The organism is Ornithinibacillus californiensis (genome assembly GCF_001038485.1).
In the GTDB taxonomy this organism is placed as follows: Bacteria; Bacillota; Bacilli; order Bacillales; family Amphibacillaceae; genus Ornithinibacillus; species Ornithinibacillus californiensis.
On record NZ_LDUE01000005.1, the window covers coordinates 55,751 to 113,421 of the forward strand.

Sequence of the window (57,671 nt, forward strand, 5' to 3'; positions counted from 1 at the left end):
AACAAGAGAAGCAGTAAACAACTTTATAAGGAATAACGAATAGGGGGAACAAGTGGCTAAGTCCACTTGCCATATTCCCCTTTACAAGGGGTTTACTTTTATTTCTTCCTCGATCATCTCATCTAGCCGTTTAATCAGCGCGATTGCCTTCTCCTCGTCAATTTTACGGTAATGATGTAATCCACCCGTTTCTTCGTCCATCTCGTCAGCTAGCTTTGTGATTTCTTGAAGCGGTGTACGCTTAATAAAACTATCTTTAATATAAGAATCGGTATGAAATAGAATGGCAAAAGCTATGTCTTTTGCATATTGGGGATTTTCACCTAAGCGTATCAATAATTTATGCGCTCTTTCTGCCCCTTTAATAGCATGAATGTCATTTTGTTTATAAAGGTTATAATCCCACCGGCCATTTTTATACCACGTATAGTGCCCCATATCGTGAAGTAAAGCTGATTTTGTTGCAAGGTCAACCGACACTTTACGTTCTTTAGCTAAATCAAACGCATGGTAGGCACAAGTTATTGCGTGAGCAACCCCAGAACGAGATAAATACTTCTTAGCAATACGATGGCTATATACTTCGGTGAGTGTAACATATCTCATCTAACGTCCTCCTGACAATTGTTAAATTTTTAGCATTTTACCATATAAAACGAACTATAACAATAAGGAGATTGGAGCAGGTGCACTACTAAATTAAAGCGGCATAGTACTAAGTAATACAGCACGATAGCCGCTCATTTCCTTTATTATTTCCAAACTACCTTAGTAATATCTACAATACATGCGTCTTATCTAATTCCCTGAACTATGATGTAAATAAACCTAATACTACGCGAGCACAAACGTTATGGTAGTGAGCTAACTGTCAAGGTGTAATTTTCTTTAAATTTAAAAATATTAATGAACATAATGGTAGTTATTGGTATGATGATTATAGTGAAAGGTGGGTGCGATATGCCACAACTTAGTCCAGAAGAAAAAAGAGAAATTGTACGGGAAGAGCTTCATCAATTAGTGAAGGCTCGTTACATTAATATGAATATAGCTGCCAAAATTGTCAATGCACATGCAAAGTATTATAAAAATACGCCTAGGGTTAACGAGATAAAGCAGGAAATTGTGAAACCGGAAGTATCAAAGGTCGAACCAAAAGTAACGATTTCTCCTCAACCAGAGCCAGTGCAACCTAAAAAAGAAGTTGTACAGCCAAAACCAGTGATTCAACCGAAAAAGAAATTATCTGATCAACAAATTAGAGATAGGAACATTACTTGGGGCTTAAACCTAGGAGTAATATTACTACTTTTAGCGGGATTGGTTTTTGCAACAAGTACTTGGGATACACTTAGTGCCTGGGCGAAAACAGGATTATTTATTACCGTCGCAATCTTATTTTACGGTTTAGCTTGGTTTACCAGTCGTATATTACATATAACGAAAACAGCTTTTGCATTTTTAGTACTGGGTAGTTTATTTCTCCCGATTATAGTCGTTTCCGCTGGTTATTATGAATTATTTGGGAACTATTTATCTTTATTTGGTGAAGGTAAGTTTTTATATGGCGCGCTAGGTACATTATTGGTCTTACCAATTTATGCTTATTTTGCTATGAAGCTATCGTCACGACTTTTTGTATGGTTTTCTTATGTTGCTTTGAGTGTGTTTGTCGGACTACTGATCGCAGCATTATATCTACCAATTGATGGATTCTATCTAGGAATCATGCTATACAATGCTGCGTTAATTGTTGGCTATCGGTTGGTTAAAGGAAATGCCAAGCTGAAGCAGTTTACGAAAGAATTTATTTCTTTTATTCAAGCCAATCTCATTTTGTCCACATTACTCACGCTTGTATTTTACGATAATGAGTTAATGTATAGCTTTAACTTACTATTAACAGCTGTAATCTATTTTTCTATGATTTTTGTAACGAATCAAAAATCGTATCATTTTGTTTTTACAGCCATGCTTATTTATAGTGCTTATCAATTAGTAGAAAACTCGATTCTAGTAGGAGCTGGAGAAATTGCATATGCACTATTGGGGGTACTATTCTTAGCTTTACCGAAGTTAGTTAAGGAAGCGGGAACGTTACAAAAAGTATTCCAAATTACAAGTGCGGTTGTTTCTTCTTTAGCCTTTTTGTATATCAGTTTCGAGGGCCTTATTTTACGAATGGGTGAAGGGTCGCTTGTTTTACTTATTGCTTATATCATTATTGCCTTGAACTTTGCCTATTTGGCATCACTAGTTAAAAACGAGTTGTTCAATTATTTAAGTCCTATTTTCATCATAAGTGCACTTTACCAGCTTACTTTATTGGGGCAACAATTGTTTGATTATGAGTCTATCATTTTACCTGGATATACTTTAGCTTTCCTATTCTACATTGTAGGTGGTTGTTTACTAAACGTATCCTTGTGGAAACCGTTGAAGACTAGTACTCGTGATGTTAGTAGTCTTGCGATGCTGATTGGCTTATTAGTGGGCCTTGTGACATTTATGGAGTTTGAGCTCAGTGTGATGCTATTTTTATTAGCTGCTTTAGCCATTATTATATCGAAGTATGAAACTCGTAAGGAATTTGCTCAGATTGCCCCTTGGCTGCATCCTATAGCACTAGGTTTTGCAGTTGCGGTATTATACTTCTATGTTGTGAAACCAGATGATTTCTTTAGAATAGATCCATTCCAAGCAGAGGGGATTATTTATGGAAGTTTAGCAGTTTTAGCAGTTAGTTATCTTTGGAAGACGATTAATAAAGCGAATTTCTCGGAAAGTAGCTTTTATATTGCACAACTATTCTATGGGCTCGGCATTCTGCAGAGCTTTATGTCGGAGCCAACTACAAGAGCGTTGATTACACTTGGTGGAATAGGAATGGCGTTCTTACTTTATCGGAGAACAGGTTGGAAGGCAATACCGTATGTCTTAAGCAGTATTGCGCTATTGTTCTACTTTAGTATTCTAAATGTCATTCATGATGAAGTGGCAAACCTGCCATCCTTATTCCAATGGGTTGAATTTGTGTTGGGAACTATTCTTTTCCTAGTAGTTGGATGGATGATTGGCAAGAAGGATCAACTGCTTAGGAGTGCATTTTATTGGATTGGGCAAATTTACTTACCATTTGCTTTAATCGTAACAGCTCTATTCAATGAAGCCGATGCAGTTTGGGCCTTCCTAATTGCAACGATGATATACGCAGTAACAGTGAGGGCTGTAACTAAAGAATGGCAAATAAAAACCTTCTTCTATGCTGGATGGACCATATTATGGGTTACATTACAATTAGCAATAGCTAAGTTCGAATGGAATATTGATTATGTTTATACGTATTTAATCATCAGTGTTCTCCTATTTGTTAGCTGGATGATAGGGAATGAAATTTGGAAAAAACGTATATTTTACTATTTTGTTCCTTTCTCGAGCATAGGAATTCTAGGCTTTACAATGAGTTATCCATATGATGTATCGATGTTTGTCATAACGATTCTTTATGGAGCACTAGTGCTATTCGTACTACACCGCATGAAATGGGATATTCTTTCGGCTATACCGTTATTTAACATGTATTCCGGCATGTTGAACTTCAGTAATGGGGATACTGTGCTAGCGTATGAGCCATATATTCAAGCAGCCTTTGGAGTGGTGTTACTAGCGATTGGAAGAGTACTCTATCAAACTCTTTATCAGATGAAGGGCAAGTATTTTAAACTGGATTGGTATACCATATTTGCATTTATTGCTTTCTTCAATCTATATCAGTTCACTATTCTGACTGATAACCTAGCATTCAAAGTTCTGCCTGGTATCTTAATCGTTGGTGGTTTATTGATGAATAGAAAGAGAGTTGCAGACATTTCGTCCACATGGCTAACATTTGCAGCGTTTGTCTTGGCACTACAACCCTACTATGCATTACTAGGACACGTTGAATTACCGGCCTTATTTGAAAGAGAGTTTTATGTATTACCTTGGATTGCCGTAGTTATCGTTCTTCGGAATTATGTCATGAGGGATAATAAAGAACTGACCAATTATATTCAGTGGGCAGTACTAGTAATCGTAGCATTACTTCTAGTTCAGGATGGTCTCGCAAGTAATACGATATATGATGCTTTAATCGTTGGTGTGCTTTCACTGGCTTCACTTGTAGCAGGGATGGTTTACCAAATGAAATCCTTCTTCTTTGTCGGTGCAGGTGTGCTGTTATTCAACGTGTTCATGCAAACTAGGCCATATTGGGGTAATGTTCCTTGGTGGGGTTATCTATTAATTGCTGGTTCTATTTTAATAGCGATTGCCAGTTATAATGAGTGGCAAAAGCAGAAATCTTCAGAAGGAAAAGAGACACTAGTTTCCAAGTTTAAGAAGAATGTGATTGAGCGGATGAAGAATTGGGATTAAATTTTAAATCCAAGAAGTTTTTGTAGATTACTAGTTAGGGGGAAGGGTATTGGAAATTTTGGCATTTTCTGTTGCTGCGGGTGCTTTTGGTTTAGTATCAATAGCATATTCTAAAATAGAGAAACTGGAGAAAAGAGTTAAAGAATTAGAAAATAAAAATTGAAATACTAACACGAGGTTGGGACATAACTCAAGCAAGGGTAGTAAAAGACGAACAAACACTACATTAGCCCCGGAAATATACGGAGACTCCTGTGGGAGGATAGGCATAGGTGAGACCCCGCAAGAGCGTTAGCTCTGAGGAGGCTCACCAGCCGCCCACGGAAAGCGCAGTATATTTCCGGGGCGTGTTATGTGCACTTATAACAATGTTCGATTTTACCTTTGATAGAAATACTTTTGTCCCGGTCTCTTTTTGTTTCATTTTGTTTAATTTGACTTGTAAGGCTTTTCAATGGTTAGAATAAATATAGTGCTTGAATAGGATGTAAAAGGAGACAAAACAACATGTCACAACAAAGCATTATTTTTTTCGATATAGACGGTACGCTATTGGATCATAACAAGGAGTTACCAGGCTCCACGAAAAAAGCGATACAAGAACTAAAAACAAAAGGTCACATCGTAGCTATAGCAACAGGTCGTGGACCTTTCATGTATCAACAGCTTCGTGAAGAATTAGGAATTGATACATATGTTAGCTATAACGGTCAGTATGTAGTAGTGGAGGGAGAAGAAATTTATGCGAATCCATTACAGTATGATGCGCTAAAAGAACTGACGGAAAAGGCTCTAGGTAATGACCATCCTGTTTTATATATGGATCCTGATGGGATGAACGCAAATGTAGAAGAACATCCCGATATTATCGAGAGTATCAGTACACTTAAAGTAGGATTGCCTACGTACAATCCTACTTACTATGAAGATAATCTTATTTTCCAAACGTTATTATTTTGTACCAAAGAAGAAGAAAAACAATATATTGATGCTTTCCCGGAATTTGATTTTGTCCGTTGGCATCGTGTTAGTACTGATGTGTTACCAAAGGGCGGCTCAAAAGCAAATGGAATTGAGCAAGTTATGAAGAGATTACAACTTCCTAAAGAAAATATATATGCTTTCGGTGATGGATTAAATGATGTTGAAATGTTAACGAAAGTAACCAATAGTGTTGCAATGGGCAATGGAGAAGAAGAGGCCAAGGCAGCAGCTAAGTATGTAACAAAATCTGTTGATGAAGATGGGATCTTGCATGGATTGAAAATGGTAGGTTTGCTATAAATTGGGGTGCTGCTGTAAAAGTGTACAGCAGCATTTTTTGGTTACAGATAAAAGCTTGTCATGTTATCATTAAAGTAACGTTATTAATAAAGGAATGTCCAATTATGAACTTTGTATCCATAGATTTTGAGACAGCAAATGAAAAGCGCCATAGTCCATGTGCAGTAGGAATAGTAGTTGCAAATGAGACAGAAATCGTCGATGAGTATTATAGTTTAATAAACCCAGAAACATATTTTAACCCGTTTAATATACGAGTACATGGGATTGTTGAGGATGATGTGTTGGATGCGATGACATTTTCCGAGATATGGCCAACATTAGAAAACTATTTGTCAGGTAATCTCGTTGTTGCTCATAATGCAAGTTTTGATATGAGTGTTATTCGTCAGACGCTGGACCGAGATAGACTATCTTACCCAGAGTTAGATTACTTATGTACTGCAAATATAGCAAAAAGAGTATGGCCAAATATGCCTAATCATAAGTTGAATACATTAGCAACTCATCATGGCTTTTCACTAAATCACCACAATGCTCTAGAGGATGCACGAGTAGCAGCACAAGTGATGCAAAAAGCTATTGAAACTTTTGATGTTGATTCGGTTGATTTGTTTCTGAATCAATGTAGTATCACCAAGGGTCGGATTTTTGAACGGGGCTATTATCCTCCTAAAGTAAAGCGAACAAAGACGAAAAAGCCTACAAGACTATATCTCTAATTCAAAAGGAAGATATTACCTCAGAAGGGGTATCTTCCTTTTTGCTATCTTATAATTCAATGTAAATAAACACTAATAGTTAGATATCGCGACACAAATAGTGTATCCTTTTTACTGTACATATTTTTGGTAAAACAGGAGGATTTTTCATGAACAAGAAACGCTGGTTTGCGCTACTTGCCGCAGTCGTATTATTTGTCCTTTCATCAGGATTTCAACTCATGACGAGTGTTGCAAGTACTAACTTTGAGCAACTATTTGCTTTTCCAGAGAGCAAGTTTCAAGAAGAGGTCATCGAGGAAGGTGCTAATGGTAAAATAGTTGTTTTACATTTAGATGGTGTAATTCAAGATACTGCTCCTAGTTCACTTCTAAATACAACTTCGTATAACCATAGAACATTTCTAGAAATGATAGAGGAAGCTGGTAGTGATCCTAGTGTAGATGGGATTATTCTACGAGTGAATACACCAGGTGGTGGTGTGGTAGAAAGTGCCGAAATCCACGATAAAATTATTGCAGTTCAAGAAGAATATGAAAAGCCTATATACGTATCAATGGGTAATACTGCTGCATCAGGTGGGTATTATATTTCTGCTCCGGCTGACAAAATCGTTGCTCACCCAGCTACACTAACCGGCTCGATTGGTGTTATTATGCAGGGGTATGATTTATCTGGCTTAGCGGATAATTTAGGCATTGAAGTCAACACAATCAAAAGTGGTGAGTACAAAGACATCATGTCTACTTTCCGTGAAATGACGGATGAAGAGCGTGAACTTCTTCAAACGATGATTGATGATATGTATGCTGAATTTGTCCAAGTTATCGTAGATGGACGAGGAATGGCTGAAGGGAAAGTTCGCGAGCTAGCCGATGGCAGAGTTTATACTGGTAATCAGGCCAAAGAAAATGGACTAGTCGATGAGCTTGGTACATTAGAAGATACCATTGCTATGTTGAAAGAAGACTTAGAGTTAGCTAATGCCCAAGTAGTGAAATATAATAACTCCCTTGGATTTGAACAATTTTTAGGGATGTCTGTCCAGAGTATATTTGGTAAAGACGATGAATTAGTGAATATGCTAGAGATTGTTCAGGAGTCCAATACACCTAGAGCAATGTATCTATATTCCAATTAAGGAGGGCCAAATATGAGTGAGACAAGTGTGGGTTATGAGAATGCTACCCCTGTTTCCGAACAGCGCTATGCCGGATTTTGGATGAGATTTTGGGCATATGTGATTGATATTGTGGTTATCTCCAGTTTGAATGGTATTTTGCTTTCACCGTTCAAATTTGTGAATGATGGCATTGCGATAAGCGTTGGATTATGGACAGTTACAGGGATAGTAGGTTCGATTGTGTTTTTTGCTTACTTCTTATTGATGACCAAGTTCTTTGGGCAAACTTTAGGAAAAATGATCCTCGGCATTCGAGTCATTCGTGAAGATGAGCAACCACTAAGATGGAGCGACATACTGTTCAGAGAAGTGGTGGGCAGGTTTATTTATCGTGTATTTTCCTTTCTAATGCTTCTGTACATCGTCGTTGGGTTTACAGATCAGAAGCAAGGGTTACATGATATGTTTAGTAATACGAGGGTGGTATTTGATAAGTAATACAGAGGTTATCTTAGAATCTTCTTTGTAGTGAAACATAATTAGTATAATGAATAGAATGTTGAATCTTGAATAGGATTTAGCATTCTTTTTTATATGAAGTCGTATTCTTTATAGTGTATTAAGTCTATATAGTAATCCATAATCAGTTTGTTATAATAATTAAATGAACTATACAAGAAGGAGAGTCTTTATGAATGTAAAACTTATAAAATGGGTTATATTTATTTCTATATTTGTATTCTTCCTTATTATGTTCTATATAGAAGTTTCACTTTATTCTCTTTTACCATCAGAAGAAGGTGGAATGAGTTTTTGGATGGAATTAAAATTTGTTTGGTACCGTTCCATATGGTTTTATGGGATGATTATGATTAGTACGTTATTCCTTTACACGAATTTAAGGAAAGGTACCTCGGCTGTTGATGAAGACTTGTTCGGTCGAAATTAGGCGAATAACATGAAGTTTTGTAGAGTATATTGCCTTGCTGAATTATCTGAATTAAAATAATAGATAGAATTTTATATACATAACAGTCATCAAATTATTTGGAGGGGTTGTTAGGGATGAACACTGATTCAAATGTACTTGATGGACTTGAACAAATGTTAGAACGTGCTAGGAGAAATACACTGGGAGATTTATTGGCAAGAACAAGGGAGAGAGCACCGGAGAAATTTGCCCTTGCCTATCGTGATAGGCGGTTAAACTATGAAGAGTTGGATGGTTTAGTGAACCAAACCGCACATGCTTTTCGGGTAAGAGGGATGAAAAAGGGTGATATGATAACGGTCATGTCTAAGAATAGCTTAGACTTTGTTATTGTGAACTTTGCTCTTGCAAGGATTGGCGCAGTCATGATACCAATCAACTATATGCTGACTAAGGATGATGTTGCATTTATTTTGAGGCATGCTAGAGCCTGTGGATTAATAGCTTCAGAAGAATATGCACCGGTACTCGAACAGGCTTCTTATGGCCTGGATATTAATTTTCGATTTATTATGGATATCGATGAAGGAGATCTATTGGACGGAAGATTAGAGGAATGGACTCCTTTACGTGACATCCGTGATGAACAACCAACGGATTTTGTGGATGCGGATTTGTCCGATGATGACTTAGCTCATGTGCTATACACAAGTGGAACGGAATCTAGACCAAAAGGTGTAATGCTGACGCATAAAAGCATTATAAATGAGTATGTGAGCTGCATTGTCGACGGAAATATGGCAGAAGGAGATGTGCTGATTCATGCCTTACCAATGTATCATAGTGCACAACTCCATTGCTTCTTGGGACCTAGTATATATCTAGGTTCTAGTGGAATCATTTTAGATGGAGCAAGCCCCGAGGTTATTTTAAGTACCATAGAAAAAGAGGGGGCTACACAACTATTCTGTCCTCCGACGGTATGGATTGCGTTACTAAGACATCCTGAGTTTGACTCAAGAGATTTATCAACTTTAGAAAAGTGTTATTATGGTGCAGCAATTATGCCTCGGGAAATCTTAAAAGAATTGTCTGTACGTCTGCCAAATGCTCGTTTCTGGAATTTTTATGGGCAAACCGAGGTGGCTCCATTGGCAACTTCTTTGCAACCAGAGGATCAGTTGCGTAAGCTTGGTTCGGCGGGGAAACCTTCCTTGAATATGCAGACTCGAATTGTAGACGAAAATGACCAAGAGGTTCCACGTGGTGAAATCGGTGAAATTGTTCACCGCACCCCACATGCCATGAAGGGCTATTTACATGACCCTGAAAAAACTGCCGAAGCTTTTCGTGGCGGTTGGTTCCATAGTGGGGACCTCGGGGTAATGGATGAAGAGGGCTTTATTACTATTGTTGATCGGAAGAAAGATATGATTAATACAGGTGGTGTCAATGTTTCCAGTCGTGAAGTTGAGGAAACGATTTATCAGTTGGAAGGAGTTTCTGAAGTAGCAGTTATTGGAATACCGGATAAGTATTGGATAGAGGCTGTAACAGCAATTATTGTTCCGAAAGAGGATGCCGATATAACGGAAGATGTAGTTGTTGAATATTGTCGGGAGAAACTATCTAAATTTAAAGTACCTAAGTATGTAGCATTTGCGGACTCCCTTCCGAAGAACCCAAGTGGAAAAGTGTTGAAACGAGAGTTACGTGATGAGTATGAAGGATTAGGTGAGGAATAAATATTGGATGGAGCATGGTCGTTGGCTGTGCTCTTTTTTATGTTGTTGGACATGAGCCCAAATCAAAGAACATGTGCCCAAACCAGATAGACATGCACCCGAACGAAAGTACATGAGCCAGAACCAGATAGACATGAGCCCGAACCAAAGTACATGAACCCAAACCAGTTAACATGAACCTAACTAACTTCCGTGCTTTACTCTACCTAAAATTCCTAATTTCAACAGGATAAATACATCCATTTTTGAAATACTACCTAATGGAGGTGTATCTATCATGCCAGAAAAAAGTGATAACTGGAGTAAAAAGCGTGTTACATCAAGTGTTAATCCACAGGGTTTAACGGAAGAAAAGGCAAATCACCGACCTAAGTCTGTGTTGGAAGATCGGGCTAAAAAGAAGAATACAAAGATTTAACTAAGTGGGTGAGTACAATCGACCGTACATTACAGTATTTACGTGAGTCATTATCGAATTATGACGATGACAAGTTGAGTATGTCTATTTATAAAAAGCTCAAAAACAAAACATACCAAAATGAAAGAGAATTTGTTGAGGATCTAGATGATAAAGAAATGCAGTACTTAAACCAAATACTTGAACGAGAGATTAATTATGCGGAAAATGTTCAAGATGACACGCGTGTCCAACAGTTGCGAGAAGTATATGAATTAATCTTTTAAACATACTAGGATTATTAGCTCATTTTCCATAACTGGATGACATTGACATTGATATTTGATAGTGAACATAGTAATATAAGATTACAAGCTACGATGTACGTATTTTACTAAGTTTTAACCTCTAAATAGATAATAGGGAGTTTTACATTGAGACTCTAATGTCGAGCCGTCATTGCGTAGCGGAAGGCAAGAAGGTTTCTGCAAACACCCACTTTGTGAAGTGGTGGTTTAAAACTTTTTATTACAAATACGGCATTTGTGGCTGCTGATTATTAAAATGAGACGACCAGTTTCCTACGGGAGACTGGTCATTTTTGATTTGGTATGATTTTTACTTCCCTAGGTAGAACTCCTTCTGTTATCCACTGTTCTACTATCGTATTAAAATAAGCAGGGTTAGCTATGGAGATACCATGACCAATCTTCGGAATAATGATTCCGGTACTATTAGGGTTAGCGTGGACTAAATCCATTGCTGATTTCTTCATGATGTTCTTTTCCTTTTCCCCAACGGTGACGAGAATCTTTGTTTTAGCTGCGTTATACCGACTAGGAATTGCAAATGACATGTTCTCTTTCATTACTTTCATAAATGTCTCTAATGTAGTTTCTGTAGTTTCCTTGTAGTACATGTCAAATTGCTGATCGTTAATATATAACACTTTTGCCTGAAGTTTTGCGAACGAACGCATCTTCACTAGTGGAAATGATAATTTAAATAGAGGTGTAAGCAATTTCGCTCCAAGGTTCATTGGTTTTGTTAAAGCGCTATTTATTATTGCAAAATCAATGAGTTCGGTTTGCATACTTAAAATCTGTACAAGAACTTGTGCACCTAATGAAAATCCAATCACAATTACAGGTCTACCTTTTTTTCTCTCATCAATTAATTGGATGACTTTTTCTGCCGTTGAACGTATCGAAAATAGTTCATTTCTACTAGAACCATGACCAGGTAAATCTGGAACGATGCAGTGATAAGTTGAGATAAAATACTTAACCTGTTCATCCCACATCCAACTACTAACTCCTCCACCATGTAGAAAAACCATAAGTGCTGCATTTTCTTTTTTGTATGCTATATAGTTCAAATGGTTGCCTACCTTTCATTTGTTTTCTATATAAATTCTATCATAATAAGGTATAACTAAATGTTAATGAATTGTATTATTTTTTAATATTATAATTTTTGTAAAAGAACAGTTATGATTAAGAAATAAGGGAGGGGTTTAGATGGGATTTAAATTTGAACAGTTCGATCATGTGCAGTTAGCTTGTCCTAAAGGTGGAGAGAATCAGGCAAGAGCATTTTATCAAGAACTCCTAGGGTTTCATGAGGTCGAAAAACCGGAAAACTTAAAGAAACGGGGGGGAGTTTGGTTCTCAGACGGTGTTATCCATATCCATATTGGAGTAGAAGATGTATTTCTACCTGCTAAAAAAGCTCACCCTGCATTTCGAGTGAAAAATATTGAAAGCTTGAAGATATATCTAGACTCGAAAAAAGCAGAATATCACGTTGATAATAATTTACCAGGTGCGAATCGGTTTTATATGGATGACCCTTTTGGAAACCGTATAGAGTTCTTAGAATGGCTCTAAGTTATAATGGGATTTCTCCAAAATATTAGGGAGAAATCCCTACTTCATGGTAAAATTGTTAGAAAAGTAAATCTACTGATTGCAACCAGGGGGAAGTTCGTTGAAGAGAAAAATTAGAATAATATTTGGAAGTATTATTGGGATAGTAGTTATTGGTTTATTAGTTGCAGGTAATTATTTTTATAGTGAAGGCATTAAACGCGGTACGGAAGTGGAGTTACATAGTGAACCAGAAAGTGCGAACGCAGTAGCAAGTGAGACAGCCTTAACGATACTAGAGGAAGCGGAAAAGTGGTATGCCGATCAAGAACAAGAAATTCTTGAAATCACCTCATACGATGATTTGCTGTTGAAGGCGGGATTTTTAGAAAATGAGTTAAATTCAGGCAAGGTAGTCATTCTTGCACATGGCTATCGCGGTGACCGGAATCATATGGATGACTTAGTAAAGTTCTATTATGATCAAGGTTTTGATGTGCTAATGCCTGATTCACGTGGTCATGGTGAAAGTGAAGGAGATTATATTGGCTATGGATGGCATGATCGAAAGGACTATGTAAAATGGATTGATTTACTAATCGAACAGCATGGTGCGGAGCAAATTTTACTACACGGAAACTCGATGGGTGCTTCACTTGTGCTGATGACTAGTGGGGAAGAATTACCTAGTGAAGTAAAAGGAATTATTGCGGATAGTGGGTATACGACGGTGAAAGAAGAATTAAGACATCAACTAAAGCACCTCTATCATCTACCTGCATTTCCAATTTTAGATATAACTAGTGTAATTACGAAAGTTCGTGCGGGGTACTTCTTTGGAGAAGCCTCGGCTATTGAACAGGTTAAGAACAATACGCGTCCATTATTTATTATTCATGGTGATGCCGATGAGTTAGTTCCTACAGAAATGGCTTATGAGTTATACGAAGCAGCAGGTGGGGAAAAGGAGCTTTGGATTGTACCTAATGCAGGACATACGAAAGCATACTCCATTGCAACGGAGGAATTTCAAACACGATTACAGCAATTTATTGATCAAACAATTCAGTAGTCACTCGTCACATCCGAGGAATAATTATAGTAAGAATATATATCGTCGGAGTCTTTGACAATGCGAATATAATTGTATGGATTAGTCGGGAGAATGTTATGAAGAAAACAGCAGTATTATTATATCCACAATTTAGTGAGTATGAGTTAAGTGTAGCTTTATTGATACTGATGCAAGGCAATAAGCCAATTGTTACAGTCGGCTTAAATGACCAGCCAATTAAAGGGGAATCAGGATTAACTTGTTTCCCAGACACTACCATTCATGATGTGTGCAAGCATGAGATTGATAGTCTATTAATACCAGGATGTATGGACATAGGAACACTGATACATGAACAAGATCTCTTTAATTTTATAAAATATGTTGGAACAGAGCAAACGATTATCGCAAGCATTTCCAGTTCACCATACTTACTTGCTAGAGCTGGTTTGTTAAAGGGGAGAAAGTATACTGTTGGGCTACCTTTTGAGAAATTGGGTGAAATAGGAGTCTTTGAAACGGAAAATTACTCTGAGAGAGTCGTCGTTCAAGATGGTAATATTATTACTGCACGAGGAAGTGGATTTATCCGATTTGGAGTATGTTTAGGGAAAGCTTTAAAGCTGGATTTTGATGAAAATTGGTATCTTGAAGATTAGCATTATGTGAATACATCTATAATATTTATTATATCATGATAAGCACCTTTTAATTTAGAGTTCATCTAAATTATTGGGTGCTTTTATATTGGATAACTTTACCAATATAGAATATTATTCTTCCTAAATCTTACAATAATGTACACTGATTAGCAGAAATTTAGAGAAATTAAAGTATTTATCAGTATTGTGGAGTATTTATAAGTAATACATATGTTCAGTTTGTTTAATATTATCTGTACGTACTAAATAGAAAATAATCATTGTATGTGCTGTTTGAGTGAAACCCGAAAAAGAATTAAACTTTAAGAAGGTTTTGTTATTATAGGCTTTCTAATTATATATTATTACCGTTTATCTAACTGGTATAGAAAACGTAAAGACAACTTTAGAAAGAGCTACATGAAGTAGCAAAAGAAACTGAAGGAGTGTATTACATGTTTAAATGGAAAAAGTTAGGGATTATCGCGGGTGTCTCTTTATCCCTTTTCATAGCTGGTTGTGGACAAGATGAGGATCAAAGCGTTAGTGAACAAATGGATTTCACAATTACTGGTCTTGAGCCCGGTGCTGGTCAAACAGAACTGAATAACCAGGCCATAGAAGAGTATGAAAGTCTAGCTGGATGGGAACAACAAACATCGTCTACAGGAGCTATGTTATCCGCTTTAGATAAAGCTTATAAAAATGAAGAGCCCATCATGATTACGGCTTGGTCTCCTCATTATATGTTTGCTAAATGGGATCTAAAGTATCTAGAAGATCCTATAGGTGTCTTTGGACAGGAGCAACATGCTGCTACAATTATAAAAAAAGGCGTTGAAGATGAGTTACCAAATGCATACACAATTCTTGACCGCTTCAACTTTGAAGTGCCGGAAATAGAAGCTGCTTTATTTACTGCTAATGAAGAAGGCTTAGAAATTGCTGAGGTAGCACAGCAATGGGTGGATGATAATCCAGAAGCCGTTGCATCATGGACAGAAGGAGTAGATCCAGTAGATGGTAAGCCAATAGAATTAGTAGCGACGCCATGGGATGATATGTTATTCACAGGTAACGTTGCTAGAATTGTATTGGAACAACAAGGATTTGATGTGACATTTACGCCACTAGATCCTGCTGTTTTATTTGAATCAATTTCCAATGGGGAAGCTGATGCTACACTTTCTCCATGGGTGCCTACCACACATGGTCATTTATATGAAGAATATGAAGGTGAATTTGTAGATTTAGGACCAAACTTTGAAGGTGCTAAGATTGGGCTAGCGGTGCCGACATATATGGAAGAAGATTCTCTGGAAGATTTTGAACCTGCAGAGTAAGATTATATTAGCAAAAAAATGTTCCCCTTTATTTTAAGGGGAGCATTTTTTTCATACATATGCCCATGGGATCGTAGCAATATTACGAGTGAAAAATCTCCTAGTCTACTAAATAAGTAACTCGATACCATCTGTCCTTCCACCGTTTCTTTCTTAAGCGCTCCGTATATATTTTTAATCGTTCTTCAGAGACATTAAAGAATGGTGTTGGACGAACCGTTAAGTTTAATACATCTTCTAGACCATGAGGTGATGTCAAAAGGAGGTTTCCATCTTCGTTTAACTTAACCCCTAATGCCGTAACTGTCTCGGGGAATTTGGAAATGGCATCGACTGTGCTAGTGTATGGCTCCAACTTATTAATGAGATGCATTCGTGCTTCGTTTTTTACGGACCAAGGAACAGCTGGAAGTAACTGTTGAAGCCTTCGTTCGTGTTCCTTCTCTATTGATTCATCTAAATTGGAAGAATCAAAATAAACAACATCCACATCATCAATTGGGGTTGGTTGTTCAAAGCCGTGTAACACATCCCAAATTTTTGAACGAACAAATCCAGCACAAATCCACCAGTCTTCTAGTTCGAGAGTTTGGGCAGCATGAATTATATTCATCATTTTTTCATCCGATTGGATTGCCTGCAATATATCTTGTTCATTTCTAAGCAATTTTGGTACTCACCTTCCTTTATTTATCAATCAAAAGTATCTTACAACAAAAATACAAATAGGCGTCAATATTATGTATTACTTTAGACCTTTTTTAGAGTAATAATTTTCCAACTTCATAGTCTTATCTTCATATCCAGTTCATATATATCAAAAAAAGGAGGTAGACTTATGGGGAATGTATTAATTAAAATCTCGGTCATTTACTTTATGATTGGCGTGCTGTTAGGGCTGTATATGTCGATCGCGCATAATTATGCGCTAACGGGAGTGCATGTACATATTAATTTGTTGGGATGGATGTCACTTGTGGTTGCTGGTATTATCTATAAATTATACCCAAACCTAGAACAAACGGCAGCAGCCAAGATCCACTTTTGGCTACATAACTTAGGATTGCCAGTGATGATGGGTGGGCTAACTCTATTAATCTTAGGTAATCCAGGAGTTGTTGTTGCAGTTTCCATTGGTAGTATCGTAGTCGTAATAGGGATTGCGTCTTTCGTCTTTAATGTCTTAGTGAATTTGAAATAATAAAAGGCTGTCGGAAGAAAGAGTTAATCTCTTTCTGAGACAGCCTTTATATTAAATTGCTTAAGTTCTCGAACAACGCGTGAAATTGGCAATCCAACAACATTGTAATAGTCACCATTGATTTTCTTTACAAGGGTTGCACCTTTACTTTGAATTCCGTATGCCCCAGCTTTATCATATACGTCTCCGGTTGCAATATAATCGTTTATATCATCATCTGACAGCGGCCAAAACTCAACCAAGGTCTTTTCAACCAAGGAAACTTCCTTCTCTTTGGAGCATATCGTGACACCAGTATACACCTCATGTACGTCACCGCTTAAATTGGAAAGCATGTCGAAAGCCTCTTCGCTAGTAACTGGTTTTCCATAAATCTGCCCTTTATAGGCAACGACAGTATCTGCCGTTAGTATAACTTCATTCATAGCATTAAACGGAACATGTTTTGCTTTATAAATCGATAATTCCAAGGCAGTTTGAGCGGGATCGTCTGCAATTATGACTGATTCATCTACATCCTGTTTTCGTATTGAAAATGGGATATTTGCCAGTTCTAATAGTTCTCGTCGTCTAGGTGAAGTGGATGCGAGTATTAATATTGGTTTCATAAAAGCCCCCCAAATTATATAGACATAATTCATTCTTTAGAGAAGTATACTTGATTGAAGATAAAAATGAAATAGAGGCGAAATATAAATTCTTCTATACATTATGGGGATTATTTGATATTTTAATATGTATATACATAAATTGTCGTAAAAGGGGGAATTATGGTGCAACAGGAAACTAACGGTAAGGCAATTGCTGCATTGGTGTTGGGAATTTTATCACTTATTATACCTTATATTGGACTTATTCTTGGGATTATTGGACTTGTCTTAGCTAGTAGTAGTTTGAAAGAGATAGCAGTAACTGGTCAAGGTGGTAGAGGACTAGCGATTGCTGGTAGAGTAACGAGTATTATTGGAGTAGCATTGTATGGAATACTACTTATCATCATTATCATAAGTTTAGTAGCATATTCAACCATTGGTTACTATTAAAAAAAGGAGAGATTTCTATATATGGAATCTCTCCTTTTTTATAGTCTTTTTATATTATTCCCTATTCATATCGGTTTTCTTATAGCTGACCACACTTCTTCTCTTGAGCAGTTTATTTTGTAAATAGTTTTTTGTAATGGTCAACAGACCAATATTATTTTGATTGTGCATGATTTTGCCGTTTACTGAAGACAAATAGTTAATGTCTTCATACCAAGAAAGTATCTTTTTCTTATCCTCTGTAACCTTACCGATAGTTAGGTTTTTCTCCTTGTCATAATACCGAGTAATGGTCTTCCTTTTTCTAGTGAATGAATTAAAAGCAACCACTAACTTTAATAGCTGCCCCCAGATACCAGAAAAACTCATATTGTGAATAGGGCTACTCGTGAATTGGTGGAGTGTGAGTTGTTTCTTTCGTTGTATATATAGATTGGATCTGACAGAATTGGCATAATGAACGTCACCTGATAGGATGATGCATGGATTAGGATTCCATTTCATTAAATGTTGAATGAGAATATTAAAACCTTTTGCATTATACTTCCATGCTTCAAAGTCTAGTGCATAGCGAACAGGGAGTCCAATAGCCCTTAATGGATAGACAAAGCGATTAAGAAATGATTCTATAATACCTATTCCATAAACTGGAGTTGGCGAAACAATGATTAAAGGATTTTTTGATTTCCAATTACTATTAACCAACGTTTGTGTTACTATATTCCAACCATTATTACCAATTAATTGTGGAGCTGTTTTTCCTTCATGAAGTATAGATCCGACTCGTAGTGGTTTTGGGTGATAATCAAATTCTCTCATCGTTCTAATATCAAGGAATATTGCTTGCGGTGTTGTTGGCGTCATAAAACACCATGACCTAATAGTTGGGAGATAATCGGTCCATTGATCTGTAAAGCAAGAATATTTTATATGATAGTGAAATTGGGAAGAAAAGTTGGTAAGTTTGGGTTTCATAGCGACCGGATCATTACCCCACCCCTGGAACAGCCAGTAGGCAGATAAGGCGTTCGTAACGACATGTTTTCCTAGCTTGGATTGATAAACATTATCCATCCATTCCTGTGAAATATTCCAATCATCTGTAATATCATGATCATCAAATATCATATAAGTGGGGGTATTGGCTAATACTCTGCGCATGGCTGGTAAAGATGGAATGAAATTGGTTATCTCTTTTACTTGATCTTCGTAGCGCTTCTTTAGTTTTTTTATTTCTTTCCGATGCTTTCTTTTTCTTTTCTTGGAATAAAAAAGATAATATGCCCCACTTTCTATTAACTCTTCGAAGGAAGGAAAGGGGTTGCTAGCATTCTCCCAAAGGGCAGGACCTAAGGTCATTAAGTACATGGTTACATATTCTTGAAATCGAATTAGATGATTGCTTGCATGATGGGAGGTGAACTTTGCGAAATTCTCCATGACGAATTGACGGCCATTAAGCTGCTCAATACTGTTCCTAAAAGGAGACATTTGTAGGCGTGGTTCGATATTTTGGAGCTGCTTCTGTTTTTCACCAATAATCTCATGAGCTAAAGTTGTTAATTTATAAAATAAAGGGTCTGCGACATCGTCTGCATATATCTGGTCTCCCATTAAGAACAAGCCATTTGGCCTTTCTTGGAGATTTGTTGCATGCTGATTAATATAGTCATCAGATTCCCCAATAACACTTTCATTTTTCCCGTGCGGCTTTCGACACGAGCCATACAAAATGGTTGAAGGTGTTTCATCTTGAATGAGGAACGTTGGATATTCAAGTTCACCATACGTAATATGATGAGGGTTATCCTTGTTTAATAAGTCGAGATCAGCAAAATTGAACTGTTCATATCTAGTGGAAAAGCTAACGTTATATGCAATGAAGCAGTCTAGAGGAAATTGACTTCTTGAAGGAGAAATATGAAGTAAATACGTATAACAATGTTTTCCAACTTGAATCATATTAGATTCGGTAAAAGTTTCAATAGGTATATAGTTATAGTTTTTCGTTTCTTCTTCAATTTGTACTTCATAAAATAATGCATCAGGTTGTACATACTTACTCGTTGTAAGCCATATATATACGTTGTTTGCATCGACACGCCTTACGATAGGACCTGCTAAAAGAAATGGTATTGTTTCTATATGCTTACACCTCCTTAGTAAAATAGTCTATTCGATTAAGCTAATAATGATTGGTTTTCCGCCTAAGCATATGTATTTGTTTAAAATACAGAATATTTCCTATATAATTTGAATTATTATAAAAGGAGGGATTCGATGAATCGTCCTACAGTGATATTGAACATTTTCTCATCAGTAGATGGGAAAACAACAACTGCTAGAGGTCGTAATGTGACAGAGTGGACCGCAGCGGAAATAGATGGAGAGGCACATGAACTAACAAACCGTCTGTATGATGAATTAGACTGTGATGGTTTAATTTCAGGAAGTGAGACGTTAATGGTTTTTGGTGACCATTGGGTAGAACTAGACAAGCCACTTTATGAACCCCAAAAATCGCGCGCTTATATTGTATTTGATGGACGAGGAAGAATTAATTGGTACCAGACGGAAGGCTTACTAGTTGTTACGAAGGAAAATATTTCAAAAGAGTACCTAGAGCAGCTTGAAGATAAGGGTATCTCCTATATTCAAGCCGGTAGTGGAGAACATATTAATCTAGCTCTTGCCTTAGAAAAGTTATTTGATATGGGCTTTAGAAAATTAGGATTAAGTGGAGGAGCAGGAATCAATGGTGCGTTTTTACGTCAGGGATTGATTGACGAGATAAGCTTGACGCTAGCACCTCTAGCCATCGGTGGATCGGATACCCCATCCATATTTGACGGTGAGGAAATAAAACGTCTGGAGGATGTAGTAAAACTAGAATTACTTGATGTGAAGAAGACAGAAGGTGGCAGTGTATGGCTTCATTATCTGGTGAAAGAATAGGGGGATACTAATGACAAAGGTTTTATTTTTTGCTTATCCATTGTATGCTGATTTTGAAATTGCTCATACATTATTTTTTTTGAGAAAGCTTGGAAAGGCTTCTGTTACAACTGCAACGATAGATGGCGAACCAGTGGAAAGTCTTGGAGGAATCCAAACAATGGCAGGGATAGAGATTGCTGATGCGAATCCAAATGATTATGACATCGTTTTAATTTCTGGTGGCGATGGGTTTGCAGAAGTTTTAGAGGATACTCGTATACAACAATTTCTTCAACAAGCTAATTCCCTCAACAAGCCGATTTCCTCCATATGTGCTTCAGCAACTTTACTAGGCAAGGCTGGTTTGCTAAAGGGAAAAGAATTCACATGTACACCAAATACATATGACAGTTTTAAGCATGTTTTCGAAGGGGCAGAATATACTGGAAATCGGGTAGAGATTCAAGGGAATATAATTACTGCAAAAGGGACTGCATTTCCAGAGTTTACTTTAGCTGTAATCGATCAGCTAAAGCTTTGGAAAAATGAAGAACAGCGTAATGGTGCACTTTTATTTTGTAAAGGAGAAGTATAGTCATTGACAGAAAGAATAATCGGTCTACCTCCAGTCATCACAGAACAGTCTAAAGTATTAATTTTAGGTTCGATGCCTAGTGTGCTCTCGTTGGAAAACAAAGAGTATTACGGAAACCCACGAAATCATTTTTGGCATATTTTATCTGGAGTTCTTGAACAACAACCTGTAGAAAACTATGAGGATAAAATTGATATACTAAAAAAGCATAACATTGCGCTTTGGGATACGATTGGATCTTGTATTCGAGATGGTAGCCTAGATTCTTCCATTCGGGAGGAAGTAACAAATGATCTACCAGCCTTATTGAGTAGCTATCCATCCTTGCAATTAATTGCTTGTAATGGGACGAAGTCATATCAAACGCTGAATAAATACTTTTCATCTGAGGATTTGTCTAACCTACCAGTAATTAAACTACCTTCTTCAAGTCCTATTCCTGGACGGTACAATAAGACATTGGAAGAAAAAATAGAAGTATGGAAAGAAATATTAACATATTTATAGTTAAAATTTGTATTTTTCAAAAAAGTGTTGTGTGAGGCATATCCCATTCTGTATAATTGACTTTGGGAGTGTCGTGGTTTAAGAGGGGCGAGTCGTAAGGTGCAACTTACGACTCGGACAATTGCGTAGGCTGCGGCGACTTCCTTTCTTGGTGAAAAAGGTAATTATCCTGATTCTTTATGAGAGACAGGGTGATTACTTTTTCCCACGGGTGTTCACAACTAACAATACAAGCGTTGAGAACATCAACATTAGCTCAATGGTCTTGTCAATTGGAATCACAAGCTTCAGCCCCTTTCCTGGGGATTTTTTTCGAAGCCGCCGGTAACTCCAATTTTCAATTTTGTCTCCACCTACAGTATTGTCCCCATCATTATACTACAAATGAAGGGGTCTCGTATCGGAATTATTGCGAAATGGTAAAATATTCTTAGTATTTAATTTATTACTGTAAAATACCTATCTAATGCGGTTTTAGAGGATATTTGTCGTTTGGGGACTATGTACCTAAAGGTAGAAAATGCAATTAAATAGGTAACAGAAAATGGTAACACTTGATGTGTTTTATAGCTAATTGTGAATGGTTACACAATGTTTGATGGAGGGAGTGAATATGATGAAGAAGGTTGTATTAGCTGGTGGAACAGGTTTTATTGGGACATACTTCGAAAAACGCTTTAAGGAACTCGGATTTAATGTACTAATTATATCGAGACAAGATAAACATATTCATTGGAATGACAGGCGAGGTATAGTTGATGCATTAGAGGGTGCTGAACTTTTAGTTAATCTTGCAGGAAAATCGATAAACTGTCGATATAACGAGAAAAATAAGCAAGCAATTATGGAATCAAGGATTACAACTACTAACATTCTAGGAGAATGTATCCAAAGATGTGAGAATCAACCTAAGGTTTGGATGAATTCGAGTACAGTTACAATATATCGTGACTCTGTAGATGCTCCGATGACAGAGGAACATGGAGAAATTGGTACAGGATTTTCAGTGGATGTTGCATCCCGCTGGGAACAGGAAATGTTTCGGTTTGACTTGCCGAACACAAGACAAATCGCTCTTCGTATAGCGATCGTGTTAGGAAAAGATGGTGGTGCAATTATGCCACTGCGAAATCTTGTAAGGTTTGGACTTGGTGGAAAACAAGGCAATGGGGAGCAAAAAGTTAGCTGGATACATATTGAAGATTTATTTCAAAGCGTCCTATTTCTTAGCCAAAGAACAGACTTAGATGGAGTAATTAATTGTTCAGCTCCTAATCCAGTAAGTAACAAGGAGTTTATGGCGACTTTGAGAAAAGTGATGGGAAGAAAAATGGGACTACCCGCACCTAAAATGATTTTGGAGCTTGGAGCATTTGTCATCCGAACGGAATCTGAATTAGTACTAAAAAGTAGGTGGGTCCTCCCAGAAAAATTAGAACAATCCGGTTTTAAATTTGAATATGAAACATTAGAAAATACGTTGCAAGATATAATGTAGGCGTGGAATAACCCACGCCCTATTCCTATCGTATTTCAATATGCTTACTACGATCATCTTTATACTTCCGGTAAAAACTCACCATAGGCTCCAAAGTGTCCTTAAGATCTGGACAACTAATCCCAGATTCTCTTAAATCCTCAACAGCTTGACTACAATCATACGAAGAATGAATCATAAAGTAATCCATCGCTTCAGCCTCTGCTCCTAGCCACCTTCTAATTGGTTTAATACGTAATGCCCCTTTTGCAACCGTAAGTGGTATCCTAACTTTTGGTGTCCGATTTAAGTAGCTTTCAGAGAGCAATTTTTGTAGCTCCCACATTTTGTATGGCTTCGGGTCGGTTAGATGATATGTTTTACCTTCCCCAACAGGAGCGATTGCTAGATAGCTAGTTGCTTTTAGCACATAGTCAGACGGTACAAAATTTCCTTCAGCCGTTCCTTTCCCGAAATAAGGAAGGATGGGTAGGAACCGTAAAGCGTCTAACACATTCAACATAAAGTATAACCCATCGAACTTAATGGTTTCCCCAGTTTGAGAATGTCCCTTTACGACACCAGGTCTAATAATCGTTGTTGGGATATCCTTCATCACATCCTGTACTAGAAGTTCTGCTAGATACTTCGTATGTTCGTAGTGGTTGCGAAACTCCTGACCTTTCTTCAATTCACTTTCATAGATTTTTCCTTCGCGTTTACCAGATACATAGGCCGTGCTGTAATATATATAGCGCTTTAAGTTTTGTAGATTTTCTAGCCACTTGTTCAGATTTTCTGTTCCATTGACATTCACTTTATAGGCAATATCCTTTGGTACAGCTAAATCATAAATTGCCGCAAGATGGAATACATGGGTTACTTTTCCCTTGATTGTATCCATTACGCCTGAGGCAAGTCCTAAATCATCCTTGGTAATATCTCCTGTCGTTATCGTAAATTGTTCAATGGAAAGTTTCCCGTTGTTTACAATTGTTTGAAGCGTGTCCTTAGCTACTACTTCTTCTGTTGGTAAAACTAATAGATAGATATGTTCAATGCTTCGGTGGTGGTCCTCCATTAATTGCTTGATTAAGCTAGATGCCAGAAAGCCAGGAAAACCAGTAATAAAAAATGAATAATTCACTATAATTCCCCCTATCTCTTATAAATTCGTTAGTATTCTAGAAAAAACCTCTATTCCTATTAGAAAAAATTTACAATATTATAAAAGAATCCTATGATAAAATAATATTTAATAATATATAAATTATACAGCTAGGAAAGTAGGGTGCTATGAAATACTTTTGGGTAAGGTTTAGTGTATTTGTCATACTATGGACCTATATGATTATTCGGTATAGTGAGAATATAGGGGGGAGTATTTTAATTCTTGCAGGTGCGATGGGGATCTTTTTCTTTCTATCCTTAAAGAAAGTTCCAGTTTACTTGTACATAATGTTGACATGCTTGATTGTAATGCATGGTTTAGTTCTTACTGAGGAGAACCTGTTTACAATTATTCTATTATTTTATGTATCTATGATTGCGTCTTTACGACTGCACGGGAATGTATTGAGAGTTTATATTGCTTCGAATCTCTTGATTTCTATAGTAATTAGCTATGTGCAATCAGATAATATCGCAGCTGTCCTCATTACTACCGTATTTTTATATTTTTTAATCTTAACGATAAATCAATATCAGATGACATTAGTAGAGCAGCGAGATCTTTATGAACAACTACTTGGCGAATATCGAAAACAAAAGCGAGTCAATTTACTCGCAGAACAAAATGCTCGGGTAGAAGAACGTAACCGTATTGCACGTGATATTCATGATTCTGTCGGGCATAGACTAACAGCACTAATTATGAAACTGGAAATGCTAGCGATACAAACAAGTAACGATGATTACCGAGAGTTGAAGAAGATGGCGGAGGATAGTTTAGGGGAAACGCGACAAGCAGTAAAAGCATTGCAAGCAGAAGAAAGCGAAGGAATTGCTACCGTCGTGAATCTTATTAGAAAGCTAGAAGCAGAAAGCCAAATTGTTGTTCAGTTTACAATTCAACAAGGTGTGCTTACCGTTCCGTTATCGAATGAACATAGTGTTGTTTTGTACCGAGTGATCCAAGAGGCGCTTACGAATACAATGCGACACGGTCGTTCAAGAGAAGTGCGTGTTGTTTTAGGGAAGTCGGCTATAGGAGATGTTACCTTTGAAATAACCAATTCGATTCATCACCATCAGCCGATAGAATTTGGCTTTGGCTTAACGAATATGAGAAAAAGAGTAGAAGAAGTGAAAGGCCGACTAGATGTCTATCAAAAAGACAATCTATTTTACGTTAGTGGTGTTATTCCGGCACAGTAGGGGGAAAAGATATGTGGCGTGTATTGTTAGTAGAAGATCAAGCTATCGTGAGACAAGGATTAAAAGTGATTTTAGAACAGGATGAGAATATTAAGGTTACGCATGAAGCAGAAAATGGTGCAGAGGCAATTGAGGTGTTACAAAAGTGTGCTATTGATTTTATCATGATGGATGTAAGGATGCCCGTCATGAACGGGATCGAGGCTACTCGAATCATCAAGAGAGATTGGCCGAATGTAAAGATTTTAATTCTTACTACTTTTAATGATGATGAGTATGCGGTTCAGGCATTACGAGAGGGAGCAAATGGCTTTTTATTGAAAACAGCGGATTCAGCAAAATTAATTGAAGCAGTGTACAGCTGCATGCAAGGTGGATTAACATTACATGATGAAGTTGCAGCAAAAGTCATGCCGAAACTACTTCAGAATCGGCAGAAAGAAACAATAACCGTAGATTTATCTCCACGGGAATTATCAATTACGAAGCTTGTAGGAGAGGGGAAAACCAATAAAGAAATTGCGAGTGAACTTTTCTTATCAATTGGTACTGTAAAAAATCATATAACCCAAATTCTACATAAGACAGGACTTCGTGATCGTACCCAGCTAGCAATATATGCAGTGAAACATGACATATAGAGGGACTGACCCCTTTCATCTAGGGCTAAGTTTGGGATATCAATCCTTTATAATAGAGATAAGGAACCGAAATGAAGAAGGTGTCTAGATGATTGATATTATGCTAGAAGAATTTCCGTTTACATCGCTTTGGAACTCAGGGATATTTCTTTTCCTAGCGTTTGCTGCTGTTATTTATTTATTTTTACTTCCACAAGAATAGAATCATCCCTTATGGAAAACACTAGTCTTTTTCCTTGGTTTGATTCAATAAGTTGAAAATCAGTAAGTAAAAAAAGCTCTCCCAAACTGGGGGAGCTTTTTTGATGGAACATATGACTTAAGTCATATGTTAGATGAGCTTTCTAATGACTTCAGATAGTATTTCTAATCTAGGAGTTGTTGTACGCTAGTATTAGGAGGGGAATCGGATGATTGAATTGGTTAATTTAACAAAGGAATATAAAAACGTGAAAGCAGTAAAGAACTTAAGTATGTTTATTGAAAGAGGAGAGATTGTTGGTTTATTAGGGCCGAATGGAGCAGGCAAGTCAACTGCAATTTCTATGCTTTCATCCTTAGTAGAGCCAACGAGTGGTGATGTTCGGTTCGAGAATAGTAGTATTATAAAAAATCCTAGTAAATTCAGGAAGATAGTAGGGATAGTGCCACAAGAAATCGCTTTATATGAAGATCTAACTGCTGAGGAGAATCTTCATTTTTTTGGGAGAATCTATCACCTGCGGGGAGCAAAGTTAAAACAAAAGGTAGAAGAGGTCCTGGAGCAAATCGGACTTTCTGATCGCCGTAAGGATGTCGTTAAAAAGTTTTCAGGTGGTATGAAGCGTCGGCTAAATATTGGTGTAGCGATGTTACATGACCCTGAAATGATTATTATGGATGAACCGACAGTAGGCATTGACCCCCAGTCACGGAATTATATCTTGGAAACAGTGAAACGTTTGAATGAAGAAAGAAATATGACTGTACTGTATACGAGTCATTATATGGAGGAAGTTGAGTTTCTATGTGACCGAATCTATATCATGGATAAAGGAGATCTAATTGCTTCCGGTACAAAAGAAGAAATTAAAAAAATCCTATCATCAGAAAATACGATTGCTATTAAGGCGGATCGTTTCAATAAGGAATTTCTTGATGCATTACAAAATCATCCTTCAGTTAATCGAATTACTATTGGGGAGAGAGAGGTACTTATTATTGTACCGAGAGCAGTTAACATGTTCTCAGAAGTGATTAAGATTGCGGAAGAGTATGGAATTGAATTGGTTTCTGTCGATAATAAAGCCCCTACGTTAGAAGACGTTTTCTTGCATCTAACAGGTAGAGCGTTAAGGGATTAGGGGGGATACAATGGTTTGGAATATTATTAAAAAGCAAGGTTTACTATTTTTGAGAAACCCTCAAGAACTACTGTTATTACTAGCACTACCAATGATCTTAATAACCATATTATCAACGGCATTAGGTGGATTGATAAATGGAGGAAGTTCTCCTATTTCGATTAACGTTGCTTTCATAGAACATGGAGATGAGCAGAGAGAAGTTGAGAAGTTCTTACGTGACATAGAAGAACAACTTCCACCACAAGCAGTGGAGGAGGTACGTGCCAATATAGAGCAAATGCTACCGATAACGATAATTAAAGAATCGATATTTGGAAATGAAGAGATTAGTGAGTTTATTGAAGTGGACTATCTCAACGTTTCGAAACGTGAAGATGTATTAAATAATGATGAGTATACGACCTTAATTGAGGTACCAGAAAATTTCACATATGATACCCTAACAAACTTAGTGTTTGATTCGGGTAAGGTACCAAGCCTCATTTTAATGCAGAATGAGGGACAGCAGGTTGGAACTGGGGTTATTAATAACTTGTTAACACAATTTCAAGAGCAGCTAACCTTAGGAGAATTTCTCGGAAAAAATCAAATTGACATGGATAATCTACAGCTAACCAGCGATGTAAAAGGTGAGATTGTTACGATTAATGAACAGGAACCAGTTTCTTCGAAGGCTTATTATACGCTCGGTATGGTATTAATGAATGTATTATTCCTAGCAGGTGCAATCGGTTCTTATGCTTTTCATGAGAAACAAATACACGTGTTTGACAGAATTATGATTGCTAATGTATCGAGATGGAGTTACTTTATTGGCGTATTATTATCTGGAACAATATTTGCGTTTATCCAGTGCCTAATTATTTTTGGTTTCTCTCGTGTTGTATTTGGAGTCACTTGGCCTGATCTTACGGCATTTTTTCTAATTACATTAGCATTTTCGTTATCGGTTGGCGGTATAGCGGTACTATTAGTTGCAATTAGTTACCGAATAAATACGGAAACAATAACTAACTTTTTCACTAGTATAATCGTTACTCTTTTTGCAGTATTAGGTGGCAGCTTTGCACCGATAGGAGATTATTCAAAGGTTATTCAGTTTTTAGGAAATCTAACTCCAAACGGAGCGAGTATGACTGCATATCTCACTATTCTACGTGGTGAGGAACTGTTGAAAATAGGAAATGAAATTCTTTATCTCATTGGTTTTGCAGCAGCTGCAGTAGTAATCGCAGTACTTTGTTTCCCTAAAAGGAGGTTATCTCAATGATTGGAATTTTACTCGCCAAATTCAAACAATTTATCCGTAGTCCTTGGACATTTGTTATCTTCACAGGGATGTCTATTGTAATGGCTTTAATCTTTGGAGGCTCGACGGGACCTACTAACTTAAAGATTCCAACTTATACAGAGCAGGGTGTAGATAACTCCATTAAGGATATTCTTGAAGTAGAAGAGACTATGGAATTTTCCTATATGACGGAAGAAGAGGTGCGAGAAAGGGTCTCCACTGGGAAGGCAGAACTAGGAGTAATCCTAAAGGAAGATAGTTATCAACTCGTAGTTGGAGTAGATTCCTTTAATGCTGGACTGGTTGAACAAGCAATAGCGTCAGCTTATATGGAACGGAACTTAGAGCAACAAATATTAGAGGTAAGTGGTCTTACTAGTACGACAGAGCAGGAAGCATTTATAGAAGATATGAAGGAAGAACTTAGCTCACCTGTATTTGATTTAGATTCGAAAAGCTTCCGTGGAGAGGGAGCGTTTGTCTATAATAGCAATTTACAACATGTATTTGGCTTCTCTCTATTCTTTGTCATCTATACGATAGCCTACAATGTATTGCCGATATTGATAGAGAAAAGAGGCGGTATCTGGGACCGGATGATATTGTCACCAATTAAAAAGTGGGAAATGTATGTTGCCAATTTGATTTATAGCTTTGTAACAGGTTATATCCAAGTTGTTGTTACTTTCCTTGTTTTTCGTTACTTAGTTGGTATAGATTTCAATGGCCGTTTTGTAGAAACATTACTATTATTGGTACCATATGTATTTGCTATTGTATCACTAGCTATCTTAATTACAGCTATTGCAAAAACAGTCCAGCAATTTAATGCAATTTTACCAATTGTTGCTGTATCGATGGCGATGATCGGTGGAGCTTATTGGCCCATTGAGATTGTTTATTCTGAAATCCTCTTAATGATAGCTAAAATAGACCCACTATATTACGGAATGCAAATGTTAACGGGAGCAACTGTTTACGGTCATCCTTTCCAAGAGATATTCGTCCCGTTAAGTGTATTAGTCCTGATGGGCGTTGTTATGACAGGAATTGGAATTCATCTTATGGAAAGACGACATGTATAAATGTTAAAGGACTGATTACCTATGTGATCAGTCCTCTTCATGTTATTACAAATATCTACCAATGAAATTGTGTGAAAATTTCTAGTATAATAGTATTATAGACAACAAGAAGTGCACCTAGGGGGAAGAAAAGTGAAGAGAAAGATAGTAAAAACATTTTCAGCACTCATTATAGTTTTAGTTTTAATCGACGTCATTGCTAGTTTTTACTTTTACGACCTTGCTATTAGCCGGGGACAAAAGGATTTCCTTAGTGGGAATAAAGACTTAGAAGTGTCAGCCGAAACAATGAACGTATTACTAGAAGGAGGCTGGCGTGATTGGGTGGCTAATCAGGAATTCGAATCTATTGAGATGACTTCTAGAGATGGCTTACTTCTACAAGGGTACTTTCTTGAAGCGAAAGAGCCGACTAATAAGCTTGTCATAGCTGCACATGGCTACCTTGGTCGTGGTAGTGATATGGGGCTTTATGGACAGTATTATTATGAGGAACTAGGATACCATTTCTTTACTGCTGACTCCCGAGGGCATGGTAGGAGTGAAGGGGATTACTATGGATTTGGCTGGCCAGATCGTTTGGATTATGTTGATTGGATAAATTTGATAGTAGATAAGTTAGGTCCGGATACGGAGATTATTCTTCACGGGCTTTCTATGGGAGCTGGGACGGTGTTAATGACGTCAGGGGAAGAACTACCTGATAATGTAAAGGTGGTCATAGCCGACAGTCCATATACGAGTGTTCATGATTTATTCTCCTATCAGATTGATAGAATGTTCAATTTACCTGCATTCCCTTTTATTCATTCTACTAGCTTAGTAACAAAAGCAAAAGCAGGGTATTCCTTTACAGAGGCTTCGGCATTAAAACAGGTGAAAAAAGCAGAGATTCCAATATTGTACATTACGGGTAATGGAGATACATTTGTCCCAACTGAAATGGCCCATGAGCTTTATGAAAACACAAGAAGCAAAGCAGAGATTGTGACATTTGATGGAGCAAATCATGGCGAGTCATTTGTAATGGATGAAGAGAAGTATATTCGAGTGTTGAATGAGTTTTTAGATAATAATTTTGTAGATTAATAAGAAAGGATTGCTGTACTCAGTTAGTACAACAATCCTTTTTTGTGTCCAGAGATTTTCTTGGTTATTTTATAGGTGTTTTTCAAACCAACCACAAATATGGTTTAGGCGTTCAATTCGTAATTCTGGTTTTCCACTTCGGCTAAGTTCATGATTTGCACCTGGGAAGCGAACAAACTCTACTTCTTTCTTCAGATGCTTCAATGTAACAAATAATTGCTCTCCTTGCTCGATCGGACAACGGTAATCCTGTTCACTATGCAAGATGAGTAGAGGTGTTTCCACTTGATCAGCATATTTTAAAGGAGAAATGTCCCATAATGCTTTTGGATCTTCTAGTAGGTCATAGCCATGTTGCCATTTGTTAAAGAAGTAACCAATATCACTTACGCCGTAGAAGCTCAACCAGTTACTGATAGAACGCTGTGTAACGGCAGCTTTGAAGCGGTTTGTATGGCCAACTATCCAGTTAGTCATGAAGCCACCATAGCTTCCACCAGTTACGCCTAAGCGATCAGCATCAACAAAGTTATACGTCTCAACCGCATAATCGACAGCAGACATAAGATCGTTGTAATCCCCACCACCATAGTCACTACGGCAAGCATTTACAAACTCTTGACCATGTCCATGACTACCTCGTGGATTTACATAAAGTACGACATAGCCTTGGGCAGCGAGTAATTGCATTTCATGGAAGAATGTTTGACCATACATAACATGTGGTCCACCGTGTATTTCTAATACTAGTGGGTATTTCTTTCCTTCTTCAAATCCATACGGGCGAAGTAACCAACCATGAACGTCCCAGTCGTCTTTTGCTTTGAAGGAAATTCGTTCTGGTGTTCCTACAGCAACTTCGTCAAGGAAGTCTCGGTTTGCATCAGTTAATTGCTTTACATTAGACTCAGAATCAAGTAAATAGAAATTACACGGATTAGTAGGAGAGCTTACACCAACAATAAATGTATCTTCAGTTTGGCTATAAGAGAAGCCAAACACATGACTATCTACGTTATAAAGCTCTTTTAACTCTCCATTAAGACTCACTTCGTAAAGGTGAGTAGCGCCGTGGTTAGAACCAATGAAAAATATTTTTTCTTCATCGTTTGACCAGGTAGGACCCGATTCTGAAGAGCCTAGACGAGTATCACCAGCGATTAAATCTCCGATTGGGAAATCCCAGCTTTCGCTTAAGCAAGTTGTTTCTCTCGTTTGGATATCATAGATATATAGCTCTGTTAATGTTGCATTCAAATATTGTTGTTTGTGACCTAGATAGGCAATTTTATTACCACTTGGTGAGAACCTTGCTGAATAATAAGAGCCCTTACTATCTGTAAGTTTTGTAATTTCTTTTGTTGCCGTATCTAATGTGTAAATATCACTTTTTAATTCATAGTCTGAATCCTCAATAAGGTTACCTACGAATAGAATTGTTGATCCATCTGGTGAAATGTCTTGATAACCATGATGATGATCACCCTCTGTTAATTGCGTAAACGTTTCTGTTTCTAGTTCATATCGTACGATTTGTGATTTTTTCTCGTCTAGGAAACCACTTGCATCTGATTTATATTTTAAGTTCTTTACATGTAGTGGTTTTTTACTTTTTTCTTCTTTTTCTTTTTGTCTTTCTTCTTTTGTTAATTCTTTTTGGTTTGTTACATCATCATCTTTTTCTAGAGAAGCAGTAAAGATTAGTGACTTTCCGTCTTTTGACCACTCTGGGTTTACAGCGCCGTTTTTGAATGTTGTCAGTTGTTTTGCTTCCCCACCATCAAGTGGAAGTAACCAAAGCTGAGGAACACCACTCCGTGTAGATTGGAATACAACAGATTTCCCATCTGGAGAAAAGCGTGGGTTACTGTTTTTATTGTGTCCGAAAGTCCATTGCTTGGAAGATTTTTCATTCAAATTTTGCACAAATAAATTAGACTGATATTCTTTCTTGTCATTAATAGTAGTGGAAACATACGCATAAGCAGTTCCATCAGGTGAGAACTGAGGATCACTGAATACTTCTATGCTCATAAAATCTTCTGTTGTTATTGCACGTTTTGTCATTGAATTTTCCTCCAATTGTATGTAAAATATTTAAAACTTACAGATGGAAAATTTCGAAAATTTACTATCTGCATCTGTAGCGATGACATTTACGGAGTAGGAGTAGATGCCAAGTTTTCTAATCTTTATTCTAAACTATTTCGTGTTACGAAGCAATTAGGAATTTCTAGTTTGCTAGACTTTTCCCGAGCCATTTCTTTAATTGTTTCCTGTTTTTGAAAATAAGGATTTCTTTGCCTCTAAGCTGAGAGAGCCTATCATACATCTTTGGTGCTTTGTCCTTATTATAATTCTTGGTCCAAAGGATGAAATCCATATTGAGCCGTTCTGGACAATCCTTCCCCATGTCTGGTCTCGTCTTATTACGATATTGGATTCTTCTTTTTGTAATACCGTATAAACAACGTAGGGTGGAATAATTTAGGAAGATAATGGTATCTGCATTTTCTAATCGCTTTGGTAATGTTGCGCCGTAATTCCCATCAATTATCCAACTATCTAGTTTCAATATCTCATCATGATTTTGTAGAAACTCGTCCTCATTGGATGGTTGCCAATTTGGTTTCCAGTAAAAGGAGTCCATATGATAAACGGGAATATGAAGTTTTTCACCTAGTTGTTTAGCAAGTGTTGATTTCCCAGCACCAGGATTTCCAAGTATCGTAATTTTCTTCATGAGATACCTCCTTATTAAGACTAAATATTCCGAAATACAAAAAAGAAACATAGGCTGTCTTATAGGAAGGATACTATTTCCTAAGAAGACAGCCTTGTATTAGGCGTTAGCAATTAGATTTTCTATTATGTTAGCATCTTTTTCATAGGCAGCTTGTAGCTTTCTAGTAATCTCACCAGGCATCCCATCCTTAACTGGGCTACCATCAACGGTAATAATTGGCGTGATTTCTGACGTACTACTAGAGAGGAATAGTTCATCAGCATTCGCTATATCATCAAGCATAAATGGTTCTTCGATAAGTGGGATGTTTAAATCAGTAACAAATCTTTCAATTGCCATACGAACACATCCGTGCAAAATGTTTCTAGTTGTAGGGTGTGTATATATTTTTCCATCCTTCACTAAATAAACATTAGAAGATGAGCACTCTGTTACAACGCCATCCTTATGGAGGATTGCTTCATAACAGCCCTGTTCTTTTGCTTCTTGCTTTGCCATTACATTCGGCAATAGATTAAGACTCTTTATATAACAATTCTCCCAGCGAATGTCGCGGTGTGTGATAACCCCGACGCCATTCTTTAAGGTTACTAGATTACGAGGAACTGCTTGGACATACGCATAAATATTTGGCTCGACATTCGTTGGGAAAACATGATCACGTGGTGCTGATCCTCGGGAAATTTGCATATATACTTTCCCATTTTCAGCCATGTTATTTCGCTCTAATAATTCGAGTAATAAGTTTTTGATTTCTTCCTTAGAATGGGAGAGTTTTATTTTAATAGCTTCTGTTGAACGGAATAACCGATCAATATGTTCATCAAATAAATAATAGGTTCCATTGTAGATACGAATTACTTCATATATACCATCCCCGAACTGAAGAGCGCGCTCTTCAAGTGGGAATTTTAAACTGTCACGATGAATAAACTTTTCTTGTGATAAGATAACTGGAAATACTGACAACTCAATTCCCCTCCTTATTGTTATGACTATTTTATTACTTCACTATGCTGTTGTAAATGATTGTTTTAATATATTATTCAAATTGTTTTTTGGGGTTATAAATTATAATCGCTATGGCGTGTGGAAAAGAGGCAAAAAGCTAAAGTTTGTTCCGATTTCGCTAAAGTTAAAACTAAATTCGCTAAAGATTCATCAATCTATGCTAAACATTATGTCAACCAACTAGAAAAGTAAAAAAAGTTCTTGCACGATGACAATTATATTGTTATAATTGCTATCGTACTCAAAAAAACGTGCTCATTGGACCAAGCGCTAAACATTGCCAGAAAACAGCGGGTGTAGTAACGAGCAACACATCCACCGAATTCGCTACGAGTTGCCCCGAGGAATATACATCTTCGAATAAGCTAGTAGACGCAGAGGCATAATGGACCACATATGGCGCGGTCAACAAAATAAAATAATACTTCCAAATACACAACGCGGGTGTAGTTTAATGGTAAAACTCTAGCCTTCCAAGCTAATGTCGTGGGTTCGATTCCCATCACCCGCTCCATACATATGTCCTAACGCAGTGTTTCGTAAAAACTTACGAAATGTTGCGTTTTTACTTTTCCTGGACATTTTTAGCCTAAAGACTTAACAAATTAACGTTCACGTAGTATCGTAATGATAGATTACAACAAGAAGGGAGGCCATACAAATGAACATCAACCAACTCCAACAAGAAATCATTGATTACAGTAAAGAACTTGGGATAGATAAAATTGGTTTTACAACTGCTGATGTTTTTAGCGAGTTAAAAGAGAGATTAAAGCGTCAGCAAGAATTAAAATATGATTCAGGGTTTGAAAAAGGATCGAATGAGGAACGTACGGAGCCAAGACGATTGCTTCCTGAAGCGCAATCCATCATTTCTATTGCTATGGCCTACCCATCACGAATGCAAAAGGATGCCCCGAAAAGTACGAAGGAAGAGAGAAGAGGTTTCTTTTGTCGTGCTTCATGGGGAATGGATTATCATCATGTACTAAGGGAACGACTACAAAAATTAGAAGCTTTTATACATGAAAAGGTAGAAGATGCCGTTACTAAAGTAATGGTTGATACCGGTGAACTATCAGATAAAGCAGTTGCAGAGCGTGCTGGAATAGGGTATGTAGGAAAAAACACGTTACTTATTACCGAAGAATACGGTTCCTTTGTTTATATCGGAGAACTAATGACGAATATTCCGTTTGTACCGGACACACCTGCAGAAGATGGATGCGGAGATTGCAGGAAGTGTATCGATGCTTGTCCTACTGGAGCAATAGTGCAAGGTGGACAATTGAATGCGCAACGCTGTATTGCTTTTCTGACACAAACGAAGGATTTTCTTCCAGAAGAATTTCGCACGAAGCTCGGCAACCGAGTATATGGCTGTGATACGTGTCAGTTAGTTTGTCCTAAGAATAAAAAGATTGATTTTCATATTCATCCAGAATTTGAACCAGATAATGATATCGCTAAGCCGAAGTTAAAACCGATGCTTACGATTTCTAACAGAGAATTTAAAGAACAATTTGGTCATGTAGCAGGAGCTTGGCGCGGGAAAAAGCCAATTCAGCGTAATGCAATCATTGGACTTGGCCACTATAAAGATAAAACAGCGGTAGATGAATTAATCGCCATCATGAATAATGACCCAAGACCTGTAATTCGCGGAACAGCAGCATGGTCGTTAGGAAAAATAGGAACAGACCAAGGATTTGCTGCAATCACAAAGGCAATGGAAAAAGAAAATGATGCGGATGTTCTTTATGAAATGGAGAAAGGTTTAGCATTTCGTGAAGTGCAGCCTATTAAGGAGTAGGTGTAATGGCTGATTTATATTATGGGGAGTTTGATACGCCTATAGGGACGTTGTTAGTAGTAACAGATGATAACAAAGTTGTTCGTATTGATTATGGTACGTTTGCTGATCATGAGGAAAAGATCACGAAATGGTTAAAACAACATTATACTCATGAGGAGATTGTCGCTTCGCCAGAAAAAATCAGCCATGTTCAGAAGCAGCTAGATGAGTATTTTAGCAAAGAAAGAACAACATTTGAGTTAAAATTTGCTTTTCACGGGACGCCATTTCAACGGAAGGTATGGGAAGCACTACTCCAGGAACTTCCCTATGGTAAAGCAAAGAGCTATAAGGAAATTGCAATCGCAATAGGTAATCCAAAAGCAGTCCGCGCTGTTGGTGGAGCAGTGAATAAAAATCCTTTCTCCATTTTAGTACCGTGCCACCGTGTGATAGGGGCTAATGGGAAATTAGTTGGCTATAATGGTGGCCTTGATAAAAAAGAATATTTATTAAAACATGAAGAAATATTACCTTAGACTAGCTTTCCCTCCATATATATCTTAATGGAGGGGATTTTTTATGAAACAACTTGAAGCGTTTTGGCTGGAACAATTTGAGTCTGAGAATCCGAAGTTCGATTGGTTAGAAAAACAAAAGGAATTGTTTCATAACCGCGGTTTGAAATTAGTTCGAGTAAATGGAAAAGGGCATATTTATCAAAGATTAAAGTATGACGACAAGGAAAAAGTGTATTACCATTTACACCTATCGATGCTTCTTAAACAAGGCAATCATTTTGTTAGAGAAGAACGAACTATTCCATATGAATTTATTATGAAAAATGGTGAGATATTGGACCATAAGCAAACCGTTGAAGGTCAGCCTGAGGAACAGTTAGAGAATTTGAAGCCAGATACTTCAACAGATGAAAAGGGAGAAAGATTTAGTTACGACCGACTAGCGGCTGTCCAGTATGCTGAAAGATGGTGGAACAGTTATAACCCGCAGTATCGAAAGTTTGATGTGGATTGCACGAATTATGTTTCCCAATGTTTGCATGCAGGTGGTGCACCGATGCGAGGAGCACCAAATCGAAGTCAAGGATGGTGGTATTCAGGGAATAATTGGAGCTATAGTTGGGCAGTTGCCCACTCCTTGAGATGGTTTTTGTCTGGGTCAACCCATGGCTTAAAAGGAACGGAAGTAGAATCAGCAAGTGAACTAGAGCCCGGCGATATAATTTGCTATGACTTTCAAGGTGATGGTAGGTGGGATCATAATACGATTGTCGTTGCAAAAGATGCATACGGGTTGCCTTTAGTTAATGCCCATACCCAAAATAGCCGACATCGCTATTGGTCATATGAAGACTCGAGTGCATATACCCCTAATATAAAATATAAGTTTTTCCGTATTGGGGTTTAATGATATAATAAATAAGTTGATTAATTGTGCAAAGGGACAAAGCAAGGAGAAATGAATCATGAGTTTACATGTCGTATTATTTGAACCAGAAATCCCGGCTAATACGGGTAACATCGGAAGAACGTGCCTCGCAACTGATACGAAGCTACACTTAATTCACCCACTTGGTTTCTCTACGGATGACAAGGCGGTTCGACGAGCAGGATTAGATTATTGGAAAGAAGTCGATATCGTTGAACACAACTCGATTTTTGATTTATACGATAACTATCCTAATGGGAAATTTTATTATATCGAAAACTTTGGTACAAAGCACTATACCGATTATGATTATAGTAATCTGGAAGAAGATATCTTCTTTGTGTTTGGTAAGGAGTCGACTGGTTTTCCTAAGGAACTTCTAGTAGGAAAAGAAGATCAATGCCTTCGAATTCATATGAATGATAAGGTTCGTTCACTGAACCTATCCAATACTGCCGCAATCATAATTTATGAAGCGCTAAGACAACAAGGTTTTCCAAAATTGACTTAACATTTGCGTCATTCACTATAGGTGGATGGCGTTTTTTGTACTAACGGTGAAAACAGTAATGCTTCTCTCTAAATATTGAGAGTCGCCAGGAGCTAATTTTTGGCAAAAATAAAACTAGCTCCACAAAAGAGCTAGCTTTCATACGCTATTATTGATTTTTCTTTGGTACTCCTGGTTTTGCATCATATCCTGCTGTGAAAATACTAATTAGAAATGTAACGGTTACACCTATGATAAGTGCTAATTTCATTGGGGAATCCTCCTTTAATCAAATACATATGTAAGAAAGGTATCTAAATCATATCTGTTCCCATTATAACGAAAAAGTATCCGAATGTGAACTAAGATTAGTTACAATTACGTGAACTGATAAGCAAGAAAATTCGGCAAATTTCTAATTCGATACAATTCTGGGATTATGCGCATAAGATATATTGTTTCCCTTTTGAAAATAAGGTATATTAGTTGATGAAGAATCAAGTCAGTTCTATAATAGACTTGCGAATAAAAACCGTTTTCATACGGAGAAATGTTAACTTCTAATGGGGGTATAAGACGTGGCACAAAATGACGAATCTTCACAAAGATTCTGGGGAGAGTTTCATGGTCCTAACATGGGGTATGTGGAAGAACAGTATGAGCTATACAAAGAGGACCCTCAAGCTATTGATCAATCTTTAAGACAACTATTTGATCAGTATGGAGCTCCGAATTGGTTGAATGCCTCAACTGGCAGTATTCAACAAAGTTCTACAAGCACTTCCATAAACGATGTCAAGAAAATTACCTCAACATATAAATTAGTTGAGGCTATTCGTCGTTTCGGACATTTGGAGGCAGATATATACCCAGTAAGTATTTTTGATGAAAGAACATCTGAACTACTTGACCCGAAAACTTATGGTTTGACGGAAGCTGACTTAAAAGAAATTCCGGCTAATTGGGTATGGGAAAAAGCACCTGTTGGTGTTGATACTGCGCTTGATGTCGTACAGAACTTAAGAAAATTTTATACAGGTACGATTACATTTGAATATGATCATGTTGATAGTGATGATGAGCGAGCTTGGCTATCCGATTATATTGAATCTGGTAAAGCGCGCCTAGATTTAACTGACGATGAGAAAAAGCAATTGTTAGATCGCTTAGCAAATGTAGAGGGGTTTGAAGGGTTTTTACAAAAGACATTTGTTGGTCAAAAGCGTTTCTCTATTGAGGGACTAGAGGCAATGGTTCCGATGCTTGATCACATCGTGAAATATGCATCAGAAGATAAAGTGGAAAACATTATGATGGGTATGGCACACCGTGGTAGATTAAGTGTGTTAGCTCATGTATTAGGTAAACCGATTGATAAAATCTTCTCTGAATTCCACCATTCACCGAATAAGGAGTTAATGCCTTCTGAAGGTTCAAGAGGAATTAACTATGGTTGGACCGGAGATGTTAAATACCATTTCGGAGCTGTAAGAGATGTGAAAGATGGCGAAGAAACGAAGATTAAAATTACGTTAGCTCACAATCCATCACATCTAGAATTTGTAAATCCAGTTGTGGAAGGGTTTACTCGTGCAGCTCAGGATGACCGTACAGAAAGCGGCTATCCGAAACAAGATGTATCAAAAGCGATTCCAGTATTAATCCATGGTGATGCTGCATTTATTGGTGAAGGTGTTGTTGCTGAAACACTTAACCTAGCGAACTTACCAGGATATCGAACTGGTGGAACGCTGCATATTATTGCAAACAATCTACTAGGATATACAACAGATCAGCAAGATGGACGATCTACTCGATATGCTAGTGATTTAGCAAAAGGATTTGAGATTCCTGTTATTCATGTAAATGCGGATGATCCTGTTGCTTCTGTTTCTGCAATTAAACTTGCTTATGACTACCGTCAGAAGTTTAATAAGGATATTTTAATAGACTTAGTTGGTTATCGACGTTATGGCCATAATGAGATGGATGAGCCAAGGGTTACACAGCCTAAGCTATATGGCCTTATCGACAATCATCCAACTCCTGCTAATGTTTTTGCTAATGAATTAGTGGGTAAAGGAGTTATAACAAAAGAAGAATTCGACCAAATGGTTAACAACGTAGAACAAAGTTTGAAAGCGATTTATGATGGCATGAAAGAAACGGAAATTGCTTCAGTAGAATGTAAGAATATGCCAGATGCTTTAAATACTGATTTGGAAAAATATGAAACTGCTGTGTCCATGGATGAATTAGTAGCGCTTAACGATGATTTATTCAAACGACCAGACGGCTTTACGGAGAATAGAAAGCTAGCAAGAATTTTTAAACGCCGTAAAGAAGCACTTGACGAAGGCAATGCAGTTGATTGGGGTGCAGGGGAAGCACTTGCTTATGCATCCATCTTAAAAGACGGTATTCCAATTCGTCTAACTGGTCAGGACTCTGAGCGCGGTACTTTTGCTCATCGTCATGCAGTTTTAAACGATGCAGTTACTAATGAAAAGTACAGCATCTTCCACGGGTTAGGTGCCAATGCTTCATTTGATATTCGTAACAGCCCACTTTCTGAGGTTGCGGTATTAGGATTTGAATATGGATATAGTGTTCAAGCTCCTAATACATTAGTTCTTTGGGAAGCGCAGTTTGGAGACTTTGCTAACGTTGCACAAACAATCTTTGATCAGTTTATCTCAGCTGCCCGTGCAAAATGGGGAGATAAGTCCAATATGGTAATGTTGTTACCACATGGTTATGAAGGTCAAGGACCAGAACACTCTAGTGCAAGATTAGAGAGATTCTTGCAAATGGCTGCGGAGAATAACTGGATTGTTGCTTATGTAACTTCATCAGCACAGTTCTTCCATTTAATCCGTAGACAGGCGGCTTTACGTGATAAAGAAGAAGCACGTCCTTTAGTGTTAATGACACCGAAGAGTAGCTTGCTCCGTAATCAACGAATTGCTTCTGAGGCGAAAGATTTCACAGAAGGTAAATTCGAGCCACTACGTAATCAACCGAACCTAAAGGTTAGCAAGAAGAATGCAAAACGCTTACTTATTGGTTCTGGAAAAGTTATGGTGGATATCGAAGAAACTATCGTTAACTCTGATGAGAAGTATGATTGGCTACGCGCAGTTCGTTTAGAACAAATTTATCCATTCCCAACGAAAGAATTGGAACGTGTAATAAAAGAACTTCCAAATCTGGAGGAAATTGTTTGGGTTCAGGAAGAGCCTAAGAATATGGGAGCATGGGATTTTGTTGATGATTACCTAAGAGAGTTATTGAAGCCAGGGCAAAGCTTGCGTTATATTGGGCGTCCTAAGCGTTCAGCACCAGCTGTGGGTGATCCAAATGTGCATAAAACAGAACAAGAGAATATTGTACAACAAGCAATTAACCCGACATTAGGAGGAGATTCCAAATGAGTGAAATTAAAGTACCAGAACTTGCAGAATCCATTACAGAAGGAACTATCGCAGAATGGTTAGTTAAAGTAGGGGATAACGTTGAAAAAGGTGACCCGGTTGTTGAACTAGAAACAGATAAAGTTAACGTTGAGGTTAACTCTGAAGTTTCTGGTGTTATTACAGAAATCGTACGTGAAGAAGGCGATGATGTTGTTGTAGGTGACGTAATTGCAAAAGTTAGTGCAGAAGGTGGAGCTGTAGCAGAGCCTGCTAATGAAGAGGCGCCAGCCCCAGCTGCAAAAGAAGAAGTACCAGCTGAAGCACCAAAAGCAGAAGCATCTCCAAAAACACCAGAAGAATCTGCTTCAAACCGTGATGTAATTGCTTCACCAGCTGCTAGAAAACGCGCACGTGAGTTAAATATTGATTTAAGTACAGTAGCAACACGTGATCCATTAGGCCGTGTTCGTCCTGAAGATGTAGATGCTGCTGCAAGTGCTCCAAAGCAAGCAGAAAAATCTGCAACTGCTAAGAAGGAAGCACCGAAAGCTGAAACAACAAATTCAAGCAAACCTGTTGAAGTTGTAAAAATGTCTCGTCGTCGTCAAACAATTGCAAAACGACTAGTTGAAGCACAACAAACGGCAGCGATGCTTACAACTTTCAACGAAGTAGACCTGACAAATGTGATGAAACTTCGTAGTGAACGAAAAGATAAATTCTTAGAGAAACATGGCGTAAAACTTGGTTTCATGTCATTCTTCACGAAAGCAGTAGTTGGTGCGTTAAAAGACTTCCCACTACTAAATGCTGAGATTTCTGGTACAGATTTACTTGTTAAGAAGTACTATGACATCGGTATTGCTGTATCTACAGAAGAAGGATTGGTCGTTCCAGTTGTACGTGACGCGGATCGTTTAGACTTCGCTGGTGTTGAAAGTGAAATTGCTAACCTTGGTAAAAAAGCTCGTAATAAAGAGCTAGGTTTACAAGACTTACAAGGTGGAACTTTCACCATTACTAACGGTGGAACATTCGGTTCTATGCTTTCTACACCAATCTTAAACGCACCACAAGTTGGTATTCTAGGAATGCATAACATCATTAAACGTGCAATGGTCATGCCAGACGATTCTATCGAAGTACGTCCAATGATGTACCTAGCACTTTCTTATGATCACAGAATTATTGATGGTAAAGATGCAGTTCAGTTCCTAGTACGTGTTAAGCAACTTCTGGAAGATCCATATGATTTATTACTAGAAGGATAATAATTAACAGTTTTCATCCCTACTATAACGGGAGTTATAGTAGGGATTTTTATTTTTTTGGGAGCTGGATATATCTCATCATCATTTTCGGGATATTGCATCTCGAAATGATGATGAACAGGTCTCTCATAACTAAATTTGAAGAAATACAGCCGAATTTGATGATGACAAAGGCTCTCATAATTATCTTTATAAGAATATAACACAAAATGATGATGACATGGGCTCTCATAATTATTTTTACAAGGAAATAGCACAAAATGATGATGATAGAGGCTCTCATAACTATTTTTATAAATATATAGCTCAAATTGATGATGACAAAGACTCCCCATCACTTTATCTAATGATAAGAGCAATGATGAAGAAGGCAATCAACAATTTGGTACAAATTTCATATTATCACTTTAATCTCTGTTATCCGAATAAAAATTGGGTATTACTAAAAGAGTAATGAATGACAACTAGGAGGACACAACATATGGATATTATTCTTGGAATACTAGCAATCATAATTGTTTTAGGACTTGCTTATTTATTATCAAATAACCGGAAGTTAGTTAATTATAGAGGAATTGGCATCATGATTTTGGCTCAACTCCTTATTACATGGTTTATGTTTTCCACAACAATCGGTCAAACCATTATTAATGGAATTTCAGCAGTGTTTAATAAATTAATTGAATTTGGTACTGTTGGGGTTGATTTTATACTTGGGGGAGTAGTGGAAAATGAAGGTGGCATCTTTTTCTTTGACGTATTATTACTTATCATCTTCTTCGCTACTATTTTATCTGTACTTACTTATTTAAAAATACTACCGATCATTATTAAATATATCGGTGGTCTTATTTCTAAAATTACGGGATTACCGAGAGTAGAATCATTTAATGCAGTTAATAGTATTTTCTTTGGTCAATCGGAGGCTCTAATTGCAATTCGTTCACAGTTTCATCATTTAACTGCTAACAGATTATATATTGTTAGTGCATCTGCAATGGGTTCTGTATCTGCATCAATTGTGGGTGCCTATATGCAAATGCTACCACCGGAATTTGTGTTGGTTGCCTTACCATTAAATATGTTTAGTGCACTAATTATTGCTTCCATTATTGCTCCAGTGAATGTTCCAAAGGCTGAGGATAAGGTGGATATTGCTAATGTTACGAATGACAAGAGCATTTTTGAAGCGATGGGAAATGGAGCGCTTGAAGGTGGAAAAATTGCATTAATTGTTGCAACAATGCTGGTTGCCTTCATTGCCGCTCTAGAGTTAGTAAACTGGATTATTCAAGCAGTTTTTGCAGGTGTAACTTTACAGCAAATACTTGGTTACGTCCTTTCACCTATTGGTATTCTAATGGGTATTCCTGCTAGTGAAGTAGTTGAAGCTGGTGGGATTATGGGAACAAAAATTGTAACGAATGAGTTTGTTGCTATGCTAGAATTTCAAGATATGTTGGATCGAGTATCTGAGAAGACAATTGGTATTGTGACCGTGTTTTTAACTTCCTTTGCTAATTTTTCTTCCATTGGTATTATCGCGGGAACGGTTCAAGGAATTGATCGCGAGAAGGGTGGAGAAGTATCTAGGTTTGGTCTTAAACTTCTACTTGGAGCAACATTAGCTTCGATACTATCTGCTACCATTGCAGGGTTATTCATATAAGGTCAAAGAAAAACTCATCTGCAATTAACTTGCGGATGAGTTTTGTAATTTTTCACGGTATCGTTTTTGAATAAATAATAATCTGCCTAATAAAGCTATTGCACCAGCACTTAATCCGACAATAATCCCTACCCAATATCCAAATGGCTCAAGTGAGGTAAAGTTGGCAAGTAACCATCCAGTTGGTAACCCAATGACCCAATAGGAGACAAGTGCGATAACTAATGTCATATTCACATCTTTATATCCTCGTAGGGCTCCTTGAATTGGAGCAGCAAATGCATCAGCGACCTGGAAGACAATTGCAAAGCCAATGAACTGAACCGTTAGAGCAATTAAATCTGGATCCGAATTATATAAACCTGCAACCCCGTCACGGAAGATATAAAGAATAACGCCATTAAACATTGCGATAAAGATTCCACCACTAATCCCAATTAGCCCGTAGATTTTCGCATCATGCATACGTTTTGCTCCAACTTCAAAACCTACAGTTATCGTTAAAGCAATGCCGACACTTAATGGAATCATATATAATAGTGATGCGAAATTCATGGCAGCTTGGTGAGCTGCAATTGTATTGGTATTATATTCACTCATTAATAAAGTTACTGCTGAGAAAATACTCGTTTCAAAAAAAATTGCAAATCCAATAGGAACGCCAATCTTGAGCTGTTCCAACCAATCCTTAATTACTGGTTTACTCCAATTGGATAGCACATGATAAGTCCGAAATGGATGTATTTTAACAAGGATTATAGTGGCAATAATGCATGTAATCCAGTAAGTTAATGCTGTTGCAATACCCGCACCAATTCCACCCATGGCAGGTAAACCTAGTTTTCCAAAGATAAAGATATAATTTAAAAAGATATTAATTGGTAGGGAAATTAGGATGATTACCATCGAGGCACGAGTTTGACCTAACGCATCGATAAAACTACGAATTGTGTTAAAAATAAATAATGGAATAATGCCAGTGGATAAAGTAATAAGATAGTATTTGGCAATGTGTTCTACGTTAGATTCTAGCTGCATCATATTAAGAATGGGGTTTAAGAGTAATGCCCCGAGAAGAATTACAACTAGGGCTAATCCAACCGATAAATATATTGCTTGTTGTATTTTTTTACTAATAGACTCATTCTCTTTTGCTCCCAACAAATGGGCGACAATAGGAGTAATGGCAAGTAGAATCCCATTAATTCCAGTGAACACTGGGATCCAGAGGCTTGAGCCGATGGCAACACCGGCTAAGTCTTCCGCACCCGCGCGACCAGACATTACTGTGTCAAAGAATGTCATTAAGTTTAGACTTACTTGAGTTACGAGAATGGGAAAGAATATAATAAAGAATAATTTTATCTTTTGTTTCAATGTGTCTGTCTGATACATATTATGCTTCCTTTTTCTGTTGATTTTTAATAGGATAGAGAGGTAATGGTTTTACACCATAAGAGCTATTATACGATGATGTGGTGTAATTGGAAAGAGGGGACTTCTAGAGATTATGAAAAACAAACGAATTCTATTCACAGGCGGTGGCTCTGCGGGGCATGTTATTGTCAATTTAGCATTAATTCCTGTATTCCAACGTGAGGGATGGGAAATTGATTATATTGGCTCGAAAAACGGTATTGAACGAAACTTAATAGAACAATTAGATCATGTTAACTACTATCCAATCTCAACTGGGAAATTACGACGATATATGTCCATTGAGAATCTGAAGGATCCTTTTAAGGTGATAAAAGGTACGTTGCAAGCATGGAGAATTATTGGTAAACGCAAGCCTTCTGTTATATTCTCGAAGGGTGGCTTTGTGTCTGTGCCGGTTGTACTTGCATCCAAAATGCGTGGTGTGTCTGCAGTCATTCACGAATCTGATTATACGCCAGGTCTTGCTAATAAATTAGCAATTCCATTTTCAAAAAAAGTTCTTGCGACATTTCCAGAGACCATGGAATACATACCTGAGGAAAAATCCGAATATGTAGGTGCTGTTATTCGTGAAGAACTCTTTCAAGGTAACAAGGAAAGGGGCTTAGAATTATGTGGTTTCAACCGTAGTAAGCCAGTGTTATTAATTATGGGAGGAAGCGGTGGCTCTCAAAAGATAAATGAGACGGTCCGGGAAAGTCTGAATGAGCTGTTAAACCATTTTCAAATTGCTCATATTTGTGGAAATGGAAAAGTCGATGATTCAATTGACAAGGCAGGATATATTCAATTTGAGTATGTAAATGAAGAGTTAAAGGATATTTTTGCTGCTACTGACTTTGTTTTATCGCGGGCGGGGTCGAATGCAATCTTTGAATTTTTAGCTCTGCATATTCCAATGTTACTTATTCCCCTATCCAGGGAAGCGAGTAGAGGAGATCAAATTATAAATGCGAATTCTTTCCGTGAGAAAAGCTATGCTAGGGTGTTGGAAGAAGAAAACTTATCGGAAGAAACATTAATTAAAGAACTAAAAAAATTAGTACAACAAGCACCGATTATGCTAGATAAGATGAAAACTTACCAGAGTGAAAAGTCTCGTGATCGGGTTATTGAGATTATCAAAAGTTCCGCAAAAAAATAGATTAAAAAATTCTTGTTTCCATGGAGGAGCAAGAATTTTTTTATCTAAGAAATAAACTCTTATAATTATGAGTTGATAGGCGATAATACAGCCTATCTAATAGTCTTTTTAGGAGGCAAATCGTGAAGGGTAATATTAATTTAACATCAGGAGAAATTGCTTCACTTTAGACTAATTACATGAATTATAAAATGTCAAGATTGGTTCTCCGTTATATGCTAAAGGATTTAAACGATAGCGAAATTATACCTATAGTTCAATATGCTCATGAACTATCTAAACAACATATTACTTATTTGACGAAGCTGTTTAAAGAGGAGAATTTTGCAATTCCCAACGCTTTTGGGGAAGAAGATGTAAATATGGAAGCTCTTGGCTATACACAGATACTTTCTGTTTAACTTATGTAAATCACATGGCTAGAGTTGGCATGGTATCATATAGTGGATTACTTGCTATGTGCACTAGACAAGATGTAAGAGATTATTATACTCAGGCTCTAAAAAATACTACAGAGCTATATAATCGGACATTAGATCTTCAACTTGAAAAAGGGATAAATGCAAGACATCCTTATATTACGGTACCAACAGAAACAGATTATATTGATGACAAAAATTATTTAAGTGGTTTAAATCCATTTAATGAGAAACGACCATTAAATGCTATAGAAATCTCCTATCTATATATGAATATCATGACCAATGCATTAGGAATGAAAGTATGTATTTCCTTTGCCCAAACTTCTCCAAATAAAGAAGTACAGGAGTTTATGTTGAGAGGGAAAGAAATAGCTAAGAAACATATTAAAATTCTAGTTGATACATTAATGAAAGAAGATATGGAAGCTCCTGAAGTTCCAGATGTGGCTGTAAGTGATTCCACTACTTGGACGTTCTCAGATAAGATGATGATGTTTCAAGTGTCCTTATTAATGCAAGCAGGGATGGGTAACTATGCGGTTGCTGCTGCAGCAAGTCAGCGAAGTGATTTAATGCTTAATTATGAGCGTCTCTCCCTAGAAGTCGCAACCTATTCGAAGAGTGGAGCAGACATTATGATTAAACACAAGAGGCTAGAACAACCACCTGGGACCAAATCACGAGATAAATTAGCAAGGGAAAAAGATAAAGCATAAGCCTTATTTTGTGAAAAGCAGGAGAATCAATATAGATTCTACATGCTTTTTATTTTACCCATAGAAATTTGTTTATCACATGGTTTGAGCGGGTATTAATCATTATAGATAGTCTTGTAAAAATGTAGGAGGTGTTTCGACATAAGTTAATCTATGAATAAAATAAATAGATGTTGAGTTTAATAGTAAAATCTTAGAATACAAGAGTTATCTAGAGAATAAGGGGCAATTATGCCACTAGAACGAGCTAGGCTATCTCTTACTATGGGAAATCTTAGTTAATTCTATTATTTTCAGAATTATGCAGTTTGATAGATTCGAAATGTTTCTGTAATATTAATTGTGTTGTATTCATGGAAATCTTTTCTTTTACCTCCACATATTCGTTCGCTCTCTTCTTATAAAAATTCGTAAAGTTATCTTATATTCATTACCGTTTTCATTATTTGATGAGTTTATAAAAGAAGTATACATGTCTTTATAGTTTTTGGATTATTGCTAATATTGGGGTATTTGTAATGGGTTTACTCATGGATTCAAGAAAAAGCAAGAAAAAGGAGTATTTATATGATGAAAAAGTTAGGGTTAATTATGTTAACAAGTTTATTTTTTATCTTATCTGCCTGCGGTTCTAGTTCAAGTGGCAAGCTTGATACGATTGTATTAGCAGATGCTGGCTGGGATAGTATCCGTGTTCATAATAGTATTGCACAACTTATTATGGAGGAAGGCTATGGTTATGATACCGAAGTAACTGCAGGTTCAACTGCAGCAACGGTACAAGGGTTACGCCAAGGTGATATTAATGTTTATATGGAAGTATGGACGGATAATATCAAAGAAGTCTACGAAGAAGCAACAAAAGCTGGTGACTTTGAAGCGGTATCTGTAAACTTCAATGACAATGTACAAGGACTATTCGTCCCTACATATGTCATTGAAGGAGACGAGGAACGAGGTATTGAGCCAGTTGCACCAGATCTGAAGACAGTTGAAGACTTGAAGAAGTATCCAGAGGTTTTCGCTGATCCAGAAGATCCAGGTCGTGGACGTATTATTAATGCACCAAGTGGATGGGCAGTTGCAGAAACTATTAATGAAAAATTTGAAGCATATGGTTTAGGAGAGACAATGAATAACTTTATGCCTGGTTCCGATGCAGCAGCAGTAGCTGATTTAGTGGATGCTTATGAAGCTGGTGAACCTTGGGTTGGATATTATTGGTCACCAACATTAGTAACTGCTAAATATAACCTAACCTTATTGGAAGAAGCACCATATGATGAAGCAACTTGGAACGAATCTAAAACAACAGAATTCCCTCCGAATGATGTTGTAGTTGCCGTTCACAAAGACTTCAAAGAACAAGCACCAGAGGTTTATGATTTCTTAAGTAACTATGAAACAAGCAGTGAGCTAACTGGGGAAGCGCTAGTTTACATGGATGAAAATAGTGCAGAGCCTGACGAAGCTGCAATCTGGTGGATGAAACAGCATGAGGATATTTGGACTAGCTGGGTATCAGAGGATGTAGCGGAAAAGGTTAAAGAAGCTCTACAGTAAGCAGGAGCAGCTGGCCGGTTGGTTAGCTGCTTTTCTAACTTAAATTATTCTTAAAGTGAGGTGAAGGGCTGCAATTTGCAGTCTACTTAATGGGAAGTTTTCCAGAAATACGTACGAACTTAGGAGATTATGTAAAACAATTTGTTGATTTCTTAGATACAACATTAGAAGGTTTATTTGAATTTATCTTTTTCATTTCATCTAGAACAATTAATTTTATTGATGATGTACTAGTTACATTGCCATGGTGGAGCTTCATTCTTCTTATTTTTTTACTAGGCTGGTATTTTAAGTCTATCTTCGCTGGTATTCTTTATGGCTTTTTTGTTTTTCTAATTGGTAGTTTTGGTTTATGGGAAGATATGATGACAACCATTGCGATCATATTAGCTGCGGTTATTATTTGTTTAATTATTGGTATACCAGTTGGAATTTGGATGGCCTTTAATAAAGGATTCTCGAATGTGATGCGCCCGTTATTAGATGCGATGCAAACGATGCCGAGTTTTGTTTACTTGATTCCAGCTATATTCTTTTTTGGCCTTGGTAATGTATCAGCCATCTTCGCTACATTAATCTATGCACTACCACCGGTCATTCGTTTAACAGAACTCGCTATCCGTGGTGTGGATAAAGAAGTTATCGAATCTGCACAATCCTTTGGATCATCACGTGGTCAAATGCTCCGAAAAGTACAGTTGCCACAAGCGATGCCTACAATCATGGCAGGGGTAAACCAAACAACGATGATGGCCCTAGCAATGGTGGTTATTGCCTCTATGGTTGGTGCCAAAGGACTCGGAGAACAAGTACTTGTATCTATTAACAGAATTGATATCGCATTAGGATTTGAAGCAGGAATCAGTATTGTATTTTTAGCTATTATCATTGATCGCATAACAAATGGTATAGCAGCCAAGTTCCAAAGGGGGATTAATTAATGGAAACTAAGATTAAGATTGATCGTGTATCCAAAATCTTTGGATCAAAGCCTAAGTCAGTGATTCCTTTAGTTAAAGATGGAAAGAATAAAGAAGAAATTCTTGCGGAAACTGGCCATACTGTAGGTGTTTATGATGCATCTTTTGACATAAAAAAGGGTGAAGTATTCGTAATCATGGGCTTATCTGGTAGTGGAAAGTCTACGTTAATTCGTTGCTTTAATCTATTAAACAAACCGACAGATGGGTCAATTGTTATTGATGGTATTGATATTACAAAATCAAATAAGCAAGAACTAAAAAAGATTAGACAAGAAAAAATTGCTATGGTGTTCCAGCACTTTGGTCTATTTAGTCACCGTACCATTCTGGCCAATGTTGAATATGGACTGGAAATCCGTGGTGTTTCAAAAGAAGAACGTCGTGCGATTGCCATGAAAAACATTGAAATTGTTGGTTTAAAGGGGTATGAGGAAAAATATCCCGATGAGTTATCGGGTGGTATGCAGCAGCGTGTAGGATTAGCTCGAGCACTTGCTAATGATCCTGATATTCTGTTGATGGATGAACCATTCAGTGCTTTGGACCCTCTAATTCGTCGCGAAATGCAACTGGAGTTATTAGATATTCAAGAGCGACTGCAAAAGACGATTATTTTCATCACTCACGATGTCAACGAGGCGTTTAAATTAGGTGATCGGGTAGCTGTCATGAAGGATGGACATGTGGTACAGGTTGGTACTCCTGAGGAAATTATTGAAGAACCAGCCAATGAGTATATCTCTGAATTTATCAAGGATATTGACCGTTCAAAAGTATTCCAAGCGGACCATGTAATGATAAAGCCTAATGCATTAGTATCCTTAAAGGATGGGCTGAATGTTGCTATCAAGGAAATGGAAGACAATGGGATATCAAGTGTTTACGTAGTGGACCGTGGGCGTCATGTGCAAGGAATAGTAACTATAGATGATGCCATTCAAGCAAAGAAAGATAAAAAGAAGTTAACCGATATTTTACGAAGTGATTATGCAGTAGTTCAACGAGATGAATATATACATGAACTTATACCAAAAGCATTAGAATCAAAATATCCATTAGCAGTTGAGAATGAAGAAGGGAAATTGGTAGGATTTATTTTACGTGTTCATGTATTATCTGGATTAGTTTCTGAAGATATTGTGGAAAGTGAACAGTATTATAGTTGATTCATAGTCAACTAACATATAAAGATAAAAGGGCTTTAAAAAGTGAAGCCCTTTTATCTTTATCTATTCACTGTACCATGGCGAACTATATCAACTTTAACATTGAATGTAACATCAATGTTAGGGTATTTTTCATCCCATTCCTTGTCCGTTAGTTTCCCCCCCTTTTTGTTAGTCCGATATATCATCCCATAACCAAAAATATCTGTATTAAGCTCTTTCAAGTATTTTAAGATATCTTCATATTGAGATTTTGTTTGTTTTTCTATTTCTTTTTCTAATTGTGCAATGGCTTTAGGGTCATCTAATTTATACTGCCTCGAAATCTCCAAAAGGTTTAATACAATTTTAATATTCGTATCAAATTTAAGAGCTTTCTTGTCCTTCAATTTAATTTTCCCGTTACCTTCTTCAATTAAAGCGACTATTTTTAGCTTTTCTTCATCCCCAGATCCTTTTGGTAGATACTCAGTAAATGGTTCCATTGGGAGCTCGAATTCAACTAAATCTTCTCTTACAGTCCCCTCATTTAGTGTGAAATAGTGTTCAAACTCAATCGGTAACTGTCCTTTCATTTTGTCATCTTTGAATAATGCAATACCAGTGATAACTGGTGTTCCCTCGCGCAGACCTATAATAGGAGCAATTGGATCGATTCCTTCGTTGTTAATATAAGTTGAAAATTTATTTATTGATATTCCTGGAAATAGCCTTTGCTCCGATCCAGGTTGAATTAGACCATGTAGAAATTCTCCAATATTAGTTGAGATGTATTCTTCCTTAATATGAAAGATATCCTTTGCCTTTTCTTCTGCGACAGCTAAAAATAGCGTATCAGGTATATTCGCATCCCTTCGTAACGTATCTAAGTACGGTTGTATTCCTTTCTCTGCTACTTCTTTACTATAGATTTCTAATTCTAATTTCCCAGGAACTAATTGTTGACTAACTTTTTGGCCAGCGTCTTCTACAGCACCCTTAATTGTACTCCCTACCCCAGAGACGATTGTAGTTGGACTAGTAGAATTGGCTTGAAATTGTAAGACAGACATCGTTATTTCTATTTCGTCTTTTTCAGTCATATCAACCCCCTGGGAGGTGATAACTCCTAAATCTTCTAACTGCAAAGTAGGGAGACAACTAGATAAAAATAGCATAGTAGAAAATATCATAATGGTTAGTTTTCTCATGACGGTTTACTCCTTCCACTACTTTTAAGCTTTTTCCTTACAAGAACGATGGGTAGTAGGAGTAAGGGATAGATATATACTATCCAGAACCCGGTTTTCGCAATAAAGTCTGTCAGCTTAGTTATTTGATGTCCGTATTGAAAGTAATTTACAGCGATAAGAATGATACCAGTAAAGAGATAATGCGTCTTTCTTTGCTGGATTTTATATAGTCGCTTCATCCCATAAGCCATGGCCCACATTAATAGAACTAGGTTTGGAATGATTACCATTAACCAAACAATAACAACAATATAGTCTAACCTTTCAAGAAAAGTAAAAGATGCACTTTTGACTAATATTAATAACGCCCAGTCAATATTCTTTAGACCTTTAGCACTAAAGTAACCGATAGAAAGCATCGTAATTAGGATAAATAAAAATGTTGTAAAGGTAAGACCGAGGTACACTGGAAGTTTTGCATTCCGTTTATTACTCACAAATGGATATATAATCATTAGTATCTCAAATCCAGCAAAGGTATAAGCTGTTGCTTTTGCACCTCTTAACAATTCAGGGAAAGAAGCTTGAAACATAGGTAAATAATTATACATATTTATTCGCAATAATGGATCGTAAAGAACGGTAAGTAATGACAATGTAATAATAAAAAAAATAAATGTTACACCTACAACAACCCTTATTCCTCCGAAAACAGTATATAGAACAAGAATCATAATTAGGGATGTTATAATCCAATTTGGCAAGGCATGGTATAGGAATATTTGTATGACTTGAATGTAGGTCATTAGGATAGATAAAAAACTGGCTCCTAAATAAATAATGAGTAATGTACCTAGAAATTTACCTATCCATTTTCCAAAAAGATCAACATGAATACCAAAATAATCGGCATTCTCATATTGATTTAAGATGAAAAACATTACCCCAACAACGACACACATAAATAGAAAACCGATTAGGATGGCCAACCAAGAATCTCGTTCTGCCTCAACAAAAATAAACTTCGGTGCACCTATTATCCCAACTCCTAACTGAATACCTGCAATAATAAAAAACAGATAAAAGGCACGGATTTGCAGATTGGGTTTAACTTTTACATTGATATCCATATTTCACCTACTCATCAATATCACGTTTTTGTTTGGCATCCTTTTTATTAAATCGAATTAGGTCCTTAGGACGATACGATTTGGCACGTTTGGATTCATAGCTAAAAGGAGTACGGAAAAATACTTTATTAAAATCTGCCAATCGTAACGGATATATTGGAACTAGATACGGCCGTCCTAAAGATGTTAAGCGTAACAAATGAATCAGTAAAAAGCTTACTCCAAACACAATCCCAGCCAATCCTAAAAAACCTGCAAGTATAATTAATGGGAACCGAATTAGCCTGATCGTAGTACCAAATAAATAGCTAGGAGTAGTAAATGAAGATAATGCACTCATGGCGACAACAATAATAAGAATATTACTAGTAAGTCCTGCTTCTACGGCTGCCTGGCCAATAACAATACCACCTACAATACCCATTGTTTGACCAACTTTGGTAGGTAACCGTGCACCGGCCTCACGTAATAACTCTAGTAGAAATTCTAATAACAAGGCTTCAAATATGGGTGGAAATGGTACAGCTGCCCTAGATTGCCCTATCGATACAAGTAATTGACTAGGTATAATTGCATACTGATATGTCGCTGCAGCGACATATGTTGGTGTCACTAAGATAGAAAAAAACATCGCTAAAAAACGCAAAATACGTAAAAATGACCCTGCCTGCCATCTCATATACAAGTCTTCAGTTGATTCTAAAAAGCTAAATAATGTAGCAGGTGCAATAAAAGAAGTTGGGCTCCCATCTACTAGTACTCCAATTTTTCCTCTTGTAACATTATAAGCAAATCGATCAGGTAACTCTGTCTCATCGAACTGAGGAAAAAGATTCGTTTGAGAGTCCTCTAGATATTGTTTTAGGACGATTGTTCCTTCAATTTGGTCAACATCAAGTTCTTTTATCCGCTGTCTTATAGTATTTACATCATCTTCATTTGCAACAGATTTCATATAGGCAATTCTAACTTCTCTCGGTGCTTGCTTCCCCACTGTGAATTCCTCGAATACCAAATCTGTTGAGTTGATTTGCCAACGGATAATGTTCATATTTTTTAAAATGGATTCGGTAAAAGCTATTTTGGGTCCTAACACAAGAGATTCCGTCTCGGCTTTTCCCGGAGAGCGTGTCTCTTTTATTGTTAAGGGATAGGATATAGCTTGTTTCTCCTTCTCGATGTAAATAAATGCTTCCCCAGATATTAACTTTTTCTGGATGTCTTTTAGTGTGTTAGAAGTAGATCCAGTGCTTAATGGTAGTCCATTTAATAAAGTTTGATAAGTAAACTCTTTATCTGAATCGAATTCTAATAATGGTTCTAGAAATGGACCTAGCTTTGCTCCTTCAACTTGATAATCAATAAAAAAAACAGCAACATTTTTATTATTTATTTTATATTTAGTAAAATTTAGACTTGAACTATTAACAAACGTTTCTACTAATAAATTTTTTAACTCATCTATCTTCAGAGGGAAAATAACCTCATCACTTTGATCAGATTGTGATCGTTTTCTTCTATTCCACATACGAACCTCCAAGGATACATCTGGATAGACTTAGTATGTGTATGATTGGATAAAATATAAGTTATAGGTATTATTTGGGAAATTTAAAAGGACGAGTGCAATGACTCGTCCTTCCAATTATTTGTCGTCTCTAGTTACTACATCGACTTTACCTGTACCAGGATCAATGACTAATCCATGTACTTTTACATAAGGGGGAAGAAGGGGATGGTTACGAATAACATTAACACTTTGCGCTACAGACTCCTCAACCGTACTAAACCCATGAAACTCGTGATCAAAATTAATTCCAGCATTTTCTAAAGTACGTATAGTTTCTTCGTCGATTCCTTTTTCAATCATTTTTTCTGTAAGTTTCTTAGTGTCTACCCGAGACATGCCGCAATCATGATGACCGATAACGGTTACTTCTTCTGCTTGTAGTTCAAATATGGCTACCAAAATCCCCTTCATAATACTATCGAAGGGTTTCCGGATGATAGCTCCTGCATTTTTGACCATTTTCACATCGCCGTTTTGGATGTTTAGTGCTCTGTGTAGTAATTCCACTAAACGCGATTCCATGCAAGTGAAAATGACCATTTTCTTGTTTGGAATACTATCGGTTGTGTATTTTTCGTATTCTTTTCCTTCTACGAATTGTTTATTGAAGGCTAACATGTCGTCTAAATGCATTTTTAACACTCCTTTAACATAAAATACCCCTTAAAACTATAACAGTTTTCGAACAATATATAAAATATAATACTGCTCTAAATATAATTCTGGTACTTCTGGCCTAAACAGTGGCATGAATACACTCCGCTTTCACTTCCAGCACAGGGGTGACATCTGCTCGAAAGAACCATCGCAGTGTCTACCTTGCACTTTCGAGCACAAGTGCGACATCCGCTCGACAAAACCATCGCGGTGTCTTCTTTGCCGCGGGCGACTGGTAAGCCAGGCAACTACTTGAATATGCTTCTTTGCAGCCTTGCACCGAGGAAGCCCACTTCGAAGCGTTGCTTGCAGACGCAGGTGCATCATCGGGGTCTTATCTATGCCTATTCTCCCGCATGAGTCTCCGTGTATTCATGCCACTCAGTGCGAGAAACAAAACGGATTACTAGATTTACAGTCATCAATATAAAACAGCAAAAATAAAAAGAGAAGTCTTATTACTAATTTTTAGGGGGATGGATATGGGTGGTAGTGTGAGGAATTGTAAGTTATGTTTAGAACGTATGGATTTTAGTGCATTTTCTATGTGTCAGCGTTGTCTGAATGAGATGGAAAAGGTGAGGTCATACGTGAAAAAACAACCAAGTAGTTCAGTAGAAGAGATTGCTCAAGCAATTAATCTGTCTATCGAACGTGTTCTGAAGATTATAGATTTTAGTTTACAACGGGGTACAAAATAAATTCGAAAACAATTTATTTTAAAAAATGATTGACTATTCGCTATTAC

General features: G+C 37.1%; 54 protein-coding genes, 1 tRNA gene and 1 other RNA gene (1 of these 56 cut by a window edge). 42 read left to right on the top strand and 14 right to left on the bottom strand.

All coding sequences use genetic code 11. The annotated features are described in order from the left end of the window. Window positions 1–43, top strand: partial view of a ribokinase gene (rbsK, locus tag TE34_RS00355; protein WP_047982913.1) — the end only. 842 nt of this gene lie to the left of the window's left edge; the window shows 43 of its 885 coding nt (coding positions 843–885); its start codon lies beyond the left edge, outside the window; it ends in the stop codon at window positions 41–43. Window positions 44–81: 38 nt separating this feature from the next. On the opposite strand, the gene TE34_RS00360 is transcribed toward rbsK, so the two are convergent. Next, a complete protein-coding gene (locus TE34_RS00360) occupies window positions 82–606 on the bottom strand; it encodes an HD domain-containing protein (protein ID WP_047982832.1) in 525 nt (174 codons plus the stop codon). Between the two features lie 354 nt (window positions 607–960). On the opposite strand from TE34_RS00360, the gene TE34_RS00365 reads away from it, so the two are divergent. The 10 genes from TE34_RS00365 (at window position 961) to ssrS (ending at window position 11,175) form a co-directional block, all read left to right on the top strand. Further along, window positions 961–4,416 (top strand): hypothetical protein, encoded by a 3,456-nt coding sequence (locus tag TE34_RS00365; protein ID WP_047982833.1) that lies wholly within the window; start codon window positions 961–963, stop codon window positions 4,414–4,416. A gap of 507 nt (window positions 4,417–4,923) precedes the next feature. Further along, window positions 4,924–5,700 (top strand): Cof-type HAD-IIB family hydrolase, encoded by a 777-nt coding sequence (locus TE34_RS00370; protein WP_047982834.1) that lies wholly within the window; start codon window positions 4,924–4,926, stop codon window positions 5,698–5,700. Between the two features lie 104 nt (window positions 5,701–5,804). Next, entirely contained in the window at window positions 5,805–6,422 is a 618-nt protein-coding gene (locus TE34_RS00375; RefSeq protein ID WP_047982835.1) for a 3'-5' exonuclease, read from the top strand. 149 nt (window positions 6,423–6,571) lie between these two features. Then, window positions 6,572–7,564, top strand: a complete 993-nt coding sequence (gene sppA / locus TE34_RS00380; RefSeq protein WP_047982836.1) for a signal peptide peptidase SppA — start codon at window positions 6,572–6,574, stop codon at window positions 7,562–7,564. Between the two features lie 12 nt (window positions 7,565–7,576). Continuing rightward, window positions 7,577–8,044 (top strand): RDD family protein, encoded by a 468-nt coding sequence (locus tag TE34_RS00385; RefSeq protein WP_047982837.1) that lies wholly within the window; start codon window positions 7,577–7,579, stop codon window positions 8,042–8,044. 193 nt (window positions 8,045–8,237) lie between these two features. After that, window positions 8,238–8,495 carry a hypothetical protein gene (locus TE34_RS00390; protein ID WP_047982838.1) on the top strand — a complete coding sequence of 86 codons (258 nt, stop codon included), beginning with the start codon at window positions 8,238–8,240 and terminating at the stop codon, window positions 8,493–8,495. 116 nt (window positions 8,496–8,611) lie between these two features. Next, entirely contained in the window at window positions 8,612–10,222 is a 1,611-nt protein-coding gene (locus tag TE34_RS00395) for a fatty acyl-CoA synthetase (protein ID WP_236687081.1), read from the top strand. A gap of 277 nt (window positions 10,223–10,499) precedes the next feature. Next, complete coding sequence (sspL, locus tag TE34_RS20375; protein WP_064971716.1) at window positions 10,500–10,640, top strand: small, acid-soluble spore protein L; 141 nt, start codon at window positions 10,500–10,502, stop codon at window positions 10,638–10,640. Between the two features lie 17 nt (window positions 10,641–10,657). Beyond that, window positions 10,658–10,906 carry a sporulation protein gene (locus tag TE34_RS00400; RefSeq protein WP_047982915.1) on the top strand — a complete coding sequence of 83 codons (249 nt, stop codon included), beginning with the start codon at window positions 10,658–10,660 and terminating at the stop codon, window positions 10,904–10,906. 82 nt (window positions 10,907–10,988) lie between these two features. Continuing rightward, window positions 10,989–11,175: non-coding RNA, 6S RNA (ssrS, locus tag TE34_RS20380), on the top strand. A 39-nt stretch (window positions 11,176–11,214) separates the two neighbouring features. Here the strand turns inward: ssrS and TE34_RS00405 are convergent. Further along, on the bottom strand, window positions 11,215–11,997 hold the full coding sequence (locus TE34_RS00405; protein WP_269083137.1) for an alpha/beta fold hydrolase: 783 nt from the start codon (window positions 11,995–11,997) through the stop codon (window positions 11,215–11,217). 142 nt (window positions 11,998–12,139) lie between these two features. On the opposite strand from TE34_RS00405, the gene TE34_RS00410 reads away from it, so the two are divergent. The 4 genes from TE34_RS00410 (at window position 12,140) to TE34_RS00425 (ending at window position 15,525) form a co-directional block, all read left to right on the top strand. Beyond that, entirely contained in the window at window positions 12,140–12,508 is a 369-nt protein-coding gene (locus TE34_RS00410; RefSeq protein WP_047982839.1) for a VOC family protein, read from the top strand. 100 nt (window positions 12,509–12,608) lie between these two features. Then, window positions 12,609–13,559 carry an alpha/beta hydrolase gene (locus tag TE34_RS00415; RefSeq protein WP_047982840.1) on the top strand — a complete coding sequence of 317 codons (951 nt, stop codon included), beginning with the start codon at window positions 12,609–12,611 and terminating at the stop codon, window positions 13,557–13,559. A 98-nt stretch (window positions 13,560–13,657) separates the two neighbouring features. Next, window positions 13,658–14,200, top strand: a complete 543-nt coding sequence (locus tag TE34_RS00420) for a DJ-1/PfpI family protein (protein WP_047982841.1) — start codon at window positions 13,658–13,660, stop codon at window positions 14,198–14,200. A 437-nt stretch (window positions 14,201–14,637) separates the two neighbouring features. Next, entirely contained in the window at window positions 14,638–15,525 is an 888-nt protein-coding gene (locus TE34_RS00425; protein WP_047982842.1) for a glycine betaine ABC transporter substrate-binding protein, read from the top strand. Between the two features lie 100 nt (window positions 15,526–15,625). Here TE34_RS00425 and TE34_RS00430 read toward each other — a convergent pair whose 3' ends face one another. Continuing rightward, window positions 15,626–16,192: a nucleotidyltransferase family protein gene (locus TE34_RS00430; protein ID WP_236687082.1), complete on the bottom strand. Its 567-nt coding sequence runs from the start codon at window positions 16,190–16,192 to the stop codon at window positions 15,626–15,628. 171 nt (window positions 16,193–16,363) lie between these two features. Here TE34_RS00430 and TE34_RS00435 point away from each other — a divergent pair, with 171 nt between their 5' ends. Then, a complete protein-coding gene (locus TE34_RS00435) occupies window positions 16,364–16,726 on the top strand; it encodes a cytochrome-c oxidase (protein WP_047982843.1) in 363 nt (120 codons plus the stop codon). 23 nt (window positions 16,727–16,749) lie between these two features. Here the strand turns inward: TE34_RS00435 and TE34_RS00440 are convergent, their stop codons facing one another. Further along, window positions 16,750–17,334 carry a Maf family protein gene (locus TE34_RS00440; RefSeq protein ID WP_047982844.1) on the bottom strand — a complete coding sequence of 195 codons (585 nt, stop codon included), beginning with the start codon at window positions 17,332–17,334 and terminating at the stop codon, window positions 16,750–16,752. Between the two features lie 165 nt (window positions 17,335–17,499). Here TE34_RS00440 and TE34_RS00445 point away from each other — a divergent pair, with 165 nt between their 5' ends. After that, window positions 17,500–17,769 carry a DUF4190 domain-containing protein gene (locus tag TE34_RS00445; protein WP_407944343.1) on the top strand — a complete coding sequence of 90 codons (270 nt, stop codon included), beginning with the start codon at window positions 17,500–17,502 and terminating at the stop codon, window positions 17,767–17,769. Window positions 17,770–17,823: 54 nt separating this feature from the next. Here the strand turns inward: TE34_RS00445 and TE34_RS00450 are convergent, their stop codons facing one another. Next, entirely contained in the window at window positions 17,824–19,731 is a 1,908-nt protein-coding gene (locus TE34_RS00450; RefSeq protein WP_053074919.1) for a metallophosphoesterase family protein, read from the bottom strand. Between the two features lie 318 nt (window positions 19,732–20,049). Between TE34_RS00450 and TE34_RS00455 the strand changes: the two genes are divergently transcribed. The 4 genes from TE34_RS00455 (at window position 20,050) to TE34_RS00470 (ending at window position 23,306) form a co-directional block, all read left to right on the top strand. After that, window positions 20,050–20,724 (top strand): RibD family protein, encoded by a 675-nt coding sequence (locus TE34_RS00455; RefSeq protein WP_053074920.1) that lies wholly within the window; start codon window positions 20,050–20,052, stop codon window positions 20,722–20,724. 10 nt (window positions 20,725–20,734) lie between these two features. After that, complete coding sequence (locus TE34_RS00460) at window positions 20,735–21,301, top strand: DJ-1/PfpI family protein (RefSeq protein WP_047982847.1); 567 nt, start codon at window positions 20,735–20,737, stop codon at window positions 21,299–21,301. 3 nt (window positions 21,302–21,304) lie between these two features. Beyond that, the gene (locus TE34_RS00465) at window positions 21,305–21,808 is read left to right on the top strand and encodes a DNA-deoxyinosine glycosylase (protein ID WP_047982848.1); all 504 of its coding nucleotides are present in this window, start codon (window positions 21,305–21,307) and stop codon (window positions 21,806–21,808) included. Window positions 21,809–22,421: 613 nt separating this feature from the next. Next, on the top strand, window positions 22,422–23,306 hold the full coding sequence (locus tag TE34_RS00470; protein WP_047982849.1) for a TIGR01777 family oxidoreductase: 885 nt from the start codon (window positions 22,422–22,424) through the stop codon (window positions 23,304–23,306). A 25-nt stretch (window positions 23,307–23,331) separates the two neighbouring features. Here TE34_RS00470 and TE34_RS00475 read toward each other — a convergent pair whose 3' ends face one another. After that, window positions 23,332–24,432 carry an SDR family oxidoreductase gene (locus TE34_RS00475; RefSeq protein ID WP_047982850.1) on the bottom strand — a complete coding sequence of 367 codons (1,101 nt, stop codon included), beginning with the start codon at window positions 24,430–24,432 and terminating at the stop codon, window positions 23,332–23,334. Between the two features lie 149 nt (window positions 24,433–24,581). Here TE34_RS00475 and TE34_RS00480 point away from each other — a divergent pair, with 149 nt between their 5' ends. The 6 genes from TE34_RS00480 to TE34_RS00505 all read left to right on the top strand — a co-directional run bounded on the left by TE34_RS00480 (window position 24,582) and on the right by TE34_RS00505 (window position 31,113). After that, complete coding sequence (locus TE34_RS00480) at window positions 24,582–25,661, top strand: sensor histidine kinase (protein WP_047982851.1); 1,080 nt, start codon at window positions 24,582–24,584, stop codon at window positions 25,659–25,661. 11 nt (window positions 25,662–25,672) lie between these two features. Continuing rightward, window positions 25,673–26,302: a response regulator transcription factor gene (locus TE34_RS00485; protein ID WP_047982852.1), complete on the top strand. Its 630-nt coding sequence runs from the start codon at window positions 25,673–25,675 to the stop codon at window positions 26,300–26,302. Window positions 26,303–26,712: 410 nt separating this feature from the next. Continuing rightward, window positions 26,713–27,645, top strand: coding sequence for an ABC transporter ATP-binding protein (locus tag TE34_RS00490; protein ID WP_047982853.1), 933 nt, complete (start codon window positions 26,713–26,715; stop codon window positions 27,643–27,645). Between the two features lie 10 nt (window positions 27,646–27,655). Further along, window positions 27,656–28,918: an ABC transporter permease gene (locus TE34_RS00495; protein WP_047982854.1), complete on the top strand. Its 1,263-nt coding sequence runs from the start codon at window positions 27,656–27,658 to the stop codon at window positions 28,916–28,918. Then, the gene (locus TE34_RS00500) at window positions 28,915–30,024 is read left to right on the top strand and encodes an ABC transporter permease (protein ID WP_047982855.1); all 1,110 of its coding nucleotides are present in this window, start codon (window positions 28,915–28,917) and stop codon (window positions 30,022–30,024) included. Before TE34_RS00495 ends, TE34_RS00500 begins: the two co-directional genes overlap by 4 nt. Before the next feature lie 132 nt (window positions 30,025–30,156). Beyond that, window positions 30,157–31,113, top strand: a complete 957-nt coding sequence (locus TE34_RS00505) for an alpha/beta hydrolase (RefSeq protein ID WP_047982856.1) — start codon at window positions 30,157–30,159, stop codon at window positions 31,111–31,113. Window positions 31,114–31,182: 69 nt separating this feature from the next. Here TE34_RS00505 and TE34_RS00510 read toward each other — a convergent pair whose 3' ends face one another. The 3 genes from TE34_RS00510 to dat form a co-directional block, all read right to left on the bottom strand. After that, window positions 31,183–33,180 (bottom strand): S9 family peptidase, encoded by a 1,998-nt coding sequence (locus tag TE34_RS00510; protein ID WP_047982857.1) that lies wholly within the window; start codon window positions 33,178–33,180, stop codon window positions 31,183–31,185. 166 nt (window positions 33,181–33,346) lie between these two features. Continuing rightward, window positions 33,347–33,856: a DNA topology modulation protein gene (locus TE34_RS00515; RefSeq protein ID WP_047982858.1), complete on the bottom strand. Its 510-nt coding sequence runs from the start codon at window positions 33,854–33,856 to the stop codon at window positions 33,347–33,349. Window positions 33,857–33,955: 99 nt separating this feature from the next. After that, entirely contained in the window at window positions 33,956–34,828 is an 873-nt protein-coding gene (gene dat / locus TE34_RS00520; RefSeq protein WP_047982859.1) for a D-amino-acid transaminase, read from the bottom strand. Between the two features lie 482 nt (window positions 34,829–35,310). Between dat and TE34_RS00525 the strand changes: the two genes are divergently transcribed. The 8 genes from TE34_RS00525 to TE34_RS00565 all read left to right on the top strand — a co-directional run bounded on the left by TE34_RS00525 (window position 35,311) and on the right by TE34_RS00565 (window position 44,960). Beyond that, window positions 35,311–35,384, top strand: a tRNA-Gly gene (locus TE34_RS00525). Window positions 35,385–35,531: 147 nt separating this feature from the next. After that, on the top strand, window positions 35,532–36,683 hold the full coding sequence (gene queG / locus TE34_RS00530) for a tRNA epoxyqueuosine(34) reductase QueG (protein WP_047982860.1): 1,152 nt from the start codon (window positions 35,532–35,534) through the stop codon (window positions 36,681–36,683). A 5-nt stretch (window positions 36,684–36,688) separates the two neighbouring features. Then, entirely contained in the window at window positions 36,689–37,204 is a 516-nt protein-coding gene (locus TE34_RS00535) for a methylated-DNA--[protein]-cysteine S-methyltransferase (RefSeq protein WP_047982861.1), read from the top strand. 43 nt (window positions 37,205–37,247) lie between these two features. Next, window positions 37,248–38,093: an amidase domain-containing protein gene (locus TE34_RS00540; protein WP_047982862.1), complete on the top strand. Its 846-nt coding sequence runs from the start codon at window positions 37,248–37,250 to the stop codon at window positions 38,091–38,093. A 58-nt stretch (window positions 38,094–38,151) separates the two neighbouring features. Next, complete coding sequence (locus TE34_RS00545) at window positions 38,152–38,625, top strand: tRNA (cytidine(34)-2'-O)-methyltransferase (RefSeq protein ID WP_047982863.1); 474 nt, start codon at window positions 38,152–38,154, stop codon at window positions 38,623–38,625. Window positions 38,626–39,182: 557 nt separating this feature from the next. Then, on the top strand, window positions 39,183–42,038 hold the full coding sequence (locus TE34_RS00550; protein ID WP_047982864.1) for a 2-oxoglutarate dehydrogenase E1 component: 2,856 nt from the start codon (window positions 39,183–39,185) through the stop codon (window positions 42,036–42,038). Continuing rightward, on the top strand, window positions 42,035–43,291 hold the full coding sequence (gene odhB / locus TE34_RS00555; protein WP_047982865.1) for a 2-oxoglutarate dehydrogenase complex dihydrolipoyllysine-residue succinyltransferase: 1,257 nt from the start codon (window positions 42,035–42,037) through the stop codon (window positions 43,289–43,291). Before TE34_RS00550 ends, odhB begins: the two co-directional genes overlap by 4 nt. A 481-nt stretch (window positions 43,292–43,772) precedes the next feature. Continuing rightward, window positions 43,773–44,960, top strand: coding sequence for a NupC/NupG family nucleoside CNT transporter (locus TE34_RS00565; RefSeq protein WP_047982867.1), 1,188 nt, complete (start codon window positions 43,773–43,775; stop codon window positions 44,958–44,960). Window positions 44,961–44,984: 24 nt separating this feature from the next. Here the strand turns inward: TE34_RS00565 and TE34_RS00570 are convergent, their stop codons facing one another. Beyond that, window positions 44,985–46,355: an MATE family efflux transporter gene (locus TE34_RS00570; protein ID WP_047982868.1), complete on the bottom strand. Its 1,371-nt coding sequence runs from the start codon at window positions 46,353–46,355 to the stop codon at window positions 44,985–44,987. A 115-nt stretch (window positions 46,356–46,470) separates the two neighbouring features. On the opposite strand from TE34_RS00570, the gene TE34_RS00575 reads away from it, so the two are divergent. The 6 genes from TE34_RS00575 (at window position 46,471) to TE34_RS00595 (ending at window position 52,394) form a co-directional block, all read left to right on the top strand. Then, window positions 46,471–47,544 carry an undecaprenyldiphospho-muramoylpentapeptide beta-N-acetylglucosaminyltransferase gene (locus tag TE34_RS00575; protein ID WP_047982869.1) on the top strand — a complete coding sequence of 358 codons (1,074 nt, stop codon included), beginning with the start codon at window positions 46,471–46,473 and terminating at the stop codon, window positions 47,542–47,544. Window positions 47,545–47,735: 191 nt separating this feature from the next. Continuing rightward, window positions 47,736–47,945: a DUF3231 family protein gene (locus TE34_RS21670; protein WP_330218297.1), complete on the top strand. Its 210-nt coding sequence runs from the start codon at window positions 47,736–47,738 to the stop codon at window positions 47,943–47,945. A 29-nt stretch (window positions 47,946–47,974) separates the two neighbouring features. Next, window positions 47,975–48,682 (top strand): DUF3231 family protein, encoded by a 708-nt coding sequence (locus TE34_RS00580; RefSeq protein ID WP_330218298.1) that lies wholly within the window; start codon window positions 47,975–47,977, stop codon window positions 48,680–48,682. A gap of 570 nt (window positions 48,683–49,252) precedes the next feature. Then, window positions 49,253–50,245, top strand: coding sequence for an ABC transporter substrate-binding protein (locus TE34_RS00585; protein ID WP_047982919.1), 993 nt, complete (start codon window positions 49,253–49,255; stop codon window positions 50,243–50,245). A gap of 89 nt (window positions 50,246–50,334) precedes the next feature. Then, window positions 50,335–51,186: an ABC transporter permease gene (locus TE34_RS00590; protein ID WP_047982870.1), complete on the top strand. Its 852-nt coding sequence runs from the start codon at window positions 50,335–50,337 to the stop codon at window positions 51,184–51,186. Beyond that, complete coding sequence (locus TE34_RS00595; protein WP_047982871.1) at window positions 51,186–52,394, top strand: quaternary amine ABC transporter ATP-binding protein; 1,209 nt, start codon at window positions 51,186–51,188, stop codon at window positions 52,392–52,394. The genes TE34_RS00590 and TE34_RS00595 overlap by 1 nt, the downstream gene beginning before the upstream one ends. 59 nt (window positions 52,395–52,453) lie before the next feature. Here TE34_RS00595 and TE34_RS00600 read toward each other — a convergent pair whose 3' ends face one another. The 4 genes from TE34_RS00600 to TE34_RS00615 all read right to left on the bottom strand — a co-directional run bounded on the left by TE34_RS00600 (window position 52,454) and on the right by TE34_RS00615 (window position 56,899). Then, window positions 52,454–53,584: a Ger(x)C family spore germination protein gene (locus TE34_RS00600; protein ID WP_047982872.1), complete on the bottom strand. Its 1,131-nt coding sequence runs from the start codon at window positions 53,582–53,584 to the stop codon at window positions 52,454–52,456. Beyond that, window positions 53,581–54,696, bottom strand: a complete 1,116-nt coding sequence (locus tag TE34_RS00605) for a GerAB/ArcD/ProY family transporter (RefSeq protein WP_047982873.1) — start codon at window positions 54,694–54,696, stop codon at window positions 53,581–53,583. The genes TE34_RS00600 and TE34_RS00605 overlap by 4 nt, the downstream gene beginning before the upstream one ends. A 7-nt stretch (window positions 54,697–54,703) precedes the next feature. Then, window positions 54,704–56,224 carry a spore germination protein gene (locus TE34_RS00610; RefSeq protein ID WP_047982874.1) on the bottom strand — a complete coding sequence of 507 codons (1,521 nt, stop codon included), beginning with the start codon at window positions 56,222–56,224 and terminating at the stop codon, window positions 54,704–54,706. Window positions 56,225–56,341: 117 nt separating this feature from the next. Next, the gene (locus TE34_RS00615) at window positions 56,342–56,899 is read right to left on the bottom strand and encodes a beta-class carbonic anhydrase (protein WP_047982875.1); all 558 of its coding nucleotides are present in this window, start codon (window positions 56,897–56,899) and stop codon (window positions 56,342–56,344) included. Between the two features lie 506 nt (window positions 56,900–57,405). Here TE34_RS00615 and TE34_RS00620 point away from each other — a divergent pair. Next, window positions 57,406–57,624: a hypothetical protein gene (locus tag TE34_RS00620; protein WP_047982876.1), complete on the top strand. Its 219-nt coding sequence runs from the start codon at window positions 57,406–57,408 to the stop codon at window positions 57,622–57,624. The last annotated feature ends 47 nt before the right edge of the window (window positions 57,625–57,671 follow it).

What these genes read in the sequence shown, in the direction of transcription:
- TE34_RS00360 (WP_047982832.1), bottom strand. Translation starts at nt 606, where the DNA reads ATGAGATATGTTACACTCACCGAAGTATATAGCCATCGTATTGCTAAG.
- TE34_RS00365 (WP_047982833.1), top strand. Translation starts at nt 961, where the DNA reads ATGCCACAACTTAGTCCAGAAGAAAAAAGAGAAATTGTACGGGAAGAG.
- TE34_RS00370 (WP_047982834.1), top strand. Translation starts at nt 4,924, where the DNA reads ATGTCACAACAAAGCATTATTTTTTTCGATATAGACGGTACGCTATTG.
- TE34_RS00375 (WP_047982835.1), top strand. Translation starts at nt 5,805, where the DNA reads ATGAACTTTGTATCCATAGATTTTGAGACAGCAAATGAAAAGCGCCAT.
- sppA (WP_047982836.1), top strand. Translation starts at nt 6,572, where the DNA reads ATGAACAAGAAACGCTGGTTTGCGCTACTTGCCGCAGTCGTATTATTT.
- TE34_RS00385 (WP_047982837.1), top strand. Translation starts at nt 7,577, where the DNA reads ATGAGTGAGACAAGTGTGGGTTATGAGAATGCTACCCCTGTTTCCGAA.
- TE34_RS00390 (WP_047982838.1), top strand. Translation starts at nt 8,238, where the DNA reads ATGAATGTAAAACTTATAAAATGGGTTATATTTATTTCTATATTTGTA.
- TE34_RS00395 (WP_236687081.1), top strand. Translation starts at nt 8,612, where the DNA reads ATGAACACTGATTCAAATGTACTTGATGGACTTGAACAAATGTTAGAA.
- sspL (WP_064971716.1), top strand. Translation starts at nt 10,500, where the DNA reads ATGCCAGAAAAAAGTGATAACTGGAGTAAAAAGCGTGTTACATCAAGT.
- TE34_RS00410 (WP_047982839.1), top strand. Translation starts at nt 12,140, where the DNA reads ATGGGATTTAAATTTGAACAGTTCGATCATGTGCAGTTAGCTTGTCCT.
- TE34_RS00420 (WP_047982841.1), top strand. Translation starts at nt 13,658, where the DNA reads ATGAAGAAAACAGCAGTATTATTATATCCACAATTTAGTGAGTATGAG.
- TE34_RS00425 (WP_047982842.1), top strand. Translation starts at nt 14,638, where the DNA reads ATGTTTAAATGGAAAAAGTTAGGGATTATCGCGGGTGTCTCTTTATCC.
- TE34_RS00435 (WP_047982843.1), top strand. Translation starts at nt 16,364, where the DNA reads ATGGGGAATGTATTAATTAAAATCTCGGTCATTTACTTTATGATTGGC.
- TE34_RS00440 (WP_047982844.1), bottom strand. Translation starts at nt 17,334, where the DNA reads ATGAAACCAATATTAATACTCGCATCCACTTCACCTAGACGACGAGAA.
- TE34_RS00450 (WP_053074919.1), bottom strand. Translation starts at nt 19,731, where the DNA reads ATGATTCAAGTTGGAAAACATTGTTATACGTATTTACTTCATATTTCT.
- TE34_RS00455 (WP_053074920.1), top strand. Translation starts at nt 20,050, where the DNA reads ATGAATCGTCCTACAGTGATATTGAACATTTTCTCATCAGTAGATGGG.
- TE34_RS00460 (WP_047982847.1), top strand. Translation starts at nt 20,735, where the DNA reads ATGACAAAGGTTTTATTTTTTGCTTATCCATTGTATGCTGATTTTGAA.
- TE34_RS00470 (WP_047982849.1), top strand. Translation starts at nt 22,422, where the DNA reads ATGATGAAGAAGGTTGTATTAGCTGGTGGAACAGGTTTTATTGGGACA.
- TE34_RS00480 (WP_047982851.1), top strand. Translation starts at nt 24,582, where the DNA reads ATGAAATACTTTTGGGTAAGGTTTAGTGTATTTGTCATACTATGGACC.
- TE34_RS00485 (WP_047982852.1), top strand. Translation starts at nt 25,673, where the DNA reads ATGTGGCGTGTATTGTTAGTAGAAGATCAAGCTATCGTGAGACAAGGA.
- TE34_RS00490 (WP_047982853.1), top strand. Translation starts at nt 26,713, where the DNA reads ATGATTGAATTGGTTAATTTAACAAAGGAATATAAAAACGTGAAAGCA.
- TE34_RS00495 (WP_047982854.1), top strand. Translation starts at nt 27,656, where the DNA reads ATGGTTTGGAATATTATTAAAAAGCAAGGTTTACTATTTTTGAGAAAC.
- TE34_RS00500 (WP_047982855.1), top strand. Translation starts at nt 28,915, where the DNA reads ATGATTGGAATTTTACTCGCCAAATTCAAACAATTTATCCGTAGTCCT.
- TE34_RS00510 (WP_047982857.1), bottom strand. Translation starts at nt 33,180, where the DNA reads ATGACAAAACGTGCAATAACAACAGAAGATTTTATGAGCATAGAAGTA.
- TE34_RS00515 (WP_047982858.1), bottom strand. Translation starts at nt 33,856, where the DNA reads ATGAAGAAAATTACGATACTTGGAAATCCTGGTGCTGGGAAATCAACA.
- queG (WP_047982860.1), top strand. Translation starts at nt 35,532, where the DNA reads ATGAACATCAACCAACTCCAACAAGAAATCATTGATTACAGTAAAGAA.
- TE34_RS00535 (WP_047982861.1), top strand. Translation starts at nt 36,689, where the DNA reads ATGGCTGATTTATATTATGGGGAGTTTGATACGCCTATAGGGACGTTG.
- TE34_RS00540 (WP_047982862.1), top strand. Translation starts at nt 37,248, where the DNA reads ATGAAACAACTTGAAGCGTTTTGGCTGGAACAATTTGAGTCTGAGAAT.
- TE34_RS00545 (WP_047982863.1), top strand. Translation starts at nt 38,152, where the DNA reads ATGAGTTTACATGTCGTATTATTTGAACCAGAAATCCCGGCTAATACG.
- odhB (WP_047982865.1), top strand. Translation starts at nt 42,035, where the DNA reads ATGAGTGAAATTAAAGTACCAGAACTTGCAGAATCCATTACAGAAGGA.
- TE34_RS00565 (WP_047982867.1), top strand. Translation starts at nt 43,773, where the DNA reads ATGGATATTATTCTTGGAATACTAGCAATCATAATTGTTTTAGGACTT.
- TE34_RS00570 (WP_047982868.1), bottom strand. Translation starts at nt 46,355, where the DNA reads ATGTATCAGACAGACACATTGAAACAAAAGATAAAATTATTCTTTATT.
- TE34_RS00575 (WP_047982869.1), top strand. Translation starts at nt 46,471, where the DNA reads ATGAAAAACAAACGAATTCTATTCACAGGCGGTGGCTCTGCGGGGCAT.
- TE34_RS21670 (WP_330218297.1), top strand. Translation starts at nt 47,736, where the DNA reads ATGTCAAGATTGGTTCTCCGTTATATGCTAAAGGATTTAAACGATAGC.
- TE34_RS00580 (WP_330218298.1), top strand. Translation starts at nt 47,975, where the DNA reads ATGGTATCATATAGTGGATTACTTGCTATGTGCACTAGACAAGATGTA.
- TE34_RS00585 (WP_047982919.1), top strand. Translation starts at nt 49,253, where the DNA reads ATGAAAAAGTTAGGGTTAATTATGTTAACAAGTTTATTTTTTATCTTA.
- TE34_RS00590 (WP_047982870.1), top strand. Translation starts at nt 50,335, where the DNA reads ATGGGAAGTTTTCCAGAAATACGTACGAACTTAGGAGATTATGTAAAA.
- TE34_RS00595 (WP_047982871.1), top strand. Translation starts at nt 51,186, where the DNA reads ATGGAAACTAAGATTAAGATTGATCGTGTATCCAAAATCTTTGGATCA.
- TE34_RS00600 (WP_047982872.1), bottom strand. Translation starts at nt 53,584, where the DNA reads ATGAGAAAACTAACCATTATGATATTTTCTACTATGCTATTTTTATCT.
- TE34_RS00605 (WP_047982873.1), bottom strand. Translation starts at nt 54,696, where the DNA reads ATGGATATCAATGTAAAAGTTAAACCCAATCTGCAAATCCGTGCCTTT.
- TE34_RS00610 (WP_047982874.1), bottom strand. Translation starts at nt 56,224, where the DNA reads ATGTGGAATAGAAGAAAACGATCACAATCTGATCAAAGTGATGAGGTT.
- TE34_RS00615 (WP_047982875.1), bottom strand. Translation starts at nt 56,899, where the DNA reads ATGCATTTAGACGACATGTTAGCCTTCAATAAACAATTCGTAGAAGGA.
- TE34_RS00620 (WP_047982876.1), top strand. Translation starts at nt 57,406, where the DNA reads ATGGGTGGTAGTGTGAGGAATTGTAAGTTATGTTTAGAACGTATGGAT.